Annotated in this window: 50 protein-coding genes (1 of these 50 only partly in view); 24 read left to right on the top strand and 26 right to left on the bottom strand. The window is 60.0% G+C overall.

The genetic code is table 11. The features are described from left to right. The 4 genes from ACW55A_RS23425 to gcvH all read left to right on the top strand — a co-directional run. Positions 1-560, top strand: the 3' portion of a protein-coding gene (locus ACW55A_RS23425) for an extracellular solute-binding protein (protein ID WP_455808328.1). 442 nt of this gene lie to the left of the window's left edge; only the last 560 of its 1002 coding nucleotides appear in the window; its start codon lies beyond the left edge, outside the window; the stop codon is at positions 558-560. A 248-nt stretch (positions 561-808) separates the two neighbouring features. Continuing rightward, positions 809-2425 (top strand): ABC transporter permease, encoded by a 1617-nt coding sequence (locus ACW55A_RS23420; RefSeq protein ID WP_498811651.1) that lies wholly within the window; start codon positions 809-811, stop codon positions 2423-2425. Between the two features lie 154 nt (positions 2426-2579). Next, positions 2580-3662, top strand: a complete 1083-nt coding sequence (gcvT, locus tag ACW55A_RS23415; RefSeq protein WP_003347470.1) for a glycine cleavage system aminomethyltransferase GcvT — start codon at positions 2580-2582, stop codon at positions 3660-3662. A 44-nt stretch (positions 3663-3706) separates the two neighbouring features. After that, positions 3707-4093 (top strand): glycine cleavage system protein GcvH, encoded by a 387-nt coding sequence (gene gcvH, locus ACW55A_RS23410; protein ID WP_003367432.1) that lies wholly within the window; start codon positions 3707-3709, stop codon positions 4091-4093. Positions 4094-4162: 69 nt separating this feature from the next. Here the strand turns inward: gcvH and ACW55A_RS23405 are convergent, their stop codons facing one another. The 3 genes from ACW55A_RS23405 to ACW55A_RS23395 form a co-directional block, all read right to left on the bottom strand. Continuing rightward, positions 4163-4483: a DUF2388 domain-containing protein gene (locus ACW55A_RS23405; protein ID WP_002551535.1), complete on the bottom strand. Its 321-nt coding sequence runs from the start codon at positions 4481-4483 to the stop codon at positions 4163-4165. A gap of 140 nt (positions 4484-4623) precedes the next feature. Beyond that, a complete protein-coding gene (gene tfpB / locus ACW55A_RS23400) occupies positions 4624-6408 on the bottom strand; it encodes a type IV pilus assembly ATPase TfpB (protein WP_003432204.1) in 1785 nt (594 codons plus the stop codon). Positions 6409-6518: 110 nt separating this feature from the next. Continuing rightward, positions 6519-6866, bottom strand: a complete 348-nt coding sequence (locus tag ACW55A_RS23395; protein WP_498811650.1) for an ACT-like domain-containing protein — start codon at positions 6864-6866, stop codon at positions 6519-6521. 125 nt (positions 6867-6991) lie between these two features. Between ACW55A_RS23395 and ACW55A_RS23390 the strand changes: the two genes are divergently transcribed. Next, positions 6992-7462 (top strand): Lrp/AsnC family transcriptional regulator, encoded by a 471-nt coding sequence (locus tag ACW55A_RS23390; protein WP_003305413.1) that lies wholly within the window; start codon positions 6992-6994, stop codon positions 7460-7462. A gap of 172 nt (positions 7463-7634) precedes the next feature. Here ACW55A_RS23390 and ACW55A_RS23385 read toward each other — a convergent pair whose 3' ends face one another. Then, positions 7635-9002 carry a CYTH domain-containing protein gene (locus tag ACW55A_RS23385; RefSeq protein WP_003367425.1) on the bottom strand — a complete coding sequence of 456 codons (1368 nt, stop codon included), beginning with the start codon at positions 9000-9002 and terminating at the stop codon, positions 7635-7637. A gap of 163 nt (positions 9003-9165) precedes the next feature. Here ACW55A_RS23385 and argE point away from each other — a divergent pair, with 163 nt between their 5' ends. Together argE and argA are read left to right on the top strand one after the other, a co-directional pair. Continuing rightward, complete coding sequence (gene argE / locus ACW55A_RS23380) at positions 9166-10314, top strand: acetylornithine deacetylase (protein ID WP_003367423.1); 1149 nt, start codon at positions 9166-9168, stop codon at positions 10312-10314. A 140-nt stretch (positions 10315-10454) separates the two neighbouring features. Continuing rightward, positions 10455-11753 carry an amino-acid N-acetyltransferase gene (argA, locus tag ACW55A_RS23375; protein WP_003367421.1) on the top strand — a complete coding sequence of 433 codons (1299 nt, stop codon included), beginning with the start codon at positions 10455-10457 and terminating at the stop codon, positions 11751-11753. 330 nt (positions 11754-12083) lie between these two features. Here the strand turns inward: argA and gshA are convergent, their stop codons facing one another. The 3 genes from gshA to ACW55A_RS23360 all read right to left on the bottom strand — a co-directional run bounded on the left by gshA (position 12084) and on the right by ACW55A_RS23360 (position 16620). Then, the gene (gene gshA / locus ACW55A_RS23370) at positions 12084-13676 is read right to left on the bottom strand and encodes a glutamate--cysteine ligase (RefSeq protein WP_003432210.1); all 1593 of its coding nucleotides are present in this window, start codon (positions 13674-13676) and stop codon (positions 12084-12086) included. Between the two features lie 242 nt (positions 13677-13918). After that, positions 13919-14302 (bottom strand): PaaI family thioesterase, encoded by a 384-nt coding sequence (locus ACW55A_RS23365; protein WP_003367417.1) that lies wholly within the window; start codon positions 14300-14302, stop codon positions 13919-13921. Then, positions 14302-16620, bottom strand: a complete 2319-nt coding sequence (locus ACW55A_RS23360; protein ID WP_003367415.1) for a Tex family protein — start codon at positions 16618-16620, stop codon at positions 14302-14304. The genes ACW55A_RS23365 and ACW55A_RS23360 overlap by 1 nt, the downstream gene beginning before the upstream one ends. A gap of 299 nt (positions 16621-16919) precedes the next feature. Here ACW55A_RS23360 and ompR point away from each other — a divergent pair, with 299 nt between their 5' ends. After that, the gene (gene ompR, locus ACW55A_RS23355) at positions 16920-17660 is read left to right on the top strand and encodes an osmolarity response regulator transcription factor OmpR (protein ID WP_003318889.1); all 741 of its coding nucleotides are present in this window, start codon (positions 16920-16922) and stop codon (positions 17658-17660) included. Positions 17661-17823: 163 nt separating this feature from the next. Then, positions 17824-19134: an ATP-binding protein gene (locus ACW55A_RS23350; RefSeq protein WP_003432212.1), complete on the top strand. Its 1311-nt coding sequence runs from the start codon at positions 17824-17826 to the stop codon at positions 19132-19134. Between the two features lie 254 nt (positions 19135-19388). Here the strand turns inward: ACW55A_RS23350 and ACW55A_RS23345 are convergent, their stop codons facing one another. The 4 genes from ACW55A_RS23345 to ACW55A_RS23330 all read right to left on the bottom strand — a co-directional run bounded on the left by ACW55A_RS23345 (position 19389) and on the right by ACW55A_RS23330 (position 21434). Then, on the bottom strand, positions 19389-19856 hold the full coding sequence (locus ACW55A_RS23345) for an inhibitor of vertebrate lysozyme family protein (protein ID WP_455808326.1): 468 nt from the start codon (positions 19854-19856) through the stop codon (positions 19389-19391). Between the two features lie 2 nt (positions 19857-19858). Further along, on the bottom strand, positions 19859-20023 hold the full coding sequence (locus tag ACW55A_RS23340; RefSeq protein ID WP_002555679.1) for a DUF1328 domain-containing protein: 165 nt from the start codon (positions 20021-20023) through the stop codon (positions 19859-19861). Between the two features lie 55 nt (positions 20024-20078). Further along, entirely contained in the window at positions 20079-20366 is a 288-nt protein-coding gene (locus ACW55A_RS23335) for a hypothetical protein (RefSeq protein ID WP_498811649.1), read from the bottom strand. Between the two features lie 228 nt (positions 20367-20594). Then, positions 20595-21434 carry a BON domain-containing protein gene (locus tag ACW55A_RS23330; RefSeq protein ID WP_498811648.1) on the bottom strand — a complete coding sequence of 280 codons (840 nt, stop codon included), beginning with the start codon at positions 21432-21434 and terminating at the stop codon, positions 20595-20597. A 197-nt stretch (positions 21435-21631) separates the two neighbouring features. Here ACW55A_RS23330 and algB point away from each other — a divergent pair, with 197 nt between their 5' ends. Next, positions 21632-22978: a sigma-54-dependent response regulator transcription factor AlgB gene (algB, locus tag ACW55A_RS23325; RefSeq protein ID WP_003367401.1), complete on the top strand. Its 1347-nt coding sequence runs from the start codon at positions 21632-21634 to the stop codon at positions 22976-22978. Positions 22979-23000: 22 nt separating this feature from the next. Further along, positions 23001-24776 carry a KinB sensor domain-containing domain gene (locus ACW55A_RS23320; RefSeq protein ID WP_498811647.1) on the top strand — a complete coding sequence of 592 codons (1776 nt, stop codon included), beginning with the start codon at positions 23001-23003 and terminating at the stop codon, positions 24774-24776. A gap of 53 nt (positions 24777-24829) precedes the next feature. On the opposite strand, the gene ACW55A_RS23315 is transcribed toward ACW55A_RS23320, so the two are convergent. From ACW55A_RS23315 to ACW55A_RS23300, 4 genes are all read right to left on the bottom strand, one after another. After that, complete coding sequence (locus ACW55A_RS23315) at positions 24830-25609, bottom strand: N-acetylmuramoyl-L-alanine amidase (protein ID WP_003367397.1); 780 nt, start codon at positions 25607-25609, stop codon at positions 24830-24832. A gap of 95 nt (positions 25610-25704) precedes the next feature. Further along, positions 25705-27777, bottom strand: coding sequence for a diguanylate cyclase (locus ACW55A_RS23310; protein ID WP_455808323.1), 2073 nt, complete (start codon positions 27775-27777; stop codon positions 25705-25707). Then, a complete protein-coding gene (locus tag ACW55A_RS23305; RefSeq protein ID WP_003367393.1) occupies positions 27774-28649 on the bottom strand; it encodes an endonuclease/exonuclease/phosphatase family protein in 876 nt (291 codons plus the stop codon). The genes ACW55A_RS23310 and ACW55A_RS23305 overlap by 4 nt, the downstream gene beginning before the upstream one ends. Positions 28650-28658: 9 nt before the next feature. Next, entirely contained in the window at positions 28659-29303 is a 645-nt protein-coding gene (locus tag ACW55A_RS23300; protein ID WP_003432225.1) for a thiol:disulfide interchange protein DsbA/DsbL, read from the bottom strand. A 294-nt stretch (positions 29304-29597) separates the two neighbouring features. Between ACW55A_RS23300 and yihA the strand changes: the two genes are divergently transcribed. Beyond that, complete coding sequence (yihA, locus tag ACW55A_RS23295; RefSeq protein WP_003341625.1) at positions 29598-30233, top strand: ribosome biogenesis GTP-binding protein YihA/YsxC; 636 nt, start codon at positions 29598-29600, stop codon at positions 30231-30233. 241 nt (positions 30234-30474) lie between these two features. Here yihA and polA read toward each other — a convergent pair whose 3' ends face one another. Then, positions 30475-33240, bottom strand: a complete 2766-nt coding sequence (gene polA, locus ACW55A_RS23290; protein ID WP_455808322.1) for a DNA polymerase I — start codon at positions 33238-33240, stop codon at positions 30475-30477. Positions 33241-33314: 74 nt separating this feature from the next. Here polA and ACW55A_RS23285 point away from each other — a divergent pair, with 74 nt between their 5' ends. After that, entirely contained in the window at positions 33315-33602 is a 288-nt protein-coding gene (locus tag ACW55A_RS23285) for a DUF2782 domain-containing protein (RefSeq protein ID WP_003367388.1), read from the top strand. A gap of 36 nt (positions 33603-33638) precedes the next feature. Continuing rightward, on the top strand, positions 33639-34589 hold the full coding sequence (locus ACW55A_RS23280; RefSeq protein ID WP_060708533.1) for a homoserine kinase: 951 nt from the start codon (positions 33639-33641) through the stop codon (positions 34587-34589). 249 nt (positions 34590-34838) lie between these two features. On the opposite strand, the gene znuA is transcribed toward ACW55A_RS23280, so the two are convergent. Continuing rightward, positions 34839-35780, bottom strand: a complete 942-nt coding sequence (gene znuA / locus ACW55A_RS23275) for a zinc ABC transporter substrate-binding protein ZnuA (RefSeq protein ID WP_498811646.1) — start codon at positions 35778-35780, stop codon at positions 34839-34841. 67 nt (positions 35781-35847) lie between these two features. Here znuA and ACW55A_RS23270 point away from each other — a divergent pair, with 67 nt between their 5' ends. Genes ACW55A_RS23270 through ACW55A_RS23255 form a run of 4 tightly spaced genes read left to right on the top strand, consistent with a single transcriptional unit; the run spans position 35848 to position 38654 of the window. Beyond that, positions 35848-36330: a Fur family transcriptional regulator gene (locus ACW55A_RS23270; protein WP_003425978.1), complete on the top strand. Its 483-nt coding sequence runs from the start codon at positions 35848-35850 to the stop codon at positions 36328-36330. Continuing rightward, positions 36330-37118 (top strand): zinc ABC transporter ATP-binding protein ZnuC, encoded by a 789-nt coding sequence (gene znuC / locus ACW55A_RS23265; RefSeq protein ID WP_044309706.1) that lies wholly within the window; start codon positions 36330-36332, stop codon positions 37116-37118. Before ACW55A_RS23270 ends, znuC begins: the two co-directional genes overlap by 1 nt. Beyond that, the gene (gene znuB, locus ACW55A_RS23260; protein ID WP_003367378.1) at positions 37111-37899 is read left to right on the top strand and encodes a zinc ABC transporter permease subunit ZnuB; all 789 of its coding nucleotides are present in this window, start codon (positions 37111-37113) and stop codon (positions 37897-37899) included. The genes znuC and znuB overlap by 8 nt, the downstream gene beginning before the upstream one ends. Before the next feature lie 38 nt (positions 37900-37937). Then, entirely contained in the window at positions 37938-38654 is a 717-nt protein-coding gene (locus tag ACW55A_RS23255; RefSeq protein ID WP_044309708.1) for a PA5502 family lipoprotein, read from the top strand. 151 nt (positions 38655-38805) lie between these two features. Here the strand turns inward: ACW55A_RS23255 and katE are convergent, their stop codons facing one another. Beyond that, positions 38806-40956, bottom strand: a complete 2151-nt coding sequence (gene katE, locus ACW55A_RS23250) for a catalase HPII (protein WP_003367375.1) — start codon at positions 40954-40956, stop codon at positions 38806-38808. Positions 40957-41263: 307 nt separating this feature from the next. Between katE and ACW55A_RS23245 the strand changes: the two genes are divergently transcribed. Genes ACW55A_RS23245 through ACW55A_RS23235 form a run of 3 tightly spaced genes read left to right on the top strand, consistent with a single transcriptional unit; the run spans position 41264 to position 43769 of the window. Continuing rightward, complete coding sequence (locus tag ACW55A_RS23245; RefSeq protein ID WP_498811645.1) at positions 41264-42271, top strand: methionine ABC transporter ATP-binding protein; 1008 nt, start codon at positions 41264-41266, stop codon at positions 42269-42271. Then, positions 42271-42945 carry a methionine ABC transporter permease gene (locus tag ACW55A_RS23240; protein ID WP_003317371.1) on the top strand — a complete coding sequence of 225 codons (675 nt, stop codon included), beginning with the start codon at positions 42271-42273 and terminating at the stop codon, positions 42943-42945. The genes ACW55A_RS23245 and ACW55A_RS23240 overlap by 1 nt, the downstream gene beginning before the upstream one ends. A 50-nt stretch (positions 42946-42995) precedes the next feature. Next, positions 42996-43769: a MetQ/NlpA family ABC transporter substrate-binding protein gene (locus ACW55A_RS23235; protein WP_003432230.1), complete on the top strand. Its 774-nt coding sequence runs from the start codon at positions 42996-42998 to the stop codon at positions 43767-43769. 234 nt (positions 43770-44003) lie between these two features. On the opposite strand, the gene ACW55A_RS23230 is transcribed toward ACW55A_RS23235, so the two are convergent. Both ACW55A_RS23230 and ACW55A_RS23225 read right to left on the bottom strand, forming a co-directional pair. Then, positions 44004-44663 (bottom strand): SCO family protein, encoded by a 660-nt coding sequence (locus tag ACW55A_RS23230; RefSeq protein ID WP_498811644.1) that lies wholly within the window; start codon positions 44661-44663, stop codon positions 44004-44006. Between the two features lie 42 nt (positions 44664-44705). Then, positions 44706-45200 (bottom strand): cytochrome c oxidase assembly protein, encoded by a 495-nt coding sequence (locus tag ACW55A_RS23225; RefSeq protein WP_455808320.1) that lies wholly within the window; start codon positions 45198-45200, stop codon positions 44706-44708. A gap of 280 nt (positions 45201-45480) precedes the next feature. On the opposite strand from ACW55A_RS23225, the gene ACW55A_RS23220 reads away from it, so the two are divergent. After that, the gene (locus ACW55A_RS23220; RefSeq protein ID WP_498811643.1) at positions 45481-46131 is read left to right on the top strand and encodes a hypothetical protein; all 651 of its coding nucleotides are present in this window, start codon (positions 45481-45483) and stop codon (positions 46129-46131) included. 119 nt (positions 46132-46250) lie between these two features. On the opposite strand, the gene ACW55A_RS23215 is transcribed toward ACW55A_RS23220, so the two are convergent. From ACW55A_RS23215 to ACW55A_RS23195, 5 genes are all read right to left on the bottom strand, one after another. After that, positions 46251-47783 (bottom strand): SulP family inorganic anion transporter, encoded by a 1533-nt coding sequence (locus tag ACW55A_RS23215; protein WP_054081230.1) that lies wholly within the window; start codon positions 47781-47783, stop codon positions 46251-46253. A gap of 104 nt (positions 47784-47887) precedes the next feature. Then, a complete protein-coding gene (locus tag ACW55A_RS23210; protein ID WP_003432243.1) occupies positions 47888-48628 on the bottom strand; it encodes a carbonic anhydrase in 741 nt (246 codons plus the stop codon). A 207-nt stretch (positions 48629-48835) separates the two neighbouring features. Continuing rightward, the gene (locus tag ACW55A_RS23205) at positions 48836-49894 is read right to left on the bottom strand and encodes a PA0069 family radical SAM protein (protein ID WP_003432244.1); all 1059 of its coding nucleotides are present in this window, start codon (positions 49892-49894) and stop codon (positions 48836-48838) included. A 120-nt stretch (positions 49895-50014) separates the two neighbouring features. After that, entirely contained in the window at positions 50015-50683 is a 669-nt protein-coding gene (gene elbB / locus ACW55A_RS23200) for an isoprenoid biosynthesis glyoxalase ElbB (RefSeq protein ID WP_003432245.1), read from the bottom strand. A 208-nt stretch (positions 50684-50891) separates the two neighbouring features. Beyond that, positions 50892-51554: a DedA family protein gene (locus ACW55A_RS23195; protein WP_003367362.1), complete on the bottom strand. Its 663-nt coding sequence runs from the start codon at positions 51552-51554 to the stop codon at positions 50892-50894. Between the two features lie 231 nt (positions 51555-51785). On the opposite strand from ACW55A_RS23195, the gene hemB reads away from it, so the two are divergent. Then, positions 51786-52796, top strand: coding sequence for a porphobilinogen synthase (gene hemB, locus ACW55A_RS23190; RefSeq protein ID WP_003432248.1), 1011 nt, complete (start codon positions 51786-51788; stop codon positions 52794-52796). A 16-nt stretch (positions 52797-52812) separates the two neighbouring features. Further along, positions 52813-55023: a polyphosphate kinase 1 gene (gene ppk1, locus ACW55A_RS23185; RefSeq protein ID WP_455808317.1), complete on the top strand. Its 2211-nt coding sequence runs from the start codon at positions 52813-52815 to the stop codon at positions 55021-55023. On the opposite strand, the gene ppx is transcribed toward ppk1, so the two are convergent. Next, positions 55010-56590: a Ppx/GppA phosphatase family protein gene (ppx, locus tag ACW55A_RS23180; RefSeq protein ID WP_498811642.1), complete on the bottom strand. Its 1581-nt coding sequence runs from the start codon at positions 56588-56590 to the stop codon at positions 55010-55012. The genes ppk1 and ppx overlap by 14 nt on opposite strands. Positions 56591-56823 lie beyond the last annotated feature (233 nt).

The raw sequence follows: 56823 nt of genomic DNA, 5'->3' as shown, positions 1-56823 counted from the left end.
ACAAGAACTGGGAAGGCCGCCTGTGCCTGCGTACCGCGAAGAAGGTCTATAACCAGTCGCTGACCGCTACGCTGATCGAAACCCACGGTGCCGAAGCGTCGGAGAAAATCCTCAAGGGCTGGGTCAACAACCTGTCCACCGACGTGTTCTCCGATGACATCGCAGTGCTTGAGGCGATCAATGCCGGGCAATGCGACGTGGGCATCGTCAATTCCTATTACTACGGCCGCCTGCACAAGGAAAAACCGGACCTGGCGGTGAAGCTGTTCTGGCCGAACCAGGCGGATCGCGGTGTGCACGTCAACCTGTCGGGTATCGGTCTGACCCAATACGCTCCGCACCCTGAAGCGGCCAAGGCTCTGGTCGAGTGGATGACCGGCCCTGAGGCGCAGAAGATTTTCTCCAGCGTCAATCAGGAGTTCCCGGCCAACCCGAACGTGGCGCCTTCAGAAGAAGTGGCGAGCTGGGGGCTGTTCAAGGCCGACACCATCCCGGTCGAAGTGGCAGGCAAGCGCCAGGCAGAAGCGATACGCATGATGGATCGCGCGGGCTGGAATTGATTTAATACCCAGTGCCTTATCGTTATACATAAGACTCGTGGGAGCGAGCTTGCTCGCGAAGAGGCCGGCACAGCCCCGTAAATGTGTTGCTTTCGTAAGCAAGCTCACTCCCACAAAGGTGTATGTCCGGCCTGATACTACGGTTCATCCCCCCATTTTCCGGGTGTGTAACGGTGGGCGCTCCAGCGCCCTAGACGAATGACGCAGAGACTTGTCACTCACTCATCCATCCCGATTTCGAGAACACCGTGGCCCATCCTGCCCAACGCCGCTGGTACCCCCTGGTTTTCGCCATCGCAGCGCTGGTCGTGCTGCCGCTGAGCGTTTTGCTGCTGTCGTGGGAGACGGTTGACCAGCAGATATGGTCGCACCTGCTCGAAACCCAGATGGCGCGTCTGCTGGGCAATACGCTGATCCTGGTGCTGGGTGTCGGCGTGGGCGTGACGTTGCTGGGGGTGAGCCTGGCGTGGCTCACCAGCCTGTGTGAATTTCCCGGTCGCCGCTGGCTGGACTGGGCGCTGATGCTGCCTTTCGCGATCCCCGCCTATGTGCTGGCGTTCGTATTCGTCGGGCTGCTGGATTTTTCCGGTCCGGTGCAGACCCTGTTGCGCGAATGGTTCGGCTCCGGTCTGCGCCTGCCTCGGGTGCGCTCCACCGGTGGGGTGATCATCGTCCTGGTGCTGGTTTTCTATCCTTACGTCTACCTGTTGGCGCGCACGGCGTTTCTGGCGCAGGGCAAGGGCTTGATGGAAGCTGCGCGAGTGCTGGGCAACACACCCCTGCAGGCGTTCTGGCGCGTGGCGCTGCCAATGGCGCGTCCGGCCATCGGCGCGGGGGTGGCGCTGGCCCTGATGGAAACCCTGGCCGATTTTGGTGCGGTGTCGGTGTTCAACTTCGACACGTTCACCACTGCCATCTACAAGACCTGGTACGGCTTCTTCAGCCTGTCCAGCGCTGCGCAACTGGCCAGCCTGCTGCTGTTGGCCGTGCTGGTGCTGCTGTACGGCGAACGCCGCGCCCGGGGTGCAAGCCGACCGGCCAACGAGCGTCCGCGTGGCGCTGCGCTTTACCGGTTGCGCGGCCTCAAGGCATTGGCCGCGAGCTTCTGGTGTGGGCTGGTGTTTCTCTGTGCTTTCGTGGTGCCGATGCTGCAACTGATCGTCTGGGTCTGGCAGCGTGGCCGCTTCGATCTGGATGAGCGCTACACAGGGCTGATTCTGCACACGCTCTATCTGGGTGGCATGGCGGCGTTGATCACCGTCAGTGTGGCGCTGATTCTGGCGTTTGCCCGACGTATGGCGCCCACGCCTGCGATCCGCTCCGGCGTCAGCCTCGCCAATTTGGGCTACGCATTGCCTGGCTCGGTACTGGCGGTTTCAATCATGCTGGCGTTCAGTTACCTGGACCGCGAACTGGTCATTCCGCTGTCCGGCTGGCTGGGCGGCGCAGGCAAGCCTTTGCTGCTGGGCAGCCTCTCGGCCTTGCTGCTGGCTTATCTGGTGCGCTTCATCGCCGTCGCCTTCGGTCCGTTGGAGCACAGCCTGTCGCGTATCCGCCCGTCATTGCCTGAAGCGGCGCGCAGTCTGGGGGTCAGCGGACCAAAGTTGTTTCTCAACGTGTATCTGCCGTTGCTGGTGCCAGGGGCGCTGAGCGCGGCGCTGCTGGTGTTCGTCGATGTGCTCAAGGAAATGCCGGCAACCCTGCTGATGCGCCCGTTTGGCTGGGATACGCTGGCGGTACGCATCTTCGAAATGACCAGCGAGGGCGAGTGGGCACGGGCTGCGTTGCCAGCTTTGTCGCTGGTGCTTGTAGGACTATTACCCGTCATTGGGCTGATTCGCCGCTCTGCCTGTCAGACTGGCTAGGTGCGGGGTTCTCAACTTGCGGCTACAATGCGCCGCAATTGGTGCGGTCTGTCAGACAATTCGGTCAGCTGTTACGTGCTGCAAACTCCGGTTTATTGGGGGGCTTGCCGATCTCGTCTGCCCGCACCTTCGCCACGCCCGGAAGGAGAAACCCATGGGACAGCGTACCCCCCTGTTCGACCTGCACCTCGCCCTTGGCGCGAAAATGGTCGATTTTGGTGGCTGGGACATGCCGTTGCATTACGGATCGCAGGTCGAGGAACACCATCAGGTGCGTCGCGACTGTGGGGTCTTCGATGTCTCTCACATGAACGTGATCGATGTGCTCGGCCGTCAGGCCCGGGTCTGGCTGCGTCGTCTGCTGGCCAATGATGTAGACAAGCTCAAAACCCCCGGTCGTGCCTTGTACAGCGCCATGCTGGACGAGAGCGGCGGGGTGATCGATGACATGATCGTCTACCTCACGCCTGAAGGTTATCGGCTGGTCGTCAACGCGGCGACCGGCGTCAAGGATCTTGCCTGGATGCAGGCGCAACTGGGCGACTTCGACGTGCAACTGGTCGAGCGCAGTGAAATGGCAATGCTCGCCATTCAAGGCCCCAAGGCCAGAACCCGTATCGCCGAGCTGGTTTCAAGCGCCCGCGCCGAACTGATCCACCAGCTCAAGCCGTTCGAAGGGCTTGATGACGGTGACTGGTTTATCGCGCGCACCGGCTACACCGGCGAGGACGGCCTGGAGATCATGCTGCCTGCCGAGGAAGCCCAGCGCTTTTTCAATGAATTGGTTGGCGCGGGTATTTCGCCGATCGGCCTGGGCGCTCGCGACACGCTGCGTCTTGAGGCGGGCATGAACCTGTATGGCCAGGACATCGGTGAACATGTTTCGCCCTTGGCCTCGAATATGGCCTGGAGCATCGCCTGGGAGCCTGCCGACCGTGATTTTATCGGTCGCAAGGCACTGGAGAGCGAACGGGCTGAAGGAACCGCCTTCAAACTCGTGGGATTGGTGCTCGAAGAGCGCGGCGTTTTGCGGGCGCATCAGGTGGTACGTGTCGCAGAAATTGGCGAAGGAGAGATCACCAGTGGTAGTTTCTCTCCTACGTTGAGCAAATCCATTGCACTGGCTCGCGTTCCGATGGCGACCGCTGACCGGGCCGAGGTGGAAATCCGCGGCAAATGGTACCCGGTGCGCGTGGTGCAGCCTGCGTTCGTGCGCCACGGCAAAACCTTGATCTAACCTAATGGCGGGTTTTCCGCTGACCCGATGTTGAGGATGACTAAATGAGCAATATTCCCGCCGAGCTGCGTTTCGCCGAAAGTCATGAGTGGGCACGTCTGGAGTCAGACGGCACCGTGACCGTTGGCATCTCGGACCATGCACAGGAAGCACTGGGCGATGTGGTCTTCGTAGAACTGCCGGAAATCGGCAAAGTGTTCGCTGCCGCTGACACCGCCGGTGTTGTGGAGTCGGTCAAGGCTGCTTCGGATATCTACTCGCCGGTTGCGGGCGAAGTGATCGAAGTCAACGCAGCGCTGGGCGATTCGCCCGAGTCGCTCAACAGTGATCCGTACGACGCCTGGATCTTCAAGCTCAAGCCAAGCGACGCCAGCGGCGATCTGGCCAAGCTGCTGGATGCAGCCGGGTACAAGAGCGCTATCGGCGAATAACCGACTGCCGCTCACAAAAATGCCGCTCATGGAGCGGCATTTTTTATACGCGAAGCTAATCGGCAAGACTTACTGGTTTTCAGCGACCAGATTCTTATCCAGGATCGCGTTGGCCAGTTCCATGTCGGTGGCTTTCAGGCCTGGATTGTCTTTGCGCACCTGCTCGATGGCCGCTTCCAGGAACGGACCGCGGATGCCACCGTCGCTGGCGACGAAGCTGCCTGCGTCATCCTGGGCGGCAACGATCAGCTTGTGATCCTTGAAGGTCAGGTAAGTCGAGCCGGTGGTTGCACCGGAAGACAGCACATTACGCCAGAAGGTGTCAGCCATCGCTGAACCCATTGGGATGGAAAGCAAGGCTACGGTGGCGACAGCGAACTTGAGACGCATGATGAATTACTCCAGCTGTGGTTGTTCTGAGGGGTTGGATAGCCAAAGCTACGAACTAGTTCAATCAAGGTGTACCGCGTAGTTCACTTTAGCGGGCTCGCCATGCCGCGCGGCCTTCTGGAACAACGCCTTCACCCTGATCAACGTTGTTCGCTCTGCGGTGTCACCCTCAACACTTCCTCGAGTGTAGTCAGGCCTGCCGAGACTTTCTGAGCGCCGGACAGACGCAGGCTGCGCGTACCTTCCTTGAAGGCCTGACGACGCATGGCGGTCAGGTCGAGGTCCGCCGAGATCAATGCCTTGATGTTGTCGGACATGACCATGATCTCGTAGACACCCGCCCGGCCCCGATAGCCGGTATCTCGGCATTCCACACAACCGACTGCCTGATGCGCGCCGGGTGGCACCGGTGCCTGCCAGGGGCGCGTCAGGGTTTGCCAGTCGGTTTCGTTCAGGTTGATCGGGGCCTTGCAGTGCGGGCAAAGGGTACGCACCAGACGCTGGGCCATGACGCCGAGGATGGTCGCCTTGAGCAGGTAGTGCGGCACACCCAGTTCGAGCATCCGGCTGATGGCGCTGGGTGCGTCGTTGGTGTGCAGCGTCGACAGCACCAGGTGACCGGTAAGCGCCGCCTGAATCGCCATTTCAGCGGTCTCCAGGTCGCGAATCTCGCCGATCATGATGATATCCGGGTCCTGTCGCATCAGCGCGCGCACGCCGGCGGCAAAGCTCAGTTCGATGTTGTGCTGCACCTGCATCTGGTTGAAGGCCGGCTCGACCATCTCGATGGGGTCTTCGATGGTGCACAGGTTGACCTCGGAGGTCGCCAGTTTCTTGAGGGTGGTGTACAGCGTTGTGGTCTTGCCCGAACCGGTCGGGCCGGTGACCAGAATGATGCCGTTGGGCTGGCGGGTCATTTCCTGCCAGCGCCGCAGGTCGTCACTGGAGAAGCCCAGTTGGTCGAAGTCCTTGAGCAACACCTCGGGGTCGAAGATCCGCATGACCATTTTTTCGCCGAACGCGGTCGGCAGGGTCGACAGGCGCAACTCCACTTCACGATTTTCAGGCGTGGTGGTCTTGACCCGCCCGTCCTGTGGTTTGCGTTTTTCGGCGACGTTCATCCGCCCCAGGCTTTTCAGGCGGCTGACAATCGCCATGATCACCTGCGCCGGAAACTGGTAAACGTTATGCAGCACCCCGTCGATTCGAAAGCGTACGGTGCCCTGTTCGCGGCGCGGCTCGATGTGAATATCGCTGGCGCGTTGCTGGAAGGCGTACTGAAACAGCCAGTCGACGATATTGACGATGTGCGCGTCGTTGGCGTCAGGCTCCTGATCGCTGGCGCCGAGCTTGAGCAACTGTTCGAAGTTACCCATGTTGCTCATCTTTTGCTCAGAGGCGCTGGCACCGCTGACCGACTTGGCCAGCCTGAAAAACTCCATCGCCATGCGCTGGATGTCTGACGGGTTGGCGACCACACGTTTGATCTGCAGCTTGAGCACATGCGCCAGGTCGGCTTCCCATGAGCGCACATAAGGCTGCGCGCTGGCGATGGTCACCGATTCGCGATCGACCGCTACGGCCAGAATCTTGTGGCGCTGGGCAAAGGCGTAGGACATCAGTGGCGTGACCGCCGCGACGTTGATCTTCAGCGGATCGATACGCATGTAAGGCTGGCCACAGGTTTTGGCCAGCCAGGCGGTCAGTGTTTCCACGTCCAGCTTCTTGCCCGGCCGCTTGAGGTCGTCAAACTGCAGCGAAGCGAGAAACTCGAGGGGATGCAGCTGGATGTTCACTGCGCTGCGACGTTGGGTGAGTGCCGTTTCCGCGTCGTCCTGGCCGAGATAGCCTTCGGCAACCAGATCACGCAACACATCATTCAGATCGAGCCAGCGATCCTGTGAAGAGGGGGCCAGGGCTGCCATGTGCGCTCCTTGAGGCAATTCGTCATTGGACGATGAACAAGAGTAGACGCCAAGCGTGACAGCGTTGTTCGTTCTATGCGACCGGGAATTGCCGGAGCAGGCGAATTGATTCAGCCCGTCGCCAGGGCGACACGGGATTGCGCGGTATTGCGGGCGTCGACTTGCTCGACCTCCATTGAGCAGACGTCGATCAGGTTGCGCATTTTTTCACCAATCACTTGTGCCCGATGCCAGCTCAATCTGGAGACCTGAAGATCGATGAGCAGCAGGTTCTCTTGCTGCACGGCACTCAATTGGTCGGGAATCAGGTACTGCATGGCAAACAGGTTCAACACCTGACAGAGCAAGGCAGGCTCGGCTTCGGCGCAGACACGGTAGCGTGCGCAGCACTGCGCATTGCTCGACGACCAGCTATCTGGACGCTGCGAAGGGGGGGTGACGGCTTCGAGATTGGGCATGCTGGTACTCCAGAAGGATGCTGGAAATCTTTGCATGCGTGAAAAGAAATTTCTGGTCCATCATTGGGTGGATTAGTCTTTATAAGACTTGTTAATGCGCCACAGACTGTTTGAGAAAATTAATTATGCAAATCGAGCTGGACAGTTACGATCGCAGGATTCTGGCGCTGCTGCAGGAAGACGCTTCGCTTTCCAGTGCGCAGATCGCCGAGCAGGTCGGACTGTCGCAATCACCCTGCTGGCGCCGCATCCAACGGCTCAAGGATGAAGGCGTGATTCGCCGTCAGGTGGCGTTGCTGGACCGCAAGAAAATCGGTCTGAACACACAGATATTCGCCGAGGTAAAACTCAATGCCCACGGGCGCTCCAACTTCACCGAGTTCACCGACGCGATTCGTGGTTTTCCGGAGGTGCTGGAGTGCTATGTGCTGATGGGGTCGGTGGATTTTCTGCTGCGCATCGTGACCCCGGATATCGAGGCGTACGAGCGGTTCTTCTTTGAAAAGCTTTCGCTGGTGCCCGGCATCCAGGAAGTGAACTCGACAGTAGCCCTCTCCGAGATCAAATCCACCACCAGCCTGCCGCTGCTGCGCTGACGGGGCTGGTGCCCGGAGTTGCGCCAGCCTCGGTTGTGCCTCGTGCACCGAGGTGACTGGTTTTGCTGCCGGTTCCCGGCGGTTCGCGGACAAGTCCGCTCCGACAAAAAACGGGAGATCATGTACAAACGCAGCGTCGCCCGGCCCACTTCTACGGCCTTCTGATCCAGCCTTACAAGCGCAGCAGGGTCTTCCAGGCGCGGCTTTGGAAGACGGTGATGGCCTGTTGCACGCGGGCATCGAGGACTTCGTCGCTGATGTCCAGATGCGCCAGTTCTTCCAGCTTGCGCAGTTCGCCATACAGGCGATCCAGTTCCGGCAGGTCCAGCGCGCCGCGTGCCCAGTGCAGCCATGACTGGATGCGCTCGATGCGGGGCAGTTGCTCTGCCAGGTCTTCCGGCTGCTGCTGATAACGACTTAATTGCAGGGACGTGGCTTCTTCGCCCAGCAGGCGTGGCAGCCAACTGCTCAACAGTGCGGCGCCCTGACGATTGCCGCGGGTGTTGCGTTCGGTGGTCCAGCTGCGGGCCAGCAACCAGCGTGAGGTATTCAGCGAGAACTCGCCCCAGCGCGTGTCCTGCAATTCTTCCAGGAATTGCTCGTGGGCGGCACCGCGTACATCGGCATCGTCCTGCCCGGCCTGAACCAGCGGTCGCCAGTCTTCCAGCAAGGCGTCCAGCGCAGTACGCAGTTGTGCGGTCGAGGTGCGTGGCGCGGCCTGGCCGAGGCTGCTGGTCAGGGCGCGCAGTTCGGCGAGCATCTCGACCCAGTCCTGCAGCAGACGCCAGTGGCCGTTGAAACGGTATTGCTCGGCCAGACGCTGGCTGCTGCCCAGCAGGTGCCAGGCCAGCGCGGAATAAGCGTCGTCCAGCGGCGTTTCTGCGTGCAGAGCGGGAGCGTGCAGGCTCAGCGAGTAGCTGCTGGCATCGAGCAGACGATAGCCGCGTTCGGCCTTGCTGATATCACACGGCATCAGCGGCAGCGTTGCAGCCAATTCGGCGGCCAGCTCCAGCAGCGCGGCAGGTTCGCCTTCACGCAGCTCGAGTTCCAGCTCGCAGATTTCTTCCTTCTGCTTGCCCGCCACCACCTGGCCCAGGTCCAGTGCGGCTTCGATCACCACTTTGGCCTTGCCACGGCCCCAGGCGATCTCGGCTTTCTCACGCACGAAATCGGTGGTGAACAGCGGCTTGATGGTTTTCTTGTCCAGATCGGCCAGTTGCTCGGGCCAGCAATCGCCTTCGAGCTTCTTCAGGTCCAGCTTGGCCTTGCTCAGGTCCCAGTTGTATTCATTGCGCTCGGACAGGCCGGCCACGCTTTGCCCGCGAGTCTTCATGGTCTGGATGATCTGATCGCCGTCGCGGCGGATGCGCAGGGCGACTTTGGCCTGTGCCAGCTCACCTTGCGGGGTATCGAAATACTGGTTCGACAGTTCAAGGCGCTCCCAGCCACTCTTGTTGCGCTTCTTGAGCAACGGGTGTTCACGCAGTGCAGCGAGGGTCTCGCGGCTGACGCGGAGTTTGATTTCTGTTTCTTTTTGCATGGCCGGGGGAATCCAAACGCTGATACGGATAAACGGGAGCGCAGCCCATGATTGAACGGCTGCTGAGGCCGTCAGTGTACAGGACATGGCCCGAAACGGTTTATTCCTGGGTTGCTATGGCCCTATGATGGGCCGTGTTCCGTCCCGATTACAGGAAGCGTCCATGCCGTTGCCGTCCATGAAAGACCAGTTCGCCGCCCTGATCGCCGTACCCTCGGTGAGCTGCACTCAGCCTTCTCTGGACCAGAGCAACCGCCCCGTCATCGATCTGCTGGCCGGATGGCTCGGCGATCTGGGGTTTGCCTGCGACATCCAGCAAGTGTCCCCCGGCAAGTTCAATCTGCTGGCGACCTATGGAACAGGCCCAGGCGGTCTGGTACTGGCGGGGCACAGCGATACCGTGCCGTTCGACGAGGCGCTGTGGAAGACCGACCCCTTGAAGCTGACCGAGGTGGATGGCCGCTGGGTCGGGCTGGGCAGTTGCGACATGAAGGGCTTTTTTGCGCTGGTCATCGAAGCGGTGCGTGGCCTTCTTGACCAGCCGTTCAAGCAGCCGCTGCTGATCCTCGCCACTTGCGACGAGGAAAGCTCGATGGCCGGTGCCCGTGCGCTGGCCGAGGCCGGCCGCCCGCTGGGTCGTGCGGCGGTGATTGGCGAGCCGACCGGGCTCAAGCCGATCCGCCTGCACAAGGGCGTGATGATGGAGCGTATCGATATTCTCGGGCGCAGCGGCCATTCCTCCGATCCGAGCCTTGGGCACAGCGCACTCGAAGCCATGCACGACGCAATCAGCGAACTCAAGGGCCTGCGCACGCAGTGGCAAGCGAAGTACCGCAACCCGCAATTCACGGTGCCGCAGCCGACGCTGAACCTGGGCTGTATTCATGGCGGCGACAACCCGAACCGGATTTGTGGCCAGTGCTCGCTGGAATTCGACCTGCGTCCGCTGCCGGGCATGGACCCGGAAGTGCTGCGCTCGGCCATTCGGCAGAAGCTGCAGCCGCTGGCCGAGCTGCATCAGGTACAGATCGACTATGCGCCGCTGTTCCCCGAATGCGCGCCGTTCGAGCAGGTCGCTGACGCTGAGCTCGTGCGTGTCGCTGAACGTCTGACCGGTCATACGGCCGCAGCAGTAGCATTCGGCACCGAAGCGCCTTATCTTCAGCGCCTTGGCTGCGAGACACTGGTGCTCGGCCCGGGCGACATCGCCTGTGCGCATCAGCCGGGGGAATACCTCGAAATGTCACGTCTTGACCCTACAGTGCGTCTGTTACGTCAATTGATCGAGCATTACTGCCTGACGCCCCAGTGAGTCAGGCATAACCTGTGTTAATGAAAGCATCTTGAGTAAAAGGAGACTGCGCGTGCTGCCAAGCCTGTTCCGACGATAACCACCACACCGTTGTGCGTGCTTCTTTTTTTCGTCCATTTTTTCTACAGGCTCTTGTTGTCATGCCCGAATACGTCAACTGGCTTCGCCACGCGTCTCCGTACATCAATGCTCACCGCGATTGCACCTTCGTCGTCATGCTGCCCGGCGACGGCGTTGCGCACCCCAATTTCGGCAACATCGTCCACGACCTGGTGCTGCTGCACAGCCTGGGCGTGCGCCTGGTGCTGGTTCACGGTTCCCGCCCGCAGATTGAAAGCCGTCTGGCTCAGCGCGGTATCACCCCGCGCTTCCACCGCGACATGCGTATCACCGATACCGAAACGCTGGAGTGCGTGATCGATGCCGTGGGTCAGCTGCGCATTTCGATCGAGGCGCGTCTGTCGATGGACATGGCCGCCTCGCCCATGCAGGGCTCGCGGTTGCGAGTGACCAGCGGCAACGTCGTCACCGCACGGCCTATCGGTGTGCTTGAGGGTGTCGATTATCAGCACACCGGCGAAGTGCGCCGGGTCGACCGCAAGGGCATCAACCGCCTGTTGGACGAGCGTCATATCGTGCTGTTGTCGCCATTGGGTTATTCACCGACCGGCGAGATTTTCAACCTGGCCTGTGAAGACGTCGCCACCCGCGCGGCCATCGATCTGGCCGCCGACAAACTGCTGCTGTTCGGCGCCGAAACCGGCTTGCTGGACGAGCAGGGCCGGTTGGTGCGCGAACTGCGTCCGCAACAGGTGCCCGCGCACCTGCAGCGCCTGGGTGCCAACTATCAGGCGGAACTGCTGGACGCCGCGGCCGAGGCCTGCCGTGGCGGTGTCGCGCGCAGCCATATCGTCAGTTATGCCGAGAACGGCGCGCTGCTCACCGAACTGTTTACCCGCGATGGCGGCGGCACGCTGGTCGCGCAGGAGCAGTTCGAACTGGTGCGCGAAGCGGCCATCGAGGATGTCGGCGGTCTGATGGACCTGATCACGCCGCTGGAAGAGCAGGGCATTCTGGTGCGTCGTTCCCGCGAAGTGCTGGAACGCGAGATCACGCAGTTCAGCGTGGTTGAGCGCGAAGGGCTGATCATCGCCTGTGCTGCGCTGTATCCGATTGCCGATTCGGAGTCGGGCGAGCTGGCGTGTCTGGCGGTCAATCCGGAATACCGGCACGGTGGCCGTGGTGACGAGCTTCTGGAGCGTATTGAAAACCGCGCCCGGGCCCTGGGTATCAAGACCCTGTTCGTCCTCACCACCCGCACCGCACACTGGTTCCGCGAACGCGGTTTCGAACCCAGCAGCGTCGACCGTCTGCCAAGCGCCCGCGCCTCGCTGTACAACTACCAGCGTAATTCGAAGATCTTCGAAAAGGCGATATAAGCCTGGGGGCGGACGCAGAGCACTCTTGGCTATATTTTGTGGGAGTGAGCTTGCTCACGAAGAGGCTGGCACAAGCAGCCGGAAAGGGACGTTTGAACCGTCCCTTTCGTGAGCCGGCTCACCCACGCCCTTCGGGCAGAAGCGCAGAGCATTGGGCACGATAGTTGAGATGATCGTTCCTCACGCTCCAGCGTGGGAATGCAGTTCTCGACGCTCTGCGTCGTCAAGAGGACGCGGAGCGTCCAGAAAGGCATGCGACGCAGAGCGCCGCACGATAGTCGCGCCTGCACCGGCACCTTCGAGAGCAAGCTCCCCACAGTAATTGCACGATCAGTTGCTGATCGACAGAATGCTCGCCTGATACGACCCCACGAACGTGTCGAAATCCACCACTTCCTCGGTCGCTTCCAGTTCGGCCTGTTCTTCGATCGAGGTTTTGGCCTGGGCTTCGAAGTCTGCCTGTTCCTGAGCGCTCAGCGGGTGAGTGCGGAAGTATTCGGCATGGACCTGACTCTGGCGCAGGGAGAACGCGGTAAAGCCCTCGTTATGCGCTTCCATGCTGGCCAGCACCTGAGCAGACGGTGTGAGCGCGGTATCGTCGATCTTGGCCTGTTGCACGGCAATCGATTTGAGGTGCTCATCGGTGCCCTGAGCCTGATCGAGCAGGCGGGCAATCGGCGTGATCTTCTCCACCAGCTCGGTTGCCCAGGTCTTGAGATCGACAGGGCGGTTGTCACGCATCAGGCTCAGGCCCGGGCGACGCCCTTCCTTGACCACTGACAGGAAGTTCGAGCTTGCGTTGGAGCATTCGTGGCTGGCCAGTTGCTGGCTTTCCTCGAGGGCGCAATACAGCACGAAGGCATCGATGAAGCGCGACTGCTCCAGGCTGATGCCGGTCGGCAGGAACGGGTTGATGTCCAGGCAGCGTACTTCGACGTACTGCACACCACGGGCCACCAGCGCCTGAATAGGGCGTTCGCCGCTATAAGTCACACGCTTGGGACGAATGTTGGAGTAGTACTCGTTCTCGATCTGCAACACGTTGGTATTGAGCTGCACCCACTCGCCGTTCTGGTCATGAGTGCCGACCTCGACGTAAGGCTTGTAAGGCGTGGCCACGGCCTTGCGCAGGCTATCGGTGTAGCTGACCAGATCGTTGTAGCAAGGGGTCAGATCGGCCTGGGCGTCACTCTGATAACCCAGGTCGCTCATGCGCAGACTGGTGGCGTACGGCAGATACAGGGTGTCGGCGTCGAAGTGTTGTTCCAACTGATGCTTGCGGCCGCGCAGGAATCCCGCGTCGAGTGCCGGTGAAGCGCCGAACAGGTACATTAACAGCCAGCTGTAGCGGCGGAAGTTACGAATCAGCGCGATGTAGGAATGCGACTGGTAGTCGCGGGCATCGCCGGCAAAGTCTTCGGTCTGCTTGAGCAGCGCCCACGCGTCTTCCGGCAACGAGAAGTTGTAGTGAATGCCGGCAATGCACTGCATGGTCTTGCCGTAACGCAGCGCCAGGCCCTTGCGGTACACGTACTTGAGCTTGCCGATGTTCGACGTGCCGTAATAGGCAATCGGTATGTGCTCTTCGTCCGGCAACGGGCAAGGCATCGACGGACTCCACAGCAGTTCGTTGTCCAGCTTGCTGTAAACGAAGCGATGGATCCGGTCCAGGTTGTCGATGGTCTCGGCCGGGTTCTTCAAGGCTGGCGTGATGAACTCCAGCAGCGATTCGGAATAATCGGTCGTCACCTGACCATTGGTCAGGGCGGCACCCAGAGCTTGCGGGTGGGGCGTCCGGGCCAGTTCTGCCGTTGCGGTAACGCGCAGGCACTCACGCTCGATACCGTGCAGGCACTGCTCCAGCAGAGAGAGGTTGTTACGCTCGCCGAGCAATGCAAGACGACGGTTTAAAAGTTCGCTCAAGGTGTAATCCTTCACGCATCGGTCGCCCCGATATGGGGGTGGACTTGACGGTCTACAAGGGTGAAGAAAGGAACTGGCGTAGTCGCCTGGTGGGTCGGTAGCGCCTGTTCACAATCACTGCTCTTTGTCGTACTACCCAAATGGACTCGGCACCACGCTAATGGTGCCGAAATTAACCCAAATGATGTCGGTACGGCTAGGTTCAGTTCGCAGGGATGCTTTTCATCAGCCCTTGATCAAGTCTAGATCACCGCAAATGTGCCCTGGGCCTTGGCGACGAGCTTGTCGCCCTGAACGACTTCAGCCTCGACCACCAGCGTGCGGCGACCCGCGTGCAGCACCTTGGCGATGCACAGGACTTCGCCCTCGGAGACGCCACGCACGTAGTTGATCTTGCACTCGATGGTCACGCTGCGCTGGTCGAAACCGTGAGCGCTGGAACAGGCCAGGCCCATGGCGATATCGACCAGGCTGAAGATTGCACCGCCATGCATCACGTTGCCGCGATTGCGCAGGTGCGCCTCCAGCGGCAACGCAACTTCGGCAACGCCCTCGTCCAGACGCCGCAGCTCGCAGCCGAGCATCTTGAAATAGGCGCTGTGGGTCAGATCTTCAGGAATATCCATCAGCGCTTCTTCAGTTGCTTGGCATTGGCGAACAGCGACGCCATCGCATTGTTGGCGGGCGCTGGCGCAGTGGTTTCCTTGCGCGGAGCGTTGTTCTGACGAGGCGAAGAACCTGGACGGGCACCGCGTGCGCCATCGATTTTCTCGCCGGGCGTGTCGCTCATGCGCATCGACAGGCCGACGCGTTTGCGCGGGATATCGACTTCCATGACCTTCACTTTCACTACATCACCGGCCTTGACCGCTTCACGCGGGTCCTTGATGAACTTCTCGGACAACGCCGAGATGTGTACCAGACCGTCCTGATGCACGCCGATATCGACGAACGCACCGAAGTTGGTGACGTTGGTGACCACGCCTTCGAGGATCATCCCCAGTTGCAGGTCCTTGAGGTCTTCGACCCCGTCCTGGAACTCGGCAGTCTTGAACTCCGGACGCGGATCACGGCCCGGTTTTTCGAGTTCCTGAAGGATATCGGTCACGGTCGGCAGACCAAAGGTCTCGTCGGTGAATTTCTTCGGGTCCAGGCGCTTGAGAAAGCTGGCGTCGCCGATCAGCGAGCGAATGTCCCGGTCGGTTTCAGCCGCAATGCGCTGCACCAGCGGGTAGGCTTCCGGGTGAACGGCGGAGGCGTCCAGCGGGTTGTCACCGGTCATGACGCGCAGGAAACCGGCGGCCTGTTCAAAGGTTTTTTCGCCCAGGCGGCTGACTTTCTTCAGCGCCGCGCGGGTCTTGAACGCGCCGTTTTCATCACGATGCGCAACGATGTTCTGCGCCAGCGTGGTGTTGAGGCCGGAAATGCGTGCCAGCAGCGCCACGGAGGCCGTGTTCACGTCCACGCCCACGGCGTTCACGCAGTCTTCCACCACCGCATCCAGGCCGCGCGCCAGCTTGAGCTGCGACACGTCGTGCTGGTACTGGCCGACCCCGATGGATTTTGGGTCGATTTTCACCAGTTCGGCGAGCGGGTCCTGCAAGCGACGGGCAATGGACACCGCGCCACGGATCGACACGTCGAGGTCCGGGAACTCCTTGGCGGCCAGTTCCGATGCCGAGTACACCGAAGCGCCTGCTTCGGAGACCATGACCTTGGTCATCTTCAGACCCGGGTATTTTTTGATCAGGTCGGCAGCCAGCTTGTCGGTTTCGCGGCTGGCGGTGCCGTTGCCGATGGCGATCAGGTCGACCGAATGCTTGGCGCACAGTGCGGCCAGTACGGCGATGGTCTGGTCCCACTGGTTTTTCGGTACGTGCGGATAGACGGTGGCGTAGTCGAGCAGTTTGCCGGTGGCGTCGACCACGGCGACCTTGCAGCCGGTGCGCAGACCTGGGTCGAGGCCCAGCGTGGCACGCTGACCGGCCGGCGCGGCCAGCAACAGGTCGTGCAGATTGTGGGCGAACACATTGATCGCTTCGGTTTCCGCGCCGTCACGCAGCTCACCCAGCAGATCGGTTTCAAGGTGGCTGTACAGCTTGACCTTCCAGGTCCAGCGCACCACTTCGGCCAGCCATTTGTCTGCCGGGCGGTTCTGGTTCTGGATGCCGAAGCGCTCACCGATCATCAGCTCGCACGGGTGCATGGCGCCCGGCAATTCTTCACCGACTTTCAGTGCGGAGCTCAAAAAGCCTTCATTGCGACCACGAAAAATCGCCAGCGCACGGTGCGACGGCATGCTCTTGAGCGGTTCGTCGTGTTCGAAGTAGTCGCGGAACTTGGCGCCTTCCTCTTCCTTGCCCGGTACCACGCGTGCGCTGATCACCGCTTCCTGCTTGAGGAAGCTGCGCAGCTTGTCCAGCAGCGAGGCATCCTCGGCAAAGCGCTCCATCAGAATGTACTTGGCGCCTTCCAGCGCGGCCTTTACATCGGCTACGCCTTTTTCCGCGTCGACGAAGCGGGCTGCTTCTGCTTCAGGGGCCAGGCTCGGGTCGTTGAACAGGCCATCGGCCAGTTCGCCCAACCCGGCTTCAAGGGCGATCTGGCCCTTGGTGCGGCGTTTCTGCTTATAAGGCAGGTACAAGTCTTCGAGGCGGGTCTTGGTATCGGCCAGCTTGATGTCGCGCGCCAGCTCCGGGGTCAGCTTGCCTTGCTCTTCGATGCTGGCAAGAATGCTGACGCGCCGTTCGTCCAGTTCACGCAGATAACGCAGGCGCTCTTCCAGATGGCGCAGTTGCGTGTCATCAAGACTGCCGGTCACTTCCTTGCGGTAGCGGGAAATGAAGGGCACAGTCGAGCCTTCATCCAGTAGTGCTACGGCCGCTGCGACCTGTTGTGGGCGTACGCCGAGTTCTTCGGCGATGCGGCTGTTGATGCTGTCCATAAAACCACCTGGAGTTGTGAGCAAAAAACTGGGCTATGTACGAATTGCCTTGCCTGGGTATCGTGCGCCAGCATTTATTTTCAGGGCTGGCGAACCGCCATGAGTCCGGCGTTGCCTGACTTCGAGGGCGGCGCATTATACCCAGCGAAGCCGGATTAGGGGATCGGCCGACAAATGGGGTGTTTTTTCGGCGAAAACGCAGGCACAAGTGTCGCCTCCAGTAAAATCTGCTAACAATGCACAAGGTGCGCATCACCGCAGCTACGCCATAATGCGCCCCGAGATCAGAGGAGCATCCGATGAGCAGCACCGCACAAAATGCCGAAGGCGAAAAAATCCTTATTGTCGATGACGATCCGGGGCTGAGCAGTCTCCTGGAACGTTTTTTCACCAGCAAGGGCTACCGTGCCCGCGCCGTGGCAAATGTGGAACAAATGGACCGACTGCTGGCCCGTGAGGTTTTCAACCTTGTGGTGCTGGACCTGATGCTGCCCGGCGAAGACGGCCTTTCGGCCTGTCGTCGTCTGCGTGCCGCGAACAATCAGGTGCCGATTATCATGCTGACCGCCAAGGGCGATGAGCTGAGCCGCATCAAGGGGCTCGAACTGGGTGCTGACGATTATCTGGCCAAGCCGTTCAACCCGGACGAGCTGATGGCGCGGGTCAAGGCGGTGTTGCGTCGTCAGGCGGCACCGGTGCCCGGCGCCCCTGGCAGCGAAGACGAGTCGGTCAGTTTCGGTGACTACGTGCTGTCTCTGGCAACCCGCGAGCTCAAGCGCGGTGAAGAAGTGCACATGCTCACCACCGGTGAATTCGCGGTATTGAAAGCGCTGGTCATGCACGCTCGCGAGCCGCTGACCCGCGACAAACTGATGAACCTGGCGCGTGGCCGGGAGTGGGATGCGCTGGAGCGATCCATCGACGTACAGATTTCCCGTCTGCGTCGCCTGATCGAGCCTGACCCGTCCAAGCCCCGTTATATCCAGACGGTCTGGGGCGTAGGTTATGTATTCGTTCCGGACGGTGCCGGAAGTCGCTGATAACCCGGTTGTCGGCACAGACATCCGTCATTGCTGCCAGTTACGTCGATAATCTTTCACGAGCTTATCGACGTACTGGTTTTTTGCGTTCGTCCATCGGGTCCGGCCCGCGTTCGGCAAACCTGCGAGCCTCGCTCGCCCTGCAAAGTGTATGGCTGCAGTTATGAAGACTCCGCTCTGGTTCCCGCAAAGCTTTTTCTCCCGCACGCTCTGGCTGGTGCTCATCGTCGTGCTGTTTTCCAAGGCCCTGACGCTGGTTTATCTGCTGATGAACGAAGACGTGCTGGTCGACAGGCAATACAGCCACGGCGTTGCTCTGACACTGCGTGCTTATTGGGCTGCCGGTGAAAGCGACCGCGATGCGATTGCCGAGGCGGCAGGTCTGATTCGGGTGGTGGGCGGTGGCGTGCCGGAAGGTGAGCAGCACTGGCCTTACAGTGAGATCTATCAGCGGCAGATGCAGGCGGAGCTGGGCGCCGACACGGAAGTGCGTCTGCGGGTACACGCGCCACCCGCGCTGTGGGTGCGAGCGCCGAGCCTGGGTGACGGCTGGCTGAAAGTGCCGCTTTATCCGCACCCGTTGCGCGGTCAGAAAATCTGGAACGTGCTGGGCTGGTTCCTGGCCATCGGGTTGCTCTCCACGGCATCAGCCTGGATTTTCGTGCGTCAACTGAGTCAGCCGCTCAAGCGTCTGGTGTTTGCGGCGCGCCAGTTGGGGCAGGGGCGCAGCGTGCGGCTGCCGGTGAGTGACACGCCGAGCGAGATGACCGAAGTCTATCGGGCCTTCAATCAGATGGCCGAAGACGTCGAGCAGGCCGGGCAGGAACGTGAGCTGATGCTGGCCGGGGTTTCCCACGACCTGCGCACACCGCTGACGCGCCTGCGCCTGTCTCTGGAGCTGATGAACGACAATGAGTTCTCCGAAGGCATGGTGCGCGATATCGAGGACATGGACGCCATTCTCGATCAGTTCCTGGCGTTCATCCGCGATGGCCGTGACGAGGAGATCGAAGAGGTCGATCTGGGGCATCTGGTGCGCGATGTGGTTGCACCCTTCAATGACGATGAAGACAGCATCCGTCTGTGTCTGGAGCCTATTCCGCCCTTCCCGCTGCGTCGGGTGTCGATGAAGCGCCTGCTGACCAACCTGATTGGCAATGCCAAGCACCATGCCGGCAACGGTATCGAAGTCGCTGCCTATGTATCCGGTGACCGAAACGCGCCCTACGTAGTGTTGAGTGTGCTGGACAGGGGGGCGGGCATCGATCCGTCCGAACTGGACACCATTTTCAACCCGTTCATTCGCGGTGATCGCGCACGCAGTGGCAAGGGCACCGGCCTCGGCCTGGCCATCGTCAAGCGTATTGCTGCCATGCACGGGGGTAACGTCGAGTTGAGGAATCGTTCGGGAGGTGGTCTTGAAGCACGCGTCAGGTTGCCACTGGGGCTGATGTTGCCGAGGGATGCAATTTAAGACGGGATCGAAGCAGGAAGGAAATGTAAAGCGCCGTGCAAGGTCACTGGAGGCGTTCGAAAGGTCGACGCATTCTCGTGGACTTGCACGGCGGCTTGCCTGACCCGGCCCTTGGCGGAGGTACTCCCTGTACCCCTAGGTCACGCCGATCCACTTGATCAACGCGTCCCGGCCCCCTGGTCATGCGCGTACCTTCCTCAGGCCGCACAAAGCCGAAAGGTGTCGACTCCTGGAGTCGACGCCTTTCTTCTGAATCAATACCAGTTAGGGTCTTTGCGCAGCTCTTCATTCAAGAGCTTTTGCATACCCTCGTCAGGCTTACCCAGATAACGGTAAGTCGCGTGACGTGTTGGCGATTTGTCTGCGGGAAGACCGGCAGGCACTTCAACCAACATAGCGTAAGCATCTTCCTTGTCGATGCTGAAAGCCACGATCAGGCGCTTGCTTTTGCACGTATCGGCCGTTTCGCAAAGCGGCCCAACCAGATAGTTGTCGCCATCTTCAGTGGCCGCCGTCATCTGCTGCTCGGAAGCACCGGACAGGTTGATCACCCAATCCGGCAAACGCTCTTCCTTCTTGACGACTTTCGCCCATGTGGTGCGGTACTCGGGGGCGGAGCTCAGAAGCTCATTGACCCGAGACTGTCCATCATTGGCTGCCATGGCCATGACACTGCCACCCATCAACAGGGCGGCGGCCAGTGTGCGAAATGACGTGTGCATTATCAGCCTCGACCGCGACGACCGAAGAAGAACGACACAACGAACATCACCAGGAAGACGACGAACAGGATCTTGGCGATACCAGTAGCCGTGCCCGCGATACCACCGAAGCCCAGTACTGCAGCAACGATAGCGATGATCAGAAACGTGATTGCCCAACTCAACATGGTGATACTCCTTTTTGATGCCGTTTTAATAAGGGGTGCTGCTCTTAAGGTCGGGTCAGAAAACCCATTTTTGCTGTGGAGCGACTTCATCTACAGAAACCACGCCGTCAACGTTGCGCAGGCTTGAGGACATGTCCTTGACCGCTGGAGCGCTGACGCCGCGATAGGAAATGCTGCTGGTCTGGATGAATTGCTGTTTTGGTTGAGTTGCCTCGTTGGCTTGATTCCAACGCTGGAACTGCTGAATGGCGATCAGAGTGACGAGCAGGGCAAGGAGCAGAAAAAGACCTTGCTGGATGTGCAGGGGAGAGATACGCAATTGTGAAATACGCTGGCTGTTCATCTGCAAACTCCCCTGGCCTGAGTGGGCATTCAATCTGATGGGTCGTTGTGTATCGACCTTGTTGAATAGGTTATTGCAGACTGCATGCCAGTTTTTTGAGTGGATTAAAATCCTTTAAAATCAATAGCTTATTAAGTTTGACGAGAGCGTCCTACCAGCAAGCTGCACGATTACCCCTTTGTAATCGTGCGTTCTGCACGAGGCGTTCGACACTCCGGCCCTGAACTGTCAGCCTGCGCTGCGCGCCATGACCTTCAGTGCGTCGCCGTTGACGCCTTTTACGCCACGAATATTTCGCGCGATTTCCACGGCCAGTTCCTTCTCGGCGAAGTTGGCAACCACGCCATTCAGGCTGACCACACCTGCCTTGGTGTCTACTTTGATATTCAGCCCATCCAGCGTCCGGCTGTAGATCAGGCTCGCCTTGACCTTGCTGGTGATCCAGGCGTCACTCATTTCCTCGGTCGGGTTCAGCGACTGTGGCTGGGTCTTGGCCGCAATCGAGTCGGCCGCGCTGAGGCTGATCAGGTTGTTGACGCTGACCACGCCATCGGTGTTACTCGCCAGGCTACCCGCCAGTTCCTTCGCTTCAGGGCTTTGCGCGCGGCCCTTGAGGGTGATCACGCCGTCCTTGCTGTCGACATCGATGGTCAGCGCTTCAGTCACGCTGCTCCACAGCAGTTTGGATTTCACCGTCGCGACCAGCGTCGCATCCTCGAAGCGCTGAGCCATGTTGGTCCGTGTGCCGGGCTCGCTGGCAACAGAAGGATCTACCTCCAGCTGATTGTCGACCTTTTCAATGCCTTTGGTATCCAGCGCGATGCGTTCGGCCAACTCGCGGTCCACTTCGTTTTCAACCTTGCCCTTGAGCGTCGCGGTGCCTTGTTCGACACCCACATCGATCTTGAACGGGCTCAGATGCTTGTTCAGCGCGAAAGCTGTCCAGATCGAACCTTCCTGACGCGCCTCGGCGAGTTGAGTGGGCAGGTCTGGCTGGGCAAGCACCGGGCCGCTGCCCAGCAGCGCAGCGGCGGCCGTGATCAGAGCAATCTTTTTCAGTGAAAACATAGGAGCGTTCCTTTTGCGGTGAGATCTCGTCTCCGAATGGACGGTTTTAACGGCATAAACGCGGATTAATCAGGCTGTTCGCCATTAGCTGATCAGAAAGCTACCATGCATGCCGAAGAATCAATCAGAATTGACCATGCAACTTGCCCGATGATTCCGAGACTAACTGAGACAATTCATTAAGGAGCGTAGGAAAAATGGAAGCAGCCACTGAGAATCAGGGCCGTATTCTGCTTGTGGACGATGAGTCCGCCATCCTCCGCACTTTCCGGTACTGTCTGGAAGACGAAGGCTACAGTGTCGCCACTGCCAACAGCGCAGCCCAGGCCGACACGCTCATGCAGCGTCAAGTATTCGATCTGTGCTTTCTCGATTTGCGTCTGGGTGAAGACAACGGCCTGGACGTGCTGGCGCAGATGCGGATTCAGGCGCCGTGGATGCGTGTGGTGATCGTGACTGCCCATTCGGCGGTGGATACCGCTGTCGATGCCATTCAGGCGGGCGCAGCCGATTACCTGGTCAAGCCGTGCAGTCCTGACCAGTTGCGTCTTGCAACGGCCAAGCAGCTTGAAGTCAGGCAACTGTCTGCCCGTCTCGAAGCACTGGAAGGCGAGGTTCGCAAGCCCAAGGATGGTCTGGATTCCCACAGCCCTTCGATGATGGCGATACTGGAAACGGCCCGTCAGGTTGCCGTGACCGATGCCAACATCCTGATTCTGGGCGAATCGGGTACCGGTAAGGGCGAGCTGGCCAGGGCGATTCATGGCTGGAGCAAACGGGCCAAGAAGTCCTGCGTCACCATCAACTGCCCGTCGCTGACCGCAGAACTGATGGAAAGCGAACTGTTCGGCCACAGTCGTGGCGCCTTTACCGGTGCCAGCGAAAGCACGCTGGGCCGCGTCAATCAGGCCGATGGCGGCACCCTGTTCCTCGACGAAATCGGTGACTTCCCGCTGACGCTGCAGCCCAAATTGCTGCGCTTCATTCAGGACAAGGAATACGAGCGCGTCGGTGACCCGGTGACCCGACGTGCCGACGTGCGCATCCTGGCGGCCACCAACCTCAACCTTGAAGACATGGTGCGCAGCGGGCGTTTCCGTGAGGATCTGCTGTACCGCCTGAACGTGATCACCCTGAATCTGCCGGCCCTGCGTGAGCGCAGCGAAGACATTCTGACCCTCGCGGACCGCTTTCTGGCGCGTTTCGTCAAGGAATACGCGCGTCCGGCCCGAGGCTTCAGCGAAGAAGCCCGTGCCGCGCTGCTCAATTACCGATGGCCAGGCAACATTCGTGAGCTGCGAAACGTGATTGAGCGTGCCAGCATCATCTGTCCACAGGATCGCGTAGAGGTCAGTCATCTAGGCATGGCTGAGCAACCGACCAACAATGCACCACGTGTGGGCGCGGCCTTGAGTCTGGACGAGCTTGAAAAGGCACACATCGGGGCCGTACTGGCAACCAGTGAAACCCTTGATCAGGCCGCCAAGACGCTGGGTATCGATGCTTCGACGCTTTACCGCAAACGAAAACAGTACAACCTATGAAATACCTCAAATGAAGCTGGCCATGAAGTTGCGCACTCGCCTCTTCCTGAGTATCTCGGCGCTTATCACGGTCGCGTTGCTTGGGCTGCTGCTGGGGCTCGTCAGTGTCATGCAGATGGCCCGTACTCAGGAATCACTGATTCAGCATAACTTCGCCATCCTCGATCTGGGTTTGAAGTTGCGCCAGAACCTGGGTGATCAACTGGTGTTGATGACCGGTGCCAATCGCAATGAGGCTGAGCTGGACAGAATCCAGCAGCAGTTCGAAGAACTGCTGGAGGAAGGGTCGGCGCAGGACACCCAGCAAAATGTGCGTAACGGTTTTGAGAAGACCCGGGGCGATTATCAGCGATACATTGCCACCTGGAAGCAATATGGCGATGATCCGCGAGGCATACGGGGCAACCCGCAACTGAGCGAGAGTTTCGACGCTCTGCGCAACGGTCTGCTGAGTGTGCATCGCAAGGCACTGGAGAACATCAGCACCGCCGAGATCAATTCCAGGGACCGTGCATTGTGGATCGCCGGCTTGTTGGGGCTGGTCGGGCTGGCGGTGCTGTGCATCGGCTTTGTGACCGCGCACGGCATCGCCCGCCGTTTCGGTGCACCGATCGAGGCGCTGGCCAAGGCTGCCGATCGCATTGGGGAAGGTGATTACGAGGTCACGCTGCCCATTTCCTCGGCCGCAGAAATGAACCTGCTGACCCGGCGCTTCGGCATCATGGCCGAAGCCCTGCGTCAGCATCAGGCGACCAACGTCGATGAGCTTCTGGCGGGCCAGCAGCGCCTGCAAGCGGTCCTCGACAGTATCGACGACGGCCTGTTGATGATCGATCGCCAGGGTCACCTGGAGCACCTGAACCCTGTTGCGCAGCGCCAGCTCGGATGGGACGAGAGTCGCCTTGGGCAAAGTCTCGGCGAGGCATTGAGCCGTCCAGAACTGGATGAGCAACTGCATCTGGTGCTGCGGGGCGGAACGCTGGAGCGCGCGCCGGAAGATCTGGCCATCGAAATCGACGGCGAGTCTCGATTGCTGACCTATAGCATGACACCGGTCAGTCACACCAAGGGCCACATCCTGGGTGCTGTGATGGTGCTGCACGACGTGACCGAACAGCGTGCTTTCGAGCGGGTACGCAGCGAGTTCGTCCTGCGCGCCTCGCATGAGTTGCGCACGCCGGTCACGGGTATGCACATGGCGTTCGGCCTTCTTCAGGAGCGTCTGCATTTCGCTCCCGAGTCCCGTGAGGCCGATCTGCTCAATACAGTCACCGAAGAGATGCAGCGCCTCATGCAGCTCATCAACGACCTGCTGAATTTCTCGCGTTACCAGAACGGTCTGCAGAAGCTGAAACTTGCACCTTGTTACGTGGAGACCTTGCTGCAGGAAGCCAAGGCGCGCTTCGAGGATCAGGCCCAGGAGCAGGATATTGTGCTGATGCTGGATATGCAGGAGCCCATGCCGCGTCTGCATGCCGATCAGTCCCAACTGGAGCGGGTGCTGGATAATCTGCTGGACAATGCATTGCGTCACACGCCGCCGAACGGCCTGATCCGCCTGCAGGCCAGGCGTCACGGCGAGCGGGCGATCATCAGTGTCGAGGACAACGGTGAAGGCATTGCCTACGGACAGCAGGGGCGGATCTTCGAACCCTTCGTCCAGGTGGGTCGCAAGAAAGGCGGCGCCGGGCTCGGGCTGGCGCTGTGCAAGGAGATCGTCCAACTGCACGGCGGACGAATGGGCGTGTACTCAAGGCCAGGGCAGGGCACGCAGTTCTATATGGCTTTACCGCTCTGAGGGCTTGATCGGCAGGCCCTTATCGGCTGACTGAGCGCCAGCCCCCATGCGCTTCAATTCGAGTGATTGAGCACCTGCAGGATGGCCGCGCTCTGTGCGTCGGGCTCGCCGTCGAAGCGTGCCGGGCGATAGTGCATCTGAAACGCGGCCAGTACCTGGCGCGTAGCGACGTCCAGCTCACCGGTTTGCGGAGTGCTGTAGCCCAGGCGTGCCAATTGCTGCTGGAACCAGGTGATGCTCGGCAGGTTGGCTGCCAGCAATGCCTGACGCTGGGCAACCTGGCGTTCGTCCGGCCAGTTCCCCAGACCTTCGGCAGCGAGGCGTTTCCACGGGAACAACGGCCCCGGATCCTGCTTGCGCAACGGGGCGATGTCGCTGTGACCGATGATGTGTTTGGGGTCGATTTTGTTACGTTTGACGATGTCCTTGAGCAGGACAATGATCGACTGGGTCTGCGCTTCGGTGTACGGATACCACAGGCGACCTGTCGGCGTTTCCTTGAAGCCCGGGTTGACGATCTCGATGCCGATCGAACTGGAGTTGAGCCAGGTGCGGCCTTCCCACTCGCTTTCGCCGGCATGCCAGGCACGCGCGTTTTCATCGACCAGCTTGTAGATGGTGGCCTTGCTGTCGTCACCGATCAGGTAGTGGGCGCTGACCTCGCCATGGGTCAGTAATTGCAGCGAGCGTTCCAGTGACGCCGAGGTGTAGTGCATCACCACATACTGGGCACGGCCATCGAAATTTACCGAGGGGTGGCTGGTGTCCAGCCTGGGGCCGCTGGCGCAGGCAGTGAGGATGAGCATGATAAAGGCGGAGAAATACAGCTTCATGAGGTCGGCAGCGTCGGCAGGAAATGAAACATCATAACAAAATGTGTACAAATAGCATGGGTCGCCGGCTATTTGTTCAGGTCAAAATGTTTCAGTCAGCCCTGTTCGATGCGGTTCCGGCCGTTCTCCTTGGCCTTGTAAAGCGCCTGGTCGGCACGTTTGATAGCGGTGTCGCTCCGTTCTCCGGGGCGAAAAGCCGTCAGGCCAATGGACACGGTGATGGTGACTCGCTCACCCTTGAAGTGGAAGGGGCATGACTCTACGGCGGCGCGCAGTTCGTCGAGCAGCGTCAGCCCCGTGGCAGGAGGTGTTGCAGGCAGCAGCATGACAAATTCTTCGCCGCCAAAGCGTGCGAGGAAGTCGTTGGCGCGCAGGCGTTTGCTGAACACATTGGCGACAATCTTCAATACCTTGTCGCCAGCCAGATGCCCGTAACCATCGTTGATGCGTTTGAAATGGTCCAGGTCCAGAATGCAGACCAACAGACTGTTTTTTTCTTCCTGCCACCGGGCCATTTCTTGTTCGAGGCGCTCGCCCCAGGCTGCTCGATTGGGCAGTCCGGTGAGCGGGTCGATCAGGGCCTTTTGACGCTGTTCTTCCAGGTGAGTCCTGAAACCCAGGGCTTCCTGTTCCATACTCGCGACGCGGGCTGCCAGACCTTGCAGTCGCGAGGCCACTTCGCGCTCGCGTGCATCGCGCTTGAGCTGGTAGTGATCCATGGTGCCGAGCAGGGCTTCAAGCCGATTGTCGAGCACCCGCTTGAGGCTGGGCAGATCGGAGGCGTCCTGAACACTGCTTTGCAGACCGCCCACTTGTTCGCGCAACTGGTCGTTGAGGTCGCGCGCGGTGGACTGATCCTCGGCGTGATCTTCACTGGCCGCCTGCAAGTGGCTCTGAAACGATTCGAGCCGTTCATTGAGCTGCTTGAGGTAGGTGCCGAACTCCTGTTGACCGCCGTTGTTGATCGCCAGCATCAGCACCGCCATATCGTCGAGGATTGGCAGCAATTCGTACCAGTTAAGCCCATGTTTCAAGCGTAACTGCATATCCTCGACCTGCGGGCGAAAGTGCTCGGAGAGGGTCAGGTCGTCCAGCAGGCCCAGCAGGGTTTGTTCAATATGCGCAGCCACCGAGCTGTAGCTGGGCTCGGGTGATGAGGGTAGCACGTAGCCTTCTTCGCCTTCTGCCGTCTCGGGCTGCTGCTCGGCCTCTGCGTCGGGTTCTTCAACTGTCGCGTCGATTGGCGCGGGCCGTTGTTGATAGGGCACTGACGGAACAGGCGCCAGGAGATCCGCGAAATCGATGGGTTCGACAGTGACAGGTGCAGGTTCGGCGAAGGACTCTGCCGGTGCTGGAGCAATATCCGCAGCCGTGACCGATGGTGCAGGTTCTTCAGGCGTTGCAGCGGCGGGTGTCACGACGGCAGGCGTATCGGTTTCCGGGACAGGCGTGGGCGGTGTGCTGTCTGTGGCCGCGGTGGCTACGGTGGCAGGTGAGTCATCGACCTCGGCTTCGCCATGAGCGATGTCTGCCGGGGCGTGAGTGCTTGCTGCCTGCGGCTCTGCATCGGGCTCATGCGTGTCCGGTGCCGAGGTGGGGTCTTCGGGGTGAGCAGCCTCGGGATGAGTATCGTTGCCTTGGCCTTCGCGCGAACCGAACAGGCGTTGCAGCAATCCCTGGCGCGGCCCTTCTTCGGGTTTTTCAACCTGGGTCAGGGCCTGGCCCTGCAAATTGCTCAACTCGCCGAGCAGCAGGGGCAGCTCACGGGCTTGTGAGGCACGCTCTTCAAGCTCCTTGGCAAAGCGCTTGAGTGGCTTGCGTACGTCGCGTGGCAGCGGCAATGACTGCAGTTGCGCAACCAGTGCGGTCAGTGCCGAGCTGATTTGCGCGGCCCGTACTTCGCGGCGTTGTTCAGAGTCCAGTACGGCCTTTTCGAGGCGCGGGATCAGGGCTGCCAGGCCCGCGTCCATATCATCCTTGCGGACAATTTCGCGCATCTCCTTCATGCATTCGTCGACGGCGCGGTCAGAGCCCTCTGCCGCCAGACTGCTGCGTACCAGACCGCGTCGCAACAAATCGAGCCGCGCATCCCAGCGTTTTTCGAGCTTGTCCTGTTGCTCGATCCCTTTAAGGTATTTCTCTTTCCAACGCTCCGCGTCGTCGCTCATGCAAGGCTTCCACCAGAGGGCACAGGCAGTGAGTCCCCACGCAGTGAGTCAGGCAGGCGAATCTCGACAGCGACAGGCAGATGATCGGAAATGGGCTGTGCCAGCACCTGCACACGTTCGAGCGTCAGGGTCGGGCTGAGCAAAATGTGATCGAGGCAACGTTGTGGTCGCCAACTGGGGAAGGTTGCTTCTATCTGCGGAGCCAAAAGCCCCAGGTCCCGTAGCGGCGAGTGTTCCAGCAGGTCGTTGGCATGGGTGTTCATGTCGCCCATCAGCACTTGATGGCGGTAACCGCCGATCAGTTCGCGAATGTAGGCGAGCTGCCGGGTTCGGGTTCGGGTCCCCAGCGCCAGGTGCATCATGACCACGACAAGGGCATCTTCGCCCTCGCCGAAGCGCACGAGAATTGCGCCGCGCCCGGCAGGACCCGGCAGCGGATGATCCTCGATCTTGGTCGGGCGCAGACGGCTCAACACACCATTGCTGTGCTGCGCCAGGCGCCCGAGGTTGCGATTGAGTTGTTGATACCAGTACGGAAAACCACCCAGCTGGGCAAGGTGCTCGACTTGGTTGATAAAGCCGGAGCGCATGCTGCCGCCGTCGACTTCCTGCAGTGCCACCAGATCGAATTCATTGATCAGATCGCCGATCTTCTGCAGGTTGCCAGCTCGACCGCCATGCGGCAGCAAATGCTGCCAGCTGCGCGTCAGGTAATGATGGTAGCGCTGGGTACTGATACCCACCTGGATATTGAAACTGAGCAAACGCAGCCTGCCGTCTTCCGGCAAGCCGTTTTGCAGCAGATGATGTTCGTTGACCTGCGGATCATGCAGGCCAACGATACGGGTACTGCCTTTGCCCCAGCGGCGCATGATGTGCGCTTACTTGGCGGCTGTGCTAGCCGCTCGCTCTTTGGCAATCAGTTGATCGGCAACTTCCAGGGTCTTTTCCGGACCACCGGCAGAACCCAGGTCAAAGCGGTACTTGCCATTGACGATCATGGTCGGAACGCCAGTCACTTCGTACTTCTTGGCCAGTTCCTTGTACTGGGCGATCTTGCCCTTGACTGCGAAAGAGTCGAACGTTTTCAGGAAGTCTTCCTTGTTCACGCCCTGTGTGGCGACGAAGTCAGCCATGTCATTCTTGTCGGTCAGACGCTTGCCGCCTTTCTGGATGGCTTCGAATACGGCCGCGTGAACCTTGTGCTCGACGCCCATGGTGTCGAGGGTGATGAACAGCTGGCCGTGTGCATCCCACGGGCCGCCGAACATGGCAGGGATGCGTACGAACTTGACGTCGGACGGCAGTTTTTCAATCCACGGATTGATCGTTGGCTCGAACGCGTAGCAGTGCGGGCAGCCATACCAGAACAGCTCGACGACTTCGATCTTGCCTGGCTCGGCAACAGGCACAGCGCTCGCCAGCTCGACGTATTGCTTGCCTGCCTCGATGGGCGTGGCGGCCTGGGCGGACATACCGAACAGACTGGCGGCAACCAGAGCGGCGCTGATGATCAGATTACGCATGCTTTACTCCTGAGCAGATTGAATCGCCTTCAAGCGACGGTGGTTTCGACCGGACGCGAAAGCCTGAGTTCGTTAGTGTAACGCTGAGGTTGTAAAAATGGGCGACCGTGGACGGCCTTTTTGCATAAGGAGTGAAGCAGGTCATGTCTGAATGTTCCAGCACACCGGTCAGAGCGGCGCGATACGGTGTGAGTGTGGGCCGGGGGACAGGTGTGTCATTATATGCGCACGCATCCAAACGAAACCGACACCTCTTGCCGCACCCCTTGCAGGCAGGTCTTCACCGGAAATCACATGCAACTCAAAAACCCCATCCTCGGTCTGTGCCAACAGGCCACGTTCATGCTCAGCGCCGCCAAGGTCGACCAATGCCCCGACGACGAAGGTTTTGAGGTCGCATTTGCCGGTCGCTCCAACGCGGGCAAATCGAGTGCGCTGAACACCCTGACCCACGCCAGCCTGGCGCGCACATCCAAGACCCCGGGGCGTACCCAGTTGCTGAACTTTTTCGGCCTGGACGAAGATCGCCGTCTGGTCGACCTGCCCGGTTACGGCTACGCCAAAGTGCCCATCCCGCTCAAACTGCACTGGCAGCGTCACCTGGAAGCCTACCTGGGCAGCCGCGAAAGCCTGAAGGGTCTGATCCTGATGATGGATATCCGTCATCCAATGACCGACTTCGACGTGCTGATGCTGGACTGGGCCATCGCCAGCAACATGCCGATGCACATTCTGTTGACCAAGGCCGACAAGCTGACCTACGGCGCGGCCAAGAACACACTGCTCAAGGTTCAGGCCGAGATTCGCAAAGGCTGGGGCGATGCAGTGAGCATCCAGTTGTTCTCGGCCCCCAAGCGCATGGGGCTGGAAGAGGCTTACACCGTGCTGGCCGACTGGATGGAACTGGAAGACAAGGCGCCTGCGGAGTAAATCGCAGGCAAAAAAGACCCCGGACTTCGCATGGGGAGGGGGAAGTTCCGGGGCTTAAGGTCCAGACCTTAGGGTGGGATCTGGATAACTGCCAACACTTAACACAACTAGGAGCACGATCGATTTTTCAACCAATCGACACGTCTGACTCCTGTCCAAACGGTTAAGTTCCAGCAGTGAAGAAAAGTTCACATTTCCTACAATATTTGACGAACCTGCTCACAGGTTCGCCTCTTCAGGCTCAGTGAGCCTCGTCCCAATTGTTGCCAACCCCTACTTCCACCAGCAACGGCACGGCCAGTTCCGCTGCGCCGCTCATGTGTGGACGGATCTGTTCACTGATCTGATCGACCAGGTCCTCGCGCACTTCAAGCACCAGTTCGTCGTGAACCTGCAGGATGACCCGAGCATCCAGACCGGACTCGTCCAGCCAGCCATTCACCGCCACCATGGCTTTCTTGATGATGTCCGCAGCGGTGCCTTGCATCGGCGCGTTGATCGCCATGCGCTCCGCGCCTTTGCGCAGGGACTGGTTCTTGGCGTTGATGTCCGGCAGGTACAGGCGGCGGCCGAAGATGGTTTCGACAAAACCTTGCTCGGCAGCCTGTGCGCGGGTGCGCTCCATGTAGTTCAGCACGCCAGGGTAGCGGGCGAAGTAGCGGTCGACATACGCCTGTGACTGCTTGCGATCGACGCCAATCTGCTTGGCCAGGCCGAACGCGCTCATGCCATAGATCAGGCCGAAGTTGATCGCCTTGGCGCTGCGACGCATGTCAGTGGTGACGTTTTCCAACTCGACGCCAAACACCTCCGCAGCCGTCGCGCGGTGAACGTCCAGGTCATTGCGGAATGCGTGCAGCAAGCCTTCGTCCTGGGCCAGATGCGCCATGATCCGCAGTTCGATCTGCGAATAGTCGGCGGCCAGCAGCTTGTAGCCCTTCGGAGCCACGAACGCCTGACGGATGCGCCGGCCTTCAGCAGTACGAATCGGGATGTTCTGCAGGTTCGGATCGCTGGAGGACAAACGCCCGGTGACCGCCACCGCCTGATGATAGGAGGTGTGAATACGCCCGGTACGCGGGTTGATCTGCTCCGGCAGGCGGTCGGTGTAGGTGCTCTTGAGCTTGCTCATCGAGCGGTATTGCATCAGCACCTTGGGCAGCGGGAAATCCTGCTCCGCGAGTTCGGCAAGCACGGCCTCGGCAGTCGATGCCTGACCGGTGGCGGTCTTGCTGAGAACCGGCATACCAAGTTTTTCGTAGAGAATCACGCCCAGTTGCTTGGGCGAGCCGAGGTTGAACTCTTCGCCGGCAATGGCGAAGGCCTCGCGTTCCAGCGCGGTCATCTTGTCGCCCAGTTCGACGCTCTGGATGCCCAGCAGGTTGGCATCGACCAGCGCGCCCTGACGCTCGATACGTGCCAGCACAGGCACCAGCGGCATCTCGATATCGTTCAATACCGGCTGCAGTGTCGGAATCGCGGCCAGCCGTGCGTCGAAGACTTCATGCAGGCGCAGGGTCAGGTCCGCTTCTTCGGCGGCGTAATTGCCCGCCTGCTCCAGGGCAATCTGGTCAAAGCTCAGTTGTTTGGCGCCTTTGCCGGCAATCTCCTGGAAATTGATCGGCGTGTGCGTAAGGTACTTGGCCACCAGGCTGTCGCGGTCGTGGCGGGTGGCGGTGGAGTCCAGTACATAGGATTCCAGAATGGTGTCGAAGCGCACGCCCTGCAGGTCGATGCCGTGAGCCTGATCGCCGTCGATCGCGCAATTGGCAAGCAGGTTGATGGCGAACTTGGCGTGCTGGCCGACCTTGATTTTGTCCGGGTCTTCCAGCAGCGGCTTGAGCGCCTTGAGCACGGTGTCGCGGTCCAGCTGCTGCGGCACGCCCATGTATGAATGGGTCAGCGGAATGTAAGCGGCTTCGTGGGTCTGAATGGCGAAGGACAGGCCGACCAGTTGCGCACGCTGGGCATCGGTGCCGTTGCTCTGGGTGACAAAGGCAAACAGTGGCGCGGCCTGCAGCTTCTTCAGCCAGGCATCGAACTGGCCCTGTTCAAGAATGACTTCATAAGCCGCTTCTCTGGCCTCAACGGTCGGCTCTTCGACGGTCAGCTCCTGGCCGGCACGTTTGGCGTCGCGTTGCAGGTCTTCGATCCAGCTCTTGAATTCCAGCTCGGCGTACAGCTCCATCAACGTGTCGCGGTCGGGCTCGCCGCAATGCAATTGATCCAGTTCGATGTCCAGCGGGACGTCGATCTTGATGGTCGCCAGTTCGTAAGACAGAAAGGCCATCTCACGATGTTCTTCGAGTTTGGCGGCCAGGGTCTTGGCGCCACGGATCGGCAGGGATGCGACCTTGTCGAGGTTCTCGTAAAGCTCCTTGATGCCACCGCCAATGCCGACCAGCAAACCGACCGCGGTCTTCTCGCCAACGCCGGGCACGCCGGGAATGTTGTCGACCTTGTCGCCCATCAGGGCCAGGTAATCGATGATGTGCTCCGGACCGACGCCGAATTTCTCTTTCACGCCCGCCACATCCAGCACGCTGCCGGTCATGGTGTTGACCAGAGTGATATGGCCGTCGACCAGTTGCGCCATGTCCTTGTCGCCGGTGGAAATCACCACTGGACGATCGGCCGCCGCGCTGCTGCGTGCCAGCGTGCCGATCACGTCATCGGCTTCAACGCCTTCGACGCACAGAAACGGGTAGCCCATGCCTTTGACGCAGGCATGCAGCAGGTCGACCTGCACACGCAGATCGTCCGGCATGCTCGGCCGGTTGGCTTTGTAGTCGTTGTACAGCGCATCACGGAACGTCCCGCCCTTGGCGTCGAACACCACCGCGAGCGGGCTTTCCGGATACTGGCGCCGCAGGCTTTTGAGCATGTTGAGCACGCCCTTGACGGCACCGGTCGGCAATCCTTTGGAGGTGGCCAGTGGTGGCAGTGCGTGGAAGGCGCGGTAGAGGTAAGAGGAACCGTCTACCAGGACGAGTGGCGCTTGGGTCATGAGCAGAATCAACCTTTTCGGCGGGGTCGGCGCTAGAATGCGCGAACCATTGACGACAAAGGGACAAGGTTATCATGTGCAAGGTAAATCGACTGATATTGACCGGACTGTTGGCCTTTTGCCCTTTGTTCGCTATTGCAGCAGAAGATCCACCTTCAGCGGCGCCGGACGTTACTATTCGCACCGACGGTGACAGAACCATTCAGGAATATCGCCAGAACGGCTTTCTGTATGCGGTTAAAATCACCCCGAAACACGGCAAACCCTATTTTCTGGTGCGCGCCGATGGTACAAGCCCCAATTTCATTCGTTCGGACCAACCGGACATGCTGATCCCGCAGTGGGAAATATTCAGCTGGTAGCACCCTACATTCACTTCAATCGTTGGCAGTCCTGATATGTCCGTTTTTACCCCCCTGGCTCGGCCCGAGCTGGAAACATTTCTCGCCCCTTACGGGCTCGGCCGTCTGCTTGACTATCAGGGCATCGCTGCCGGTAGTGAAAACACCAATTACTTCATCAGCCTGGAGCAGGGCGAGTTCGTGCTGACGCTGGTCGAGCGCGGCCCGGTTCAGGAGATGCCGTTCTTCATCGAACTGCTCGACGTGCTGCATGAAGCCGATCTGCCGGTGCCTTATGCGCTGCGCACCACCGATGGTCAGGCGCTGCGCGAGCTGGCAGACAAACCGGCGCTTTTGCAGCCGCGTCTGCCGGGCAAGCACATCAGCGAGCCGAACACCCAGCATTGCGTGCAGATTGGCGAGTTGCTGGCCAACCTGCATCTGGCGACCCGTGGGCAGATCGTCGAGCGCAAGACTGATCGCGGCCTGGACTGGATGTTGAGCGAGGGGCGCAATTTTCTGTCGCACCTGGGCGAGACCCAGCGGGCGCTGCTTGAAAACAGCCTTCAGGAGATCGAGGCGTTCAAACCACAGATCATGGCGCTGCCGCGTGCCAACCTGCATGCCGATCTGTTCCGCGACAACGTACTGTTCGAAGGGACGCACCTGACCGGGTTGATCGATTTCTACAATGCCTGTTCGGGGCCGATGCTGTATGACCTGGCGATTGCTCTCAACGATTGGTGTTCCCGCGAAAACGGTCAGCTCGATGCTGTCCGCGCCCGTGCCTTGCTGGGTGCCTATGCGGGCTTGCGACCGTTCACGGCGGCGGAATCGAAGCTCTGGGCGACCATGTTGCGTATCGCTTGCGTGCGTTTCTGGCTGTCACGTTTGATCGCCGCCGAAACCTTCGCCGGTCAGGACGTGCTGATTCATGACCCTGCGGAGTTCGAGCACCGCCTGGCCGAGCGCCAGGAAGCGCACATTGCGTTGCCGTTTGCGCTCTGAGACCAGACCTGTCTCCGCGCGTCTGAACCCGTCGGACGGTTGACTCTCGTTCCCATGCTCCGCGTGGGAATGCAGTGCGTGACGCTCCGCGTCGCAAGAGGACGCGAAGCGTCCAGACCGGCATGCCCACGCGGAGCATGGGCACGATAGTGTTATCCCTGACGACTATCGTTCCTCACGCTCCAGCGTGGGAATGCAGTGCGTGACGCTCTGCGTCACACAGCAGTGCTGCGATGTGGGCGGTGGCAGTCAGAGACTGCTCAGGCAACCTGCCCAATCATCCGCCAGCTTTTGCAGGACTTGCTCGTAACCCTGCGCGGTGGCCGGGGTGTAGCCGCCCAGTCCATCCAGTTCGGCCAGTTTGACCGGCAGGCCGGCGCTCAGGGTTTCGGCCAGGCGCGGGCGCAGGGGTGGTTCGCTGAATACGCAGGTCTTGCCGGCAGCTTTCAGGCGTTCGCGCATGGCGGCGACGTGCTGGGCGCCGGGCTGGATCTCGGCGGCGATGGCGAATACCCCGGCATGCTTGAGCCCATAAGCCTCTTCGAAATAATCGAAGGCCTCGTGGAACACGAAGTAGGGCTTGCCTGCCACTGCACTGACACGCTGCTTGATACGGCCGTCCAGCGTATCGAGGCGTTTGCTGAAGGCCTCGGCGTTGCTGGCGTAGCGTGCTGCATTGGCAGGGTCGGCAGCGCTCAGGTCAGTGGCCATTTTTGCGGCGATCACCCGCGCGTTGACGGTCGACAGCCACAGGTGCGAATCGAGACTACCGGGCCGGTGGTCGTGGTCATGTTCGTCTGCGTCGTTGTCGTGATCATGCTCGTGGTCATCATGCGAGGCATTGTCTTCGCCAAAGTGACGCAAGTGCATGCCCGGCAGCGTCTGCACGGCAACTGCAGGCAGTTTGCGGCCCTGAAGGACGCGCGGCAGGAAGGTTTCCATGTCCGGGCCGATCCAGTAGAGCAACTCGACTTCCTGTACACGCCGTACGTCGGATGGGCGCAGCGCGTAGTTATGCGGCGAGGCGCCCGGTGGCAGAAGCACTTCCGGTGTCCCGACGCCATCCTGCACAGCCGCTGCAATCAGTTGCAGAGGCTTGATGCTGGTCAGCACTCGGACTTCGGCCTGAGCAGGGGCGATGATCAGCAGGCTGACCCAGAAAACAGCAGCAAGATTTAAAAGACGGCGCACTCGAATCACTCATATCAGCCAGGAACGGGTAACATAATAACGTCTCTAGCCAATATCGTCGCTGCTCATGCCCAATACTCCCCTGGCCAGTCGCCCCCATGACCACTCTCACTGCGTGCATTCGGCCCTCGCCGAAGCCGATGCGCTGTGCGCCAAACAGGGTCTGCGCCTGACCACCTTGCGCCGTCGCGTGCTGGAACTGGTCTGGCAAAGTCACAAGCCGCTGGGTGCCTACGACATCCTTGCAGTGCTGAGTGATGAAGACGGTCGCCGTGCGGCCCCGCCAACCGTTTACCGTGCGCTGGATTTCCTCCTGGAAAACGGGCTGGTGCACCGTATTGCCTCGCTCAATGCCTTCACAGGCTGCAACCATCCCACCCACGCGCATCAGGGCCAGTTCCTGATTTGCCGCCTGTGTCATGCGGCGATCGAGCTGCAGCACCCGGCCATCAGCAATGCCGTGGTCGATGCCGCCGCAGGCGTCGGCTTCGCGGTCGAAGGCCAGACGGTCGAGATCGTCGGTGTGTGCGCTGGCTGCAAGGCCGCTTGATGTCGGATGCATTGATACGTCTGGACAAGGTCGCCGTTACGCTTTCCGGGCAAAACGTGCTGGATGACATCCAGTTGAGCGTCAAGCCCGGCGAGATCGTCACTTTGATCGGCCCCAACGGTGCAGGCAAGACCACGCTGGTGCGTGCGGTGCTCGGGCTGCTCAAGCCCGACGCCGGTAGCGTCTGGCGCAAGCCGAAGCTGCGTGTCGGCTACATGCCGCAAAAGCTGCATGTGGACCAGACGCTGCCGCTGTCGGTGCTGCGTTTCCTGCGTCTGGTACCCGGTGTGGATCGCACGGCCGCAGCGTCGGCGCTGGAAGAAGTCGGCGCCGGGAAAGTCATCGACAGCCCGATTCAAGGCATTTCCGGTGGCGAGATGCAGCGTGTTCTGCTGGCGCGCGCGTTGTTGCGCAAGCCTGAGTTGCTGGTCCTCGACGAACCGGTGCAGGGTGTCGACGTGGCCGGACAGGCCGAGCTGTACAGCCTTATTACCCGGCTGCGCGACCGCCACCAGTGCGGCGTGCTGATGGTTTCCCACGATCTGCATCTGGTCATGAGCACCACCGATCAGGTGGTGTGCCTGAACCGTCACGTCTGCTGCTCCGGGCATCCCGAGCAGGTCAGCCATGACCCGGCCTTTGTCGAGCTGTTCGGCAACAATGCGCAGAGCCTGGCGATTTATCACCACCATCACGACCACGCCCATGATCTGCATGGCGCGGTGGTGAATGACGCTGCGTCCCTCCCTCATACTCATGTTCACGGAGACAGCTGCAAGCATGGCTGATTTTCTACTGTATGCCTTGCTCGCAGGCGTTGCGCTGGCCGTGGTTGCTGGCCCGCTGGGATCATTCGTGGTCTGGCGGCGCATGGCCTATTTCGGCGACACACTGTCCCACGCCGCGCTGCTCGGCGTCGCGTTGGGCTTCCTGCTGGATATCAGCCCGACCATCGCGGTGACGGTCGGCTGCCTGCTGCTGGCGGTGTTGCTGGTCACGTTGCAACAGCGCCAACCGCTGGCCTCGGACACGCTGTTGGGTATTCTGGCGCCGAGCACCTTGTCGCTGGGGCTGGTGGTGCTCAGTTTCATGCACGAAGTGCGCATCGACCTGATGGCCTACCTGTTCGGCGATCTGCTGGCTATCAGCCCGGCTGATCTGGGCTGGATTCTGGGCGGCAGCACGTTGGTTTTGGTGCTGATCGTCGCACTGTGGCGCCCGCTGCTGGCAATGACCGTGCACGAAGAACTGGCGCGGGTCGAGGGCCTGCCGGTTGCTACACTGCGCATGACTTTGATGCTGCTGATCGCCGTGGTGATCGCGGTGGCGATGAAAATCGTCGGTGTTCTGCTGATTACCTCGCTGTTGATCATCCCGGCGGCTGCGGCACAGCGTCACGCCCGTTCGCCGGAGCAAATGGCGCTGGGCGCAAGCCTGTTGGGCGTGATAGCCGTGTGTGCCGGGCTATCATTGTCGTGGTTCAAGGACACCCCTGCCGGACCGTCTATAGTGGTTTGCGCTGCAGCGTTGTTCTTGCTCAGCTTTGTTCTACCCAGGCGAGCGGTGTAGACTTGCTCGTTTTTTGCGCAAACTAGAGAATCGCAGGAATGAAGCCGTTCGCCCCACGCTATCTGCTGCTTGTCGCATTTTCCATCCTGCTGGGTGCCTGCCAGAGTGCGCCCACTGTCGAGACGCCTGCCTCCGAGGCCCAGCCTGACGCGTTCGCTCAGCTTGAGCAGAACATCGCCGGTAATGAGCTGGCAACGGCTGAGGACCAATTGGCGGCGTTGCAGGCTGCCAATCCTGCCGACATCCGTCTTGAGCCTTTTCAGCGTCGTTTGGCCGAAGCCTATCTGAGCCGCAGCCAGATCAGCCTGCAGAAGGGTGACATGAACGCGGCGGCCTCTGCACTGAGCCGCGCACGCGCCCTGATGCCCAAGGCACCGGCGCTGACCAGCGGCGTCAACGGCGCCATTGCCCATGCGCGCAAGGCCGAGCTGGAAAAAGCCGAAGCGGATTTGAAGGCGGCCGAAGCCAGAAGGGTTGCCAAGCTCATCGATCCGTCGGCAGAAAGCACGACAATTGAACTCAAGATCGGCGATATGCGTGCATTGCGTCGTCAACTGGACGATATCGCAGCGGATACCGTAGCGTTCAACTGTGAAGTGCTGATGGTGGTGCCGCGCACCGAAGACTATCCGTGGCTGGCCACGTTGCTGACCAAACGGGTGGTCAAGGCCAATCCGGATTTCGAGCTGCAATTGCGTCGCCAGATCGAGCGCAATGAAAAAGCGCAGATCATCCTGACGCCAGCGAAGTCCTGAGTCGATCCTCCAAAGCGGACGCAGAGCGTCCAGAACTGCATTCCCACGCGGAGCGTGAGGAACGAGAAGTGTTGGGGAGTCTATGTGGGGGCGAGAACGTTCAGAAAGGCGCTCCCACGCCGGAGCGTGGGAGCGATGTAGCAGCGTCAGATCAAGCCGGAACAGCCTTGGCTTTCACTTCACGATCCCACACACGGTGCTGAGCAATCGCGTTGAAGAACGCTTTGAACGATTTGCTATCGGACACTTCCAGCAGCCCGGCATCTTCTTCCAGGCGTAGCAGGCTCAACAGCTCTTTGGCTTCCCCGGCAAAGGAGATGGCCTTGAGGTGCTTGTAGGCTTCCAGGATGAAGTGCAATGCCACGCCGTCGCCTTTCAGGGCTTCGATCGAGGCCTTGCCACCCGGCACGAACACTGCGTCGAACGCTACCGAAGGCAGGCCTTCAGCCGATGCGTCCACTGGCAGGCTCTTGCCGTCAGCTGTCTTGACCGGTGCGGAGGTCGGGCCCAATACCTTGGCGTGTGCGCCTTCGGCAGTCAGTGCAGCTTTCATGGCTTCGACCGCTTTGCCGTCGACGCCGTCAGCCACAAGAATGGCAACCTTGCGCGAAACGATATCGCCAGACAGCAGGTTGACCTGGCTCAGCGCCGGCGACTCTTTTACCGATGTCTGACGCGCAGGTACGGTACCGGCTGTCGGTGCTGGCAAGCCCAGGTTGGCAGCTACACGTTTGGCCAGCTCCAGATCGATGTTGGCCAGAATCTCGTTGACCTGACGGGCACGGATGTACTCGCGCTCCACCTTGCCCAACTCGAAGCTGTAGGCCGCGATGATGTGCTCTTTCTCGTGATGGCTCATGCTCTGGAAGAACAGGGTGGCCTGCGAGAAGTGATCGCCGAACGATTCGCTGCGCTCACGCACCTTGTGCGCTTCAACGCGCTCAGGGTAGGTCTCGAAGCCGCCATCTACCGGGCCGGCAGGGGTTTCTTTCGGCCAGCCGCCATCGATCGAGTTCGGCTCGTAGGACGCGCGGCCCTTGTCGATAGTGGTGCGATGCTGTGCGTCACGCTGACCGTTGTGGTTCGGCGCAATCGGACGGTTGATCGGGATTTCGTGGAAGTTCGGCCCACCCAGACGGCTGATCTGCGTGTCGGTGTAGGAGAACAGGCGACCTTGCAGCAGCGGGTCGTTGGAGAAATCGATACCCGGCACGATATGGCCCGGGCAGAAGGCAACCTGCTCGGTTTCGGCGAAATAGTTGTCCGGGTTACGGTTCAAGACCATCTTGCCCAGCGGGGTGACCGGCACCAGCTCTTCCGGGATGATCTTGGTCGGATCGAGCAGGTCGAAGTCGAACTTGTGCTCGTCCTCCTCGGCAACGATCTGTACACCCAGTTCCCATTCCGGATAGTCGCCCATCTCGATGGACTCCCACAGGTCGCGGCGGTGGAAATCGGTGTCCTTGCCGGCGAGCTTCTGTGCTTCGTCCCAGACCAGCGAGCACACGCCGAACTTGGGCTTCCAGTGGAACTTCACGAAGCTCGACTTACCTTCGGTGTTGATGAAGCGGAAGGTGTGGATACCAAAGCCCTGCATGGTGCGCAGGCTTTTCGGGATCGCACGGTCGGACATGGTCCACAGCACCATGTGCGCGGATTCCGGCACCAGCGAGACGAAGTCCCAGAAGGTGTCGTGAGCCGAGCCGCCCGTCGGGATTTCGTTATGCGGCTCGGGTTTCACCGCGTGCACGAAGTCAGGAAACTTGATGGCGTCCTGAATGAAGAACACCGGCATGTTGTTGCCCACTAGGTCGAAGTTGCCTTCGTCGGTGTAGAGCTTGACGGCAAAGCCACGCACGTCACGCACGGTGTCGCCCGAGCCGCGTGGGCCCTGAACGGTGGAGAAACGCACGAACACCGGGGTCTTCTTGCCCGGATCGCGCAGGAAGCCTGCTTTACTCAGGGCGCCGTGGTCTTCGTAAGTCTGGAAATAGCCATGTGCTGCAGTACCGCGGGCGTGGACGATACGCTCCGGAATACGCTCATGGTCAAAGTGCGTGATCTTTTCACGCATGATGAAGTCTTCGAGCAGCGATGGGCCGCGGCTGCCGACTTTCAGTGTGTTCTGGTTATCGGAAATCTTGACACCGTGATTGGTGCGCAGGGCCTGCTGGGTCGCGTCCGAGCGGAACTGCTCAAGGCTTTCCAGCTTCTCGTTGGTATTGCCACGGTCCAGGGTGTCGGTACCTGCCAATTCGCTCTTGGGCGTTTGGGTTACAGGTGGTGCGTTCTTGCTAGCCATCAGAGACTCCTTATCTCGCCCCAATCATTGAGTTGGGTTCGCTGAATACGACTTCCCTGGCGTAAGCGGGAAATCACGGTATCCAAGAAGTGACCGGAGCAAAAAACAGCCGTTCCTTTTATTTTCGACCTGCGATCACCAACGGTCGTGTTATGTCCATTGCGCAGGACAGCCTGCAAATAAATGCTAAGCACAGCGGGCAGGACAGGCTAAAATGCGCGCCCGGCTCAATCTGGCCGAGGTAACGAAGCAAGTGGAATTGATCCACTGCGCTGATTTTTTAACGCGCCCCCACAAGGTTCGCTCCGTGATCGAGTTTCATAACGTCCACAAAACCTATCGGGTGGCAGGCAAGGAAATACCGGCCCTGCACCCCACCAGCCTGCGCGTCGACAGTGGCCAGGTGTTCGGCATCATCGGCCACTCCGGCGCGGGCAAAAGTACCTTGCTGCGTCTGATCAACCGCCTGGAAACCCCGAGTGGTGGACAGATCGTGGTCGATGGCGAAGACGTCACTGTGCTCGACGCCAATGGCCTGCGCCGTTTCCGCCAACAGGTCGGGATGATTTTCCAGCACTTCAATCTGCTGGCGTCCAAAACCGTGGCCGACAACGTCGCCATGCCGCTGACCCTGGCAGGCGATATGCCGCGCAAGCAGATCGACCAGCGTGTGGCCGAGTTGCTGGAGCGGGTCGGATTGTCCGATCACGCCAAAAAGTACCCGGCACAACTGTCGGGCGGCCAGAAGCAGCGTGTCGGCATCGCCCGCGCACTGGCTACCAAGCCCAAAATTCTGCTGTGCGATGAAGCCACCAGCGCACTGGACCCGCAGACCACTGCGTCGGTCTTGCAACTGCTGGCCGAGATCAATCGTGAGCTGAAGCTGACCATCGTGCTCATCACCCATGAAATGGACGTGATTCGTCGCGTCTGCGATCAGGTGGCCGTGATGGACGCCGGGGTGATCGTCGAGCACGGCAGGGTCGCTGATGTGTTTCTGCATCCACAACACCCGACCACCAGGCGCTTTGTGCAGGAAGACGAGCAGGTCGACGAAAACGAACAGCGCGATGATTTCGCTCACGTTCAGGGCCGTATCGTGCGTCTGACGTTTCAGGGCGAGGCCACCTACGCGCCGTTGCTCGGCACGGTGGCGCGGGAAACCGGCGTCGATTACAGCATCCTCGCCGGTCGTATCGACCGCATCAAGGACACCCCTTACGGGCAGTTGACGCTGGCCATCACCGGCGGCGACATGGACGCCGCCTTCGCGCGCTTCACCGCCGCTGATGTTCATATGGAGGTGCTGCGCTGATGGACGCTTTTCTGAACCTGTTTTCCAATGTCGACTGGTACGAGATCTGGGTGGCCACTGGCGACACGCTGATCATGCTCGGTGTATCGCTCGGTTTCACCATCCTGCTCGGCCTGCCGCTGGGCGTGCTGATGTTTCTCACCTCGCCGCGTCAGTTGCTGGAGCACAAGCAGCTGTATGCGACGGTCGGGGTGATCGTCAACATGCTGCGCGCGCTGCCGTTCATCATCCTGCTGATCGTGATGATGCCGTTGACCGAGATCATTACCGGTACGTCACTGGGCATCCTCGGCACTTTGCCGCCGCTGATCGCCGGTGCCACGCCGTTCTTTGCGCGCCTGGTAGAGACCGCCTTGCGCGAAGTGGATCGCGGCATCATCGAAGCCACGCAGGCCATGGGCGCGACGACCCGGCAGATCATCGTCAAGGCGCTGCTGCCTGAGGCGCGCCCCGGCATTCTGGCGGCGATCACGGTGACCGCCATTGCGCTGGTATCGTTCACGGCCATGGCCGGTGCGGTAGGCGCTGGCGGGCTGGGCGACCTGGCGATTCGTTATGGTTATCAACGCTTCCAGAACGATGTGATGTTCGTGACGGTCGTATTGTTGCTGGTGCTGGTGCAGATTCTGCAGACCATCGGCGACAGACTGGTCGCGCATTTCACACATCGTTGATCGAATCCGTTGGTATTGGCCCGCCTGTGCGGGCCCGAAGGAGTTGTTGCATGAAGAAACTATTGGCCATATTCGCCGCTGTCACCGCCTTGTCCGCGCAAGCCAACGAAACCCTGACCGTCGCGGCCTCTGCCGTGCCGCACGCCGAGATCCTCGAGTTCGTCAAACCGACCCTGGCCAAAGAAGGCGTGGATTTGAACATCAAGGTGTTCAATGACTACATTCAGCCTAACGTGCAGGTGTCGCAGAACCGTATGGACGCGAATTTCTTCCAGCACCAGCCGTATCTGGATGAGTTCAACAAGGGCAAAGGCACTGATCTGGTGGCCGTGGCCAAGGTGCACATCGAGCCTTTCGGCGCTTACTCGGACAAGTTCAAGACGCTGGCAGAGCTGCCCAACGGCGCCAATGTCGCCCTGCCCAATGACGCCACCAACGAAGGCCGCGCCTTGCTGCTGCTGGCCAAGGCAGGTCTGATCACCCTGAAAGAGCCGGGCAACATCCTGTCCAAGCCTTCGGATGTCGTGAATAACCCGAAAGACCTGAAGTTCCGTGAGCTGGAAGCGGCCACGCTGCCCCGCGTCCTGACTCAGGTCGATCTGGCGCTGATCAACACCAACTACGCCCTGAGTGCCAAGCTCGACCCGACCAAGGACGCGCTGATCATCGAAGGTGCCGATTCGCCCTACGCGAACATTCTGGTGGCCCGCCCGGACAACAAGGACTCGGACGCGATGAAGAAGCTGGTAGCCGCCTTGCAGAGCCCGGAAGTGAAAACATTCCTGACCGAGAAGTACAAAGGCGCTGTGGTTCCGGCGTTCTGATCCGATTGTACCTTGCGGTTCTCGCGCCAGTGCTCTGTGTCCCTTGTGACGCAGAGCGTCGGGAACACCTTATCGCTCCCACGCTCTGCGCTCATAGTTATACAGGCGCGTCGTGGGAGCGAGCTTGCTCGCGAAGAGGCCGGTAAAGCCTCCAGAAAATAGAGCGTTTGGACCAAGTCTTCGTGAGCAATGCGGATCGCCGCCCCGGTCACTCCCGCAGGAATCTCACAGGCCCTAATCCCTTTCCAGCAGCCCCGGCAATTGCTTCACCAGCTTCTGATTGTTCAGCGGTGCGCGGATAAAGCCTCGCTGCGTTCCATCCGGCCCGATCAAAGCCAGATTACCGCTGTGGTCGACGAAGTAGTTCGCTTTGCTGGTGTCTGCGGGAATGAACGGAATGCTCACGGCATTGGCGAGTGTCTGGATATTAGCGACAGGCGCCGTCAGGCCGATGTACTGCGGGTCGAAGTAGCCCAGGTATTGCTTGAGCTGCTGCGGCGTATCGCGGTTCGGGTCGACGCTGACCAGTACCACCCGCATGCGCTTGACTGTCTCTTCGGGCAGCTCGGTCCTGATCTGCTTGATCTGCGCCAGGGTCGTGGGGCAGATGTCCGGGCAGAAGGTGTAGCCGAAGAACATCAACGTCCATTGGTCTTTCAAGCCGTCAATCGCTACAGCCGCGCCGTTCTGGTCGGTCATGCTCAGGGCCGGTAACTGGCGGCTTTTGGGGAGCAGCACAATACCGGCGTCGTTGAGCGCCGCCTGGTCCTGTGGGTTGCGGCCAGTCAGCACCTGGCTGAGGATCACGCCCAGAAGCAGGGCGACAATGGCAGCAACAATGAAAACGGTTTTCTGAGTACGGGTCATGGTGTCGGCGCGGGTAGTGATCGGCATGCGGCCGGGGATGATGGCCTATATTGCGCACCGAGCCTAGATCTAGGGCGTGGTGACATCGAACAGCGTATAGGCCAGCGTCAGACGTTTTACATCCTCGGGTATGTCACGGTCGACGATGAAGCGTACCGGCATCTCGATGCGCTCGCCCGGCTGTAATGTCTGTTGGGTGAAGCAGAAGCATTCGGTCTTGTGAAACCACGCTGCGGCCTTTCCGGGCGAAATACCCGGTACGGCCTGGGCTTTCATCGGTCTGTCGGTCGGGTTCTGCGCGATGAAGGTCATCTCGTTGAGCGCTCCGGGATGGACCTGCATCTGGCGCGACTGCGGGTAGAACGCCCAGGTCATCCCGGCCGCATTGCCGGCAGTGAACAGCACATCGATCTGGCGTGAAGCGTCCTGAACCGCTACGCCATTGTCGTTGTGTCCGGTCAGCACGCCGTAAAGCGACGGCAATGCCAATCCGCACATCAACATGATCACTATTAAACACGTCAAACGCAGAACGAGCTGTTTGGACAAAAGAGGCTGGCTCATGCGTGGCTCACTTTTTATGTCTGACAGCGTGTCGAAAGAGCTGCGGGCGACTTCAGAGTAGCCTGCTTATTCAAAACGCGAACTGCAGCGCACCCGCATCGCCGGGGGAAGGCAGTCGTTTTCGGTCAAAAATCGAGCAAAATATACCCTGATAGCGCAAATGTATCTAAATGTGAGTTGCATATAGCAAAACCGTCTTAGGCATTTAGTTAAGCAAGCTAACGTATGACTCTCCATCAACGAACCATGGGGTCTGACGCCTCAAGGAGTCCCAGCAGCCATGAACACCGCCGCATTGCGCGAGCAGATACAACTAGCCCATCAACATGAGGCCCGGACCGGCCACTTGCTGCAACAGTTGGAACAAAAGCTCCCACATCTTCATCCCGCCATCCACCTGCCGGAAGTCGACGCGAAAGACGTACTGACGCGTTTCGTCACGGCCTACATCGATCTGGTCCCCGATCTGCTGGACGCTGCCCATGAGGTCGCGCTGCACGCCGGGATCGAAGGGCAGATAAAGCCGGTGTTGAAAATCGCCAAGCATTTTTTCGCGGCCCCGCCTTCCATCATGGATGGGCATGAAGGCCTGGAAAGCCTGTTGGACGAGGCTTATCTGGCGCATCGGCTGGTCGAGGAAGTGAATGACCTGTACATCAAGCATTTCGGTCAGCCGCTGATACCGTCAAATACCACGGTTGCCAGCGTAATTGCCCACCAGTTGATCGGCGAGCAATTTGCCAACCAGCTGGACGAAGCGGTTCACCATGTTGTCGATGAGCTGCTTGATGAGGAGAGTTTCGCGCTGGACTCGGTCGAGGCCTACCGCGAGAAGCTGATCAGCCCTGAAACGGGTGCGGCCTGGCAGCGCTGGCCAAGCCTGTCACGTCAATTGGGCGTCGGCCTGGAGCTGGAGCGCTCCGCGGTCTGATTCAGAGGCCCGAATCACTGTCTTCGCCCGCAATGGAAGGAGCCGGATATCGCTCCGCTGCTACGCGAAGACCCATCCGGCTCACATGTCCCAGAGCTGTGATAACAGGGTAGCGACTGTCAGGCGGCGCCCGAGCCGATCCCCGTTGTCGTGTAGATCCGCCCTTCAAGACGACGCTTCAAGCCACGCGATTCGATAAGCAACCGGGTGCCATGAGCGGCATTGGAACGACCCCATTCTTCCAGCAGTTCCAGACACGAGTGGTCGATGTAGGACAAATTGCCCAATGGCACATGCACCGTGCTGCCCTGCGGAATAGTGCCCAGTGCCTGAGTCAGCGCCGGCACCTTGAGGAATGTTGCGGCACCGACCAGACGCAGCTCGAATTCCTTCTCGCCCGCCAGTTCGACCACACTGATCTTCAGACGCGAAGCCTTGAACGCCAGCTTCACCAGGGTCAGACCAAAACCGACCAGTACACCGGTCAGCAGGTCGGTGAAGATGATCGCCACGGCAGTCGCCGCATAGGTAAACATCGGCATCCGGCCATAGCGACCCAGACCACGAAACGCCTTCAGATCGACCAGCTTCAGACCGGTATAAACCAGCACACCAGCCAGACTCGCGACCGGAATGCTCTGCAGTACGCTCGACAGCAGCAACACGAACGCCAGCAGCCACAGGCCGTGGAAGATCGTCGAGAAGCGCGTGGTGGCACCGGCCTGGACATTGGCCGAGCTGCGCACGATAACGCCGGTCATCGGCAACGCACCGAGCACGCCGCAGAGCATGTTGCCCACGCCTTGAGCGCTGAGTTCCTTGTCGAAGTCCGAACGCTGGCCACTGTGCATGCGGTCAACCGCCGAGGCAGAGAGCAGCGTTTCGGCACTGGCAATGAACGCCACAACGATAGCGGCAACCAGAATGGCCGGGTCGGCCAGGTTCATCAGGTCGGCCGGGCGAAGCCAGTCGATGGCGTCGGCCAGGTTGTCAGGCACTTCGACACGCTTGACCTGCAAGGCCATGAACAGGCTGATGCCGGTTGCGATACCCACGCCCAGCAGCGCGCCGGGTACGAAGCGCAAAGACTGCGGACGAAGTTTTTCCCAGCCCCACATGATCAGCATGGTGCCCAGACCGAGCATACCGGCCTGCATGCCGGTGCCTGGTCCGAAGGCCTGGATCAGTGTGGAAGGGAAGGCGATCAGATTGTCCAGCCCGGAAGGTTTGGGACCGCTGTCGAACATCACGTGTGCCTGTGACAGTACGATCAACACGCCGATACCGGCGAGCATGCCATAGACCACCGCAGGCGCCGTGACCCGGAACCAGCAGCCAAGCTTGAATCGACCTGCCAGCAGCTGAAGTAACCCGGCGAGTACCAGAATAGGACCCAGCATGGCCATGCCGTGCTCGCGTACCACTTCAAAAACCAGTACTGCCAGACCGGCTGCGGGTCCGCTGACCTGCAACGGAGAACCGGCTATCCAGCCGACTATAAGCCCGCCTACGATGCCTGTGATCAGACCTTTGGCCGGAGGCATGCCGGATGCGATGGCGATCCCCATGCACAGCGGCAGGGCGACCAGGAACACGACCACGGAAGCGAGCAGCTCCCGTGGTAAAGCGGTTTTCAATGCTGTAATACCCATGACGCTTCTCCGGAATTCTTCAGACGAGGCAAGACGGGCGACGCGCATCCTGCGCAGCCGCCATCAGCTGATAAAGAAGGGCTTGCCGTCAGTCGGACTGGTGATCAGTCGGCTGAAAAGCGTGCTTTCGGTGAAGCCATCGGCGTCGGTCCCGAACCGTCGAGCGGTATGAAACGATCGAGCTCGGCGTCATAAGCCAGGATTTCGCTGGTTTCGATGCTGTAGACCCAGCCGTGAATGAACAATTGGCCGCTGGCCATTTTTGCTGCGACCGAAGGGTGGGTGCGCAGGTGTTGCAACTGGGAAATCACGTTTTCCTGAGTCAGGACCTGCATGGTTTCCAGTTCGCCGCTGCAGCTGCAGTTCTGCTCGACTACCGTGCGGGCAACCTCGGCATGACGCAACCAGGCTTTTACCGTAGGCATCTTGTCCAGGCTGTCAGGGTTGAGCACTGCGCGCATGGCGCCGCAGTCAGAGTGTCCGCAAACGATGATGTGCTGCACGCCCAGTGCAACCACTGCGTATTCCAGAGCGGTGGACACGCCGCCGTTCATCTGGCCATACGGCGGGACGACGTTGCCGACGTTACGCGTGACGAACAGGTCGCCAGGCGAACTTTGGGTGATCAATTCGGGCACGATGCGCGAGTCGGCGCAGGTGATGAACATGGCCCGTGGCGATTGGGCAGTCGCCAGCTTCTTGAACAGCTCTTCCTGCTGGGGGAAGACCTCGTTACGGAAATGTACAAAGCCATCGACGATATGTTTCAACGCTACGTCGGCGCTGTCTGAATGGCTTGATGTGCTGGACGACGTAGCCGAATGCTGTTTACCGATGTCTGTCATGTCTTCATCCTCTCTGACGAATTGATGTGGATTCTTCATGCCTGTTTGACCAGAGCCGGATGTGATCCCTCTCTGAAGGGCATCACGAACAAATCCCTTGAGCGCTATCGCTGATGACACTCCGAGTAACAGACTAATCGCCGAAGCTTAAACGAAACTGAATGCGATGGCTCTGGGACGCGGGTTTGCACGATAGTACCAAGTTCGTCACAGCAGCGACATTTGTCCTCCCGGCGGACAAAACGCATCGCAGTCGAGTGCAAATCCACCACGTTTGTTCAATCCGAGTCGTTTGATTGCCAAGGCATAGCGTTGAGCCAGCAGGTCGGCAAACGGTCCTTCGCCACGCATTCGAGAACCAAATGTGCTGTCGTACACGGCTCCGCCGCGACTTTGACGAATCAGACTCATCACATGATCGGCGCGTTGCGGGTAATGTGTCTTCAGCCACTCGTCGAACAGCGGCGCGACTTCCAGCGGCAGGCGCAGCATGACGTAGCTGGCGCTCAGGGCGCCCGCAGCCTTCGCTTCGCTCAGCAGTGCCTCCAGCTCGCTGTCATTGATCATCGGGATCATCGGCGCACACAGCACGCCGACCGGGACACCCGCCTGACGCAATACCCGAATGGCCCGCAGGCGAGCCTTGGGCGCTGCTGCCCTGGGTTCGAGGATGCATTTGAGCTCGTCATCCAGCGTCGTCAGGCTGATGAAGACCGACACCAGCCGCAGCCTGGCCATTTCTGCCAGCAGATCCAGGTCGCGCAGGATCAGCGAGCCTTTGGTAATGATGCTGACCGGATGCCGATAGCGCAGCAACACCTCAAGCGTCGCCCGGGTGATGCGGTACTCCCGTTCGATCGGCTGGTAGGGGTCGGTGTTGGCCCCGAGGGTGATGGGCGCGCAGCGGTAGCCGGGTTTGGAGAGCTGTTGCTCGAGCAACGCCGCTGCGTTGGTCTTGGCGATCAGCTTGGTCTCGAAGTCCAGGCCGGGAGACATGTCCCAATAGGCGTGGCTGGGTCTGGCGAAACAATAGATGCAGCCGTGCTCGCAGCCCCGGTAAGGGTTGATCGACCTGTCAAAGGGGATATCCGGCGAGCTGTTGCGGGTGATGATGCTTTTGGCTGTTTCGCTGGTAACCTGGGTGCCTTGCGTGAGTGGCACTTCCTGATACCAGCCATCGTCTTCAGCCACTGATTGACTGGGTGCGAAACGGTTATGCGGATTGCTGGCAGTACCTCGGCCACGAACCGGATAGAGGCTGGACATCTGGCATTACTCATATACTGTTCATGCGTACAGTACAGCATAAAGCCCGGATGGATCACTAAGGTCGGCCTGCAAAACACCGCTCGCCTGACGGGCGGTGTTTTGCAGACAGGGCGACGGTCAGGCATCGCCCTCGTGAGTCAGCTCCAGCACACGGTCAACCAGCTTATTGATGCCCGAGGCCGCCTCGCTGATGCTTTTGGCGACCATATAGGCAGGCGTGCTGACCAGTTTTCGCGCTTCGTCCTCGACGATGTCATCGACGGCGCATTCTGAATGACTGCCACCCATTTTGGTGATGGCCGCGGCGGTTTCAGGGTCGTTACCGATGGTGCAGGTCACGCCGGGACCATAGATCTTGGCCGCAAGTGCCGGGGTGATGCAGATCAGCCCGACCGGTTTGCCGGCTTCGGCAAACGCCTCGGCGAGCTCCAGCAACCCGGCTTCGACCTGGCAGGCATGGCCTTGCAGGGCAAGGTCGGAAAGATTCTTTGCCGAGCCGAAACCGCCCGGGATGATCAGGGCGTCAAAGTCTTCGGCATTCGCCTCGCGGATGTCCTTCACTTCGCCCCGTGCAATGCGCGCAGACTCGACCAGTACATTGCGCGACTCGGGCATTTCCTCACCGCTCAGGTGATTGATGACGTGATGCTGAGTGATGTCAGGCGCGAAGCACTGAACCTGCGCACCGCGTTGATCCAGGCGCAACAGGGTGAGAACGCTTTCGTGAATCTCGGCACCGTCGTAGACGCCACAGCCGGAGAGGATTACAGCCACTTTTTTCTGCATCGATTTCGGCTCCTTGTGCTTGAGCAACCTAAGGCTTCTTTTAATTTGTCTGTTCAGTTGATCGCTTTGCGGGCCGAGTGTTCAGTTGAGGGATTGCTGGCTGCGCACAAGGTGCATGGGGAGGGTGGTGGTCGCGAGGTCTGCAGCGTCTGTGCGCTGTCGCCGAGCGAGGCCTGTCAGCCTGCGCTCGGGAGAAGTACGGGGGAGTTTATTCGTCGGACTTTTTCGTCAGATCGACGGGCACGGTGACCGGCGTTTCCAGGTCGGAGGCCGCTGCCGATGCGCAGAAGCGGCTCTTTTCTGCACGCTCTTCACGGGCGATGCGGGCGTTCTTGATGCGTCTGCGTATCCACAGGGCCAGCCCCAGCAGTACCAGCGCGCCCAGCACCCAGAGTTCATATTTCTTGACGTTGCCCAGCAAGCCTTCGAGAACCGCGCCGAAGTGGTAAGCAGCCGAACCCAGCGCCGCAGCCCAGACAGCTGCGCCGATACCGTTCAGCAGAAGATAACGCCCGGGTGGATAACCTGACAGGCCGATGGCCACGGGCATGACCGTTCGCAGCCCGTACACGAAGCGGAAGCTCAATACCCAGATATCCGGGTGCTTGCGGACCAGCCGCAGGGCCTTGTCGCCCATGAGTTGCCAGCGAGGCTTGCGCGCCAGGAGCTTGCGGCCGTGCTTGCGCCCCATGAAATACCACAACTGGTCACCCGCATAACTGCCACAAAAGGCCACGAGGATGACGATGTTGAGGTCCATGTATCCGCGAAACGCCAGGAATCCGGCAAGAACCAGAATGGTCTCGCCTTCAAAAAAGGTGCCGAGGAACAGGGCAAAGTAGCCGAATTCGTTCAAGAAATTCTGGAGCATTGTCTGGATGCTGGCGAAATGAACGCGCAGCCTAACGCGCCCAAGGCAATCATGAAAGTGTCCATATGTGTCTCGACGTTAAAGATTCTTGCAACCACAATGGTCGTATCCCCTTGAAGGCCGTGACCGCGACGTGCAGTCGCAGGTCGAACCATGACTGTCACACATTGGTCATAATGGCGGCTTATAACTGTCGCGCTTGCCCGCGTAAGCGGGCTCAGGAGTCTCGCCGTGAGCTTTACCCCCGCCAACCGCCTGTTTCCTCTCACTCGTCTGCGCCGTAATCGCCGCGACGACTTTTCCCGTAGGCTGGTGCGTGAAAACGTTGTCACTGTCGACGATCTGATTCTTCCCGTATTTGTCCTCGATGGTGAAAACCGTCGTGAATCCATCGCCTCGATGCCCGGCGTCGAGCGCTTGAGTGTGGATCTGTTGCTCAAGGAAGCCGAACACTGGGTCGCGTTGGGTATCCCTGCGCTGGCGCTGTTCCCGGTGACACCGCCGGAAAAGAAATCCCTCGACGGTGCCGAAGCCTGGAACCCGGACGGCATCGCCCAGCGCGCGACCCGCGCCCTGCGTGACCGTTTCCCGGAGCTGGGCGTCATCACTGATGTGGCGCTGGACCCGTTCACCACCCATGGTCAGGACGGCATCCTCGATGAAGAGGGCTATGTTCAGAACGACATCACCGTCGACGCGCTGGTGAAGCAGGCGCTGTCGCACGCCGATGCCGGTGCTCAGGTGGTCGCGCCGTCGGACATGATGGACGGTCGCATTCAGGCCATCCGCGAGTCTCTGGAGCTGGCCGGGCATGTGAATGTCAGGATCATGGCCTATTCGGCCAAGTACGCCAGTGCCTACTACGGTCCGTTCCGTGACGCGGTGGGTTCTTCGCTGAATCTGGGCAAGGCCAACAAGGCCTCTTATCAGATGGACCCGGCCAACAGCAGCGAGGCCCTGCACGAAGTGGCAGCCGACCTTGCCGAAGGCGCCGACATGGTCATGGTCAAGCCTGGCATGCCTTATCTGGACATTCTGTACAGGGTCAAGGATGAGTTCAAAGTGCCGACCTTTGTTTATCAGGTCAGCGGTGAATACGCGATGCACATGGCCGCAATCCAGAACGGTTGGCTGAGTGAAGGGGTGATTCTCGAATCCCTCACTGCCTTCAAACGCGCCGGTGCCGACGGCATCCTTACCTACTTTGCTGTCCGCGCCGCTCAACTGTTGAAGGGGCAATAGCCTCACAGGAACATTCATGAATACCGAAGCACTCATCGAAGCCGCTGTTCAAGTCGATGTCCCGGAGGCAACGCCCGTGGTCGAACCTGACATCGAAGTAATCCCGGCCATCGAGGCACCCGCCGCTGCGGTGCCCGCTATCGTCGCCCCGAACCTGGACGACAGCAGCCTGTATATCCACCGTGAACTGTCGCAACTGCAGTTCAATATCCGGGTTCTGGAACAGGCGCTCGATGAGTCCTACCCATTGCTGGAGCGGCTGAAGTTTCTGCTGATCTTCTCCAGCAACCTCGATGAGTTCTTCGAGATTCGTGTTGCGGGCCTGAAGAAACAGATCACCTTTGCCCGCGAACAGGCGGGCGCCGATGGTCTGCAGCCGCATCAGGCGCTGGCCAGGATCAGCGAACTGGTACACGGTCACGTGGATCGTCAGTACGCGATCCTCAACGACATTCTGCTGCCGGAACTGGAGAAACATCAGGTCCGCTTCATTCGCCGCCGTCACTGGACGGCCAAGCTCAAGGCCTGGGTACGACGCTATTTCCGCGACGAGATCGCGCCGATCATCACCCCGATCGGTCTCGATCCGACGCACCCGTTCCCGTTACTGGTCAACAAGAGCCTGAACTTCATCGTCGAGCTTGAAGGTATCGATGCCTTCGGGCGCGACTCCGGTCTTGCGATCATTCCCGCGCCGCGTCTGCTGCCGCGTGTGATCAAAGTGCCGGAAGATGTCTGCGGGCCTGGCGACAACTTCGTGTTCCTGTCGTCGATGATCCACGCCCACGCTGACGATCTGTTTCAGGGCATGAAGGTCAAGGGCTGCTACCAGTTCCGCCTGACCCGAAACGCCGACCTGGCGCTGGACTCCGAAGATGTGGAAGACCTGGCGCGCGCACTGCGTGGCGAGTTGTTCTCGCGTCGCTATGGTGATGCGGTACGTCTGGAAGTGGCGGATACCTGCCCGAAACACCTGTCGGACTACCTGCTCAAGCAGTTCAACCTGAACGAGTCCGAGCTGTATCAGGTGAATGGTCCGGTCAACCTGACACGTCTGTTCAGCATCACCGGCCTGGACAGCCACCCCGAATTGCAATACCCGCCGTTCACGCCAGCCATTCCCAAGCTGCTGCAGAACAGCGAAAACGTTTTCAGCGTGGTCAGCAAACAGGACATCCTGTTGCTGCACCCTTTCGAGTCCTTCACGCCAGTGGTCGACCTGCTGCGCCAGGCGGCAAAAGACCCGCACGTGCTTGCGGTACGCCAGACGCTGTATCGCAGCGGCGCGAACTCGGAAATCGTCGATGCGCTGGTCGATGCCGCGCGTAACGGTAAGGAAGTCACTGCGGTGATCGAGCTGCGTGCGCGTTTCGACGAAGAGTCCAACCTGCAACTGGCCAGCCGTCTGCAGGCCGCCGGTGCAGTGGTGATCTACGGCGTGGTCGGCTTCAAGACCCACGCCAAGATGATGTTGATTCTGCGTCGCGAAGCGGGCGAGATCGTGCGTTATGCGCATCTCGGGACCGGCAACTACCACGCCGGTAACGCGCGTCTGTATACCGACTACAGCTTGCTGACCTCCGATGACGCGTTGTGCGAAGACGTCGGCAAACTGTTCAGTCAGTTGATCGGCATGGGCAAGACGCTGCGCATGAAGAAGCTGCTGCACGCGCCGTTCACGCTCAAGAAAGGCATGCTCGACATGATCGCCCGCGAGACGCAATTTGCGCTCGACGGCAAGCCTGCGCACATCATCGCCAAGTTCAACTCGCTGACCGATCCGAAGATCATCCGGGCGTTGTACAAGGCCAGCCAGTCCGGTGTGCGCATCGATCTGGTGGTGCGCGGCATGTGCTGTCTGCGTCCGGGCATCGCCGGGGTTTCGCACAATATCCATGTGCGCTCGATCATCGGCCGCTTCCTGGAACACACGCGAGTGTTCTACTTCCTCAACGGCGGCGACGAGCAGATGTTCCTGTCGAGTGCCGACTGGATGGAGCGCAACCTCGACAAGCGCGTCGAGACCTGCTTCCCGGTGGAAGGCAAGAAGTTGGTTCTGCGTGTGAAAAAGGAACTGGAAAGCTATCTGACCGACAACACCCACAGCTGGCTGTTGCAGCCGGACGGGCGTTACGTGCGCAGCACGCCGACCGGTAATCAGAACCCGCGAAGCGCCCAGGCGACCCTTTTGGAGCGCCTGAGCAACCCGGTCCTCAGCGTACGCTGAAGACGATGCCGACTCGGGTCAGCCACTCCGCTTCCAGGGCGAAGTCGGCCTGAGTCAGCTGGTTGTTGTCCAGCCAGCCTTTCGGGAATTCGGCGTCCAGATTCGGGCCGTCGGCACGCAACACCACACGTGGCATCTCTTGGGTGCCGCGAATGTGGTGAAACAGAATCGCAAAGCGCAACAGCACGCACAAGCGAATCAGCTTGATGCCTTCGTCGCCGAAATCGGCGAACTTGTCCTTGGGAATATTACGGCGATGACCGCGCACCAGCAGTGCGAGCATTTGCTGGTCTTCGCGTGAGAAACCGGCCAGGTCGGAGTGCTCGATCAGGTACGCGCCGTGCTTGTGGTAGTGATAGTGGGCGATGTCCAGGCCGATTTCGTGCACCTTGGCCGCCCAGCTCAGCAGTTCGGCGTAGCTCTCGTGCTGTAATTCCCAGCTCTCGGCGACTTGCTCCAGTGCGTGCAGCGCCTTGGCTTCGACGCGTGCCGCCTGTTCCAGATCGACGTGATAACGCTCCATCAGCGAGCTGAGCGTACGCTCACGGACGTCTTCATGATGATGGCGGCCCATCAGGTCATACAGCACGCCTTCACGCAGGGCACCTTCGCAGTGATCCATGCGCTTGAGTTCGAGGGCGTCGAAGATGGCTTCGAGAATCGCCAGGCCTGCGGGGAAAATGGCGCGACGGTCGGGCTTGATGCCGTCGAAGTCGATCTTTTCCACATCACCCAGCTTGAACAGCTTGCGCTTGAGCCAGGCCAGCCCTTCGGCGTTGACCTCGCCAGCGCCGTAACCATTGGCCTTGAGCGCCAGGCCGATAGCACGAATGGTGCCTGACGAACCAATCGCTTCATCCCACTTGAGGCGATGCAGTGCGTGTTCGATGCTCATGATTTCCAGACGGGCAGCGGTGTAGGCCTGAGCATAACGGGCCGGTGTCACCTTGCCGTCGCGGAAGTAGCGCTGGGTAAAACTCACGCAGCCCATCTGCAGGCTTTCACGCAGCAGCGGCTCGAAGCGCTGGCCGATGATGAATTCGGTACTGCCGCCGCCGATGTCGGCGACCAGACGTTTGCCTGGGGTATCGGCCAGTGTGTGGGAGACGCCCAGATAAATGAGGCGCGCTTCCTCGCGGCCGGAAATCACTTCCACCGGGTGGCCGAGGATTTCTTCGGCGCGGTGAATGAAGTCGTTGCGGTTACGCGCCTCGCGCAGGGCATTGGTGCCCACGATGCGTACCGCACCGAGCGGCAGCCCGTTGATCAACTGGGCGAAACGTTTCAGGCAGTCGAGACCGCGTTGCATGGATTCTTCGGTCAGCTGGCGCTCTTCGTCGATGCCAGCGGCCAACTGCACCTTCTCGCCCAGGCGCTCAAGAATGCGAATCTCGCCCTGATTGGCTTTTGCCACAACCATATGAAAGCTGTTGGAGCCCAGGTCGATAGCGGCGATCAGTGAAAAATTCTTGGGTGTTGAGTGCGGCATGGTCAGGAAATCCGGTTCGATAACCGGACCATCGTGCCACGATCCATGCTTGCCGCCAACGCGAAGCTGTTCAGGCACCGGAAATACCCGGTATTACTCGCGCGCGTGGCGTATGGCTATCAATGCCATGTGACGCAGAGCTTCACCAAAATGCATTGCCACGCTAAAGCGTGCGGAACGAGAGGTATCCCTAAGACGCCATCGTGTCTATGCGCCGGGCTCAGCGTAATACACAGTCTTCGTGGGAGCGAGCTTGCTCGCGAAGAGGCCGGTGCAGCCCCTGAAAATATGGCGTTTGGACCAAAGTCTTC

Source organism: Plantibacter cousiniae (nom. nud.) (assembly GCF_977070315.1).
Note: the sequence above shows the minus strand (reverse complement) of the source record. Positions and strands in the feature narration are given on the sequence as shown.

Coding starts and splice junctions, on each gene's coding strand:
- gcvT (WP_003347470.1), top strand. CDS start 2,580: ATGGGACAGCGTACCCCCCTGTTCGACCTGCACCTCGCCCTTGGCGCG.
- gcvH (WP_003367432.1), top strand. CDS start 3,707: ATGAGCAATATTCCCGCCGAGCTGCGTTTCGCCGAAAGTCATGAGTGG.
- ACW55A_RS23405 (WP_002551535.1), bottom strand. CDS start 4,483: ATGCGTCTCAAGTTCGCTGTCGCCACCGTAGCCTTGCTTTCCATCCCA.
- tfpB (WP_003432204.1), bottom strand. CDS start 6,408: ATGGCAGCCCTGGCCCCCTCTTCACAGGATCGCTGGCTCGATCTGAAT.
- ACW55A_RS23395 (WP_498811650.1), bottom strand. CDS start 6,866: ATGCCCAATCTCGAAGCCGTCACCCCCCCTTCGCAGCGTCCAGATAGC.
- ACW55A_RS23390 (WP_003305413.1), top strand. CDS start 6,992: ATGCAAATCGAGCTGGACAGTTACGATCGCAGGATTCTGGCGCTGCTG.
- ACW55A_RS23385 (WP_003367425.1), bottom strand. CDS start 9,002: ATGCAAAAAGAAACAGAAATCAAACTCCGCGTCAGCCGCGAGACCCTC.
- argE (WP_003367423.1), top strand. CDS start 9,166: ATGCCGTTGCCGTCCATGAAAGACCAGTTCGCCGCCCTGATCGCCGTA.
- argA (WP_003367421.1), top strand. CDS start 10,455: ATGCCCGAATACGTCAACTGGCTTCGCCACGCGTCTCCGTACATCAAT.
- ACW55A_RS23365 (WP_003367417.1), bottom strand. CDS start 14,302: ATGGATATTCCTGAAGATCTGACCCACAGCGCCTATTTCAAGATGCTC.
- ACW55A_RS23360 (WP_003367415.1), bottom strand. CDS start 16,620: ATGGACAGCATCAACAGCCGCATCGCCGAAGAACTCGGCGTACGCCCA.
- ompR (WP_003318889.1), top strand. CDS start 16,920: ATGAGCAGCACCGCACAAAATGCCGAAGGCGAAAAAATCCTTATTGTC.
- ACW55A_RS23350 (WP_003432212.1), top strand. CDS start 17,824: ATGAAGACTCCGCTCTGGTTCCCGCAAAGCTTTTTCTCCCGCACGCTC.
- ACW55A_RS23345 (WP_455808326.1), bottom strand. CDS start 19,856: ATGCACACGTCATTTCGCACACTGGCCGCCGCCCTGTTGATGGGTGGC.
- ACW55A_RS23340 (WP_002555679.1), bottom strand. CDS start 20,023: ATGTTGAGTTGGGCAATCACGTTTCTGATCATCGCTATCGTTGCTGCA.
- ACW55A_RS23335 (WP_498811649.1), bottom strand. CDS start 20,366: ATGAACAGCCAGCGTATTTCACAATTGCGTATCTCTCCCCTGCACATC.
- ACW55A_RS23330 (WP_498811648.1), bottom strand. CDS start 21,434: ATGTTTTCACTGAAAAAGATTGCTCTGATCACGGCCGCCGCTGCGCTG.
- algB (WP_003367401.1), top strand. CDS start 21,632: ATGGAAGCAGCCACTGAGAATCAGGGCCGTATTCTGCTTGTGGACGAT.
- ACW55A_RS23320 (WP_498811647.1), top strand. CDS start 23,001: ATGAAGTTGCGCACTCGCCTCTTCCTGAGTATCTCGGCGCTTATCACG.
- ACW55A_RS23315 (WP_003367397.1), bottom strand. CDS start 25,609: ATGAAGCTGTATTTCTCCGCCTTTATCATGCTCATCCTCACTGCCTGC.
- ACW55A_RS23310 (WP_455808323.1), bottom strand. CDS start 27,777: ATGAGCGACGACGCGGAGCGTTGGAAAGAGAAATACCTTAAAGGGATC.
- ACW55A_RS23305 (WP_003367393.1), bottom strand. CDS start 28,649: ATGCGCCGCTGGGGCAAAGGCAGTACCCGTATCGTTGGCCTGCATGAT.
- ACW55A_RS23300 (WP_003432225.1), bottom strand. CDS start 29,303: ATGCGTAATCTGATCATCAGCGCCGCTCTGGTTGCCGCCAGTCTGTTC.
- yihA (WP_003341625.1), top strand. CDS start 29,598: ATGCAACTCAAAAACCCCATCCTCGGTCTGTGCCAACAGGCCACGTTC.
- polA (WP_455808322.1), bottom strand. CDS start 33,240: ATGACCCAAGCGCCACTCGTCCTGGTAGACGGTTCCTCTTACCTCTAC.
- ACW55A_RS23285 (WP_003367388.1), top strand. CDS start 33,315: ATGTGCAAGGTAAATCGACTGATATTGACCGGACTGTTGGCCTTTTGC.
- ACW55A_RS23280 (WP_060708533.1), top strand. CDS start 33,639: ATGTCCGTTTTTACCCCCCTGGCTCGGCCCGAGCTGGAAACATTTCTC.
- ACW55A_RS23270 (WP_003425978.1), top strand. CDS start 35,848: ATGCCCAATACTCCCCTGGCCAGTCGCCCCCATGACCACTCTCACTGC.
- znuC (WP_044309706.1), top strand. CDS start 36,330: ATGTCGGATGCATTGATACGTCTGGACAAGGTCGCCGTTACGCTTTCC.
- znuB (WP_003367378.1), top strand. CDS start 37,111: ATGGCTGATTTTCTACTGTATGCCTTGCTCGCAGGCGTTGCGCTGGCC.
- ACW55A_RS23255 (WP_044309708.1), top strand. CDS start 37,938: ATGAAGCCGTTCGCCCCACGCTATCTGCTGCTTGTCGCATTTTCCATC.
- katE (WP_003367375.1), bottom strand. CDS start 40,956: ATGGCTAGCAAGAACGCACCACCTGTAACCCAAACGCCCAAGAGCGAA.
- ACW55A_RS23240 (WP_003317371.1), top strand. CDS start 42,271: ATGGACGCTTTTCTGAACCTGTTTTCCAATGTCGACTGGTACGAGATC.
- ACW55A_RS23235 (WP_003432230.1), top strand. CDS start 42,996: ATGAAGAAACTATTGGCCATATTCGCCGCTGTCACCGCCTTGTCCGCG.
- ACW55A_RS23230 (WP_498811644.1), bottom strand. CDS start 44,663: ATGCCGATCACTACCCGCGCCGACACCATGACCCGTACTCAGAAAACC.
- ACW55A_RS23225 (WP_455808320.1), bottom strand. CDS start 45,200: ATGAGCCAGCCTCTTTTGTCCAAACAGCTCGTTCTGCGTTTGACGTGT.
- ACW55A_RS23220 (WP_498811643.1), top strand. CDS start 45,481: ATGAACACCGCCGCATTGCGCGAGCAGATACAACTAGCCCATCAACAT.
- ACW55A_RS23215 (WP_054081230.1), bottom strand. CDS start 47,783: ATGGGTATTACAGCATTGAAAACCGCTTTACCACGGGAGCTGCTCGCT.
- ACW55A_RS23210 (WP_003432243.1), bottom strand. CDS start 48,628: ATGACAGACATCGGTAAACAGCATTCGGCTACGTCGTCCAGCACATCA.
- ACW55A_RS23205 (WP_003432244.1), bottom strand. CDS start 49,894: ATGTCCAGCCTCTATCCGGTTCGTGGCCGAGGTACTGCCAGCAATCCG.
- elbB (WP_003432245.1), bottom strand. CDS start 50,683: ATGCAGAAAAAAGTGGCTGTAATCCTCTCCGGCTGTGGCGTCTACGAC.
- ACW55A_RS23195 (WP_003367362.1), bottom strand. CDS start 51,554: ATGCTCCAGAATTTCTTGAACGAATTCGGCTACTTTGCCCTGTTCCTC.
- ppk1 (WP_455808317.1), top strand. CDS start 52,813: ATGAATACCGAAGCACTCATCGAAGCCGCTGTTCAAGTCGATGTCCCG.